This is a genomic window from Mesorhizobium sp. C264A (genome assembly GCF_040324515.1).
GTDB lineage: Bacteria > Pseudomonadota > Alphaproteobacteria > Rhizobiales > Rhizobiaceae > Mesorhizobium.
The window spans coordinates 3837307-3894977 of the sequence record NZ_JAMYVY010000001.1 but is presented as its reverse complement, the minus strand read 5'-3'; the positions used below and the strand labels follow the sequence as shown (position 1 = coordinate 3894977).

Here is a 57671-nt window from a genome sequence, read left to right as displayed (position 1 = left end):
ACGTGGAGGCTCGGTCGAGGATTTCCCGAGCCGCGTCGATCATGCACGCCACATGAGCACAAGGCAGTACGCGCGCCTGGTCGACGAATGGGTGACCGCGATCGGTCTGCGTTCGGAGGAGTATGGAACGCACTCGCTCCGACGTATCGCGTAACTAACACGCCAGCCCGAAGCTGCCTGGCGGATCGCCAGTTCTGCCGTTTGGCAAAACCGAAGGAATGGCCGGTCCCCACCCAGTAACTACTGTGTTGCGAACGGTAAGAATGGGTCGGTTGCTGCCGCTGTGCCAATCGCGGGCGAAATGGGGTGGATTGCGAAACGGCGGCTTTCGGGCAGGATGCGACCCGAAGTAGAACTTCAAGAATATGAAGTCATCAGGCCTGGAGTATCGTGATGGATTTTGAAGCGGGCGTTGTTTTGGTTGTCGGTGCTGGGTTCGCGAAGAATGCAGGCTTGCCATTAGCCAGCGAGTTTACCGAGCGCCTCTTGGATTTAGATGGTCTGAAGGATAACGGACCTAGCGCCGCGCAGGCGGCGTTCCTCCGGGAATTCGTGGATAAAACCTTCAACGATGGTTCCACTACCCCTGATGACAAGTGGCCGGAACTTGAGGACATTTTTACTCTGGTCGACCAGTCTGCCAACTCCGGGCATCACCTCGGGCCCCTTTACTCTGCGGCAGATCTTCGCGTGGTTCGGCGGGCGATGATTGTCCGTATCGTCCGAATGCTCCAGCAGGCTTACAATAAGCAATTGAAGCGCCGTGGCGCGGATTCGAAGCTGCTCAACGCTCTGTTTGATGGCCTCAAATTGGATAACACGGCCGTCTTGAGTATGAATTGGGATATGGTCTTCGAAAGAGGCATCGAGTTGCGGCAAGAGGTACGCAACGTCGAGTACGGCTGCAATGCCACGCCGACGCGCCTCGAAGATGACGTTGTGCGCAGAAGACGCTCGGCAGATTTGGGGACAAGGACGCTCCACCTTCTGAAGCCACATGGATCGATAAATTGGCTTTACTGCGACGCGTGCCGCGAATTGTTCTGGGTGCCGTCAACTGACACGGAGCGTGTGGCGCAGACCCTGTTTCAAGAGAGAGACTGGCGCGCCGTATTTGGGCCATCGCATAAGGGCTCGTTGCCCAAGTCAATAAAGCCTCACTGTCCGCATTGTGGTTCACAGTCACTCGGCACGAGGATAGCAACTTTCAGCTATCGCAAAGCGCTAGATTTCGCAATGCACGCTGCAACTTGGCGGACCGCGGAAGCACATCTGAAAACTGCGATTCACTGGGTATTCTTCGGATACTCCATGCCGCCAGCAGACTTCGAGTTCAAATACCTACTCAAACGCGTTCAACTGACCGAGGGTATCCCACCCGATATTACCGTCATAACGGGCGGCAGCACGAAAGCGGCGGAAGAAACTATACGCCGCTATAAGCAGTTTTTCGGCGATGGACCAGGCGACCGACACTACTTTCGTGAAGGGTTGACAGACGAGGTCGTCCGCCACCTTAGAAGCATCGAAGCTCTAAATCCGGTGAAGCGCGCACGCCGTTCACGCACGAGGTCGTCGTCCCGGCCTTAGTAAAAATCGCGGGCGCTTGCGTAACCGATCCAACAGCAGCTATCGGGATGTTCAGCCCCAATCGTAAACGGCTGAAATTGGGTCGACTGTAGAACGGCTGCTTTCTGCGTAACCGTCGCGAAGACCTGACAGTCCGGTCCCGGCCCCAACAACGTCGTTCCAGTTCTCGACCAGCGCGCGGTCTTGGTACCGTGTCGAAAGGTTTGATCGCACATGCCGAAAATGTTTGCATGGCGCAATAAGTTTATATCGGCTCGTATATGGGAACTGCCGATATGGGAGCCTATATAGCGGTGAATTGATATATAAACGTATATTGACACCCGTCATATACGGTCCTATATCGGGCTAGCTCATGCAGAATCGTATAGGCCATGAAGATCAGAACAGCTCGCGACATTGGTATCCTGATCAAGGAGGCCCGCACCCGGCGCGGCCTGTCCCAGGCTGCCTTGGCCAAGGTGATCAACACCACGCAGACGTGGGTGTCGTGGATCGAGAACGGCAAGCCCAGCGCCGAGATCGGCAACGTGCTGCTGGCGCTGACCACGCTTGGTGTGGAACTGGACTTTCAGATCCCGACGGCGCCGACGGCGGCTGCTGATCATCATCATAATGCCGATGAACGGCATGTCGACGATGATGACGACGAGATTCCCTACAAGCTCTAGGTGACGATGATCATGGTGAACCCCATCGACACCCTCGACGTCCATATCGCTGGCAGACCGGTTGGGTGGCTCCACCACCTGCAGGGCGGCAAGCTTTCGTTCTCCTATCACGAGGCATGGATGGAGGGCCGGGTGGCGATCCCGCTCTCCCTGTCCATGCCGACGATCACCAGGACCTACGAGGGCAAAGTCGTCGAGGCATTCCTCTGGGGTCTGCTGCCGGATAATGAGCAGACCCTCGCCAGATGGGCGCAGAGGTTCCAGGTCTCCGCGCGAAACCCGTTTGCCCTGCTCAAGAATGTCGGCCGCGACTGCGCCGGCGCCGTCCAGTTCCTTCCTCGTGGCGACCAGGTTTCCCGCGGCGAGAACGTGGAGTTGCTCACCGAGGCGCAGATCGGCGACCGCCTGCGCGACCTGCGCAAGGATGGTGCAGCGACCCGGCGAATCGGCGATCCTGGTCAGTTCAGTCTCGCTGGTGCGCAGGCAAAGACGGCGTTCCATTTCGACAAGGGCAGCAATCGCTGGGGGATCCCTCTAGGCGACACGCCCACCACACACATCTTCAAGCCGCCTTTGCCGCACTTGCACGGGCATACCGAGAACGAGCATTTCTGCCTGCAGCTTGCATCCAAGCTCGGCATGGACGCTGCACATAGCCAGGTTCTCGACTTCGCAGGCGAAAAGGCGATCGTTATCGAGCGCTACGACCGCCGCAACATCGACGGCAAGACCATCCGCATCCATCAGGAGGACATGTGCCAGGCCCTGTCGGTGATGCCGACGCTTAAGTACGAGAACCAGGGTGGGCCAGGTATCACAACGATCTCCAGAAAGGTGCTGTCGGCCGCCCTCGACCCCGTCCAAGACCGTCAGATCTTCATGGCCGCGAACGTCTTCAACTGGATCATCGCCGGCACGGACGCGCATGCAAAGAACTACTCGATGCTGCTCGGTGCCCAGGGCGAGGCCCGCCTAGCTCCGCTCTACGACATCTCCTCCATTCTGCCGCACCTCGGGGGAGAGATCCAATCTGAGATGCGCGACCTTAAACTGGCGATGAAGATCGACAGAGTCTATCCCATCGAGGAGATCATGCCGCGCCACTGGGGGCGCTGTGCGTCCTCAGCAAAGGTTGGCAGCGAGTACACGGTGCGGACGATCCGCCATCAGCTCGCGGTGATGCCCGATATGGCATCGGAGTGCGCCCAAGAGCTTCGCCAGGAGGGGATCATCCATGAGATCGTTGGTCGCCTCGTCGACGCGATCGCGACGCGCATCAAGGGCTTGTCCCGGATCTATGGAGAGGAATGTTGTGGAGGTTAAAGTCGGGCAGGGATAGCGGATCCACGGACTAATGCCGGCGAAATGGACGGACCGCACACTGCCCACGGGATTCTCGCTCTAATAGCGCCCCGGCTCCGGGCCGGGTAGATGGCCGGTTTCGGAACCGGCCATCGGCAGCTTCCCGCCGAACACGGTCAACTTTCTCTCCAGGAAATCTGACAATGCGGGCCTACGATTTGGCGTCGAGTTGTGGCGTTTTTCGACGGTCAGTATGATTTCCGGCGGTTGGAGATTTGTATCCGCGTTTGATGAACGGCCGCTGTTGGGTTCAAAGTGGATGGTCGCGTTGGTGTGTGGACAGCAGGCTTGCGGCGTCCCTCGATTGGACCACCCTCAGGTTTTTGCTCTTGAGTTCATCCAGATAATCGGCCCACCACTGCATCATCTTGACGCGCTCGTCCCAATGCTCTGCCCGGGCGTAGGCGCGCCGAACGTCGTTGTTTTCAATGTGGGCCAGCTGCCGCTCTATCGCGTCCGGATGCCACTTGCCGCATTCGTTCAGCAGAGTTGATGCCGTTGCTCGAAAACCATGCGCGGTAGCTTCTTCCTTGCTATATCCCATACGACGCAGTGCGGCGTTGAGCGTATTGTCGGAAATCGGACGCGAAGCCGATCGAACACTAGGAAACAGCAGCAATCCACCACCAGAGATTTCCCTCAGTGAAGTCAGGACGCTGATCGCCTGCTTTGACAGGGGTATGCGGTGCGGACGTCGCATTTTCATGCGTGCTTCAGGGATGGTCCATACCGAGCTTTCAAAATCGAAATCTTCCCATTCAGCGGAGCGAAGCTCGCCGGGGCGGGGAAACATCAGAGCCATCAGCTTCAGACCGGCTCGGGTTGTAGGCTGTCCGTCAAATGCATAGATCGCCCTCAGCAAACCGCCCAAGGCCTTCTGATCGGTAATCGCGGCGCGAGGCGTTACCGTCGGACTGATGAGTGCGCCTCTGAGGGCGAAGGTCGGATCTGTCTCGGCGCGTGCGGTGGCGATTGCGTATCGAAACACGCTGCCGATGGTGGAGCGCAGTCGTCTGGCCGACTCGTATCGACCGCGAACCTCAACGCGACGGAGGGCGGCAAGGATGGTGGCCGTATCGATCTCCCGAATGCACTTATCGCCGATAATCGGATAGGCAAAGTCGAGCAGCCATTTGACCTTGCTGATCGTCCGGTCGGCACGTCCCTCCTTCCTTAGCTTGTCGACATATTCGTCCGCGATTGAGCGAAAGGAGTCCTTAGCCGAATCAGCCTTTTGCAAGCTGCGTTCCTTTCCAGGGTCGACGCCAGCTAGCAGGAGCCTTTTAGCATCATCGCGCGCCTCCCGTGCCTCGGCGAGAGAGATAAGGGGATAGCTGCCCAGCGCGAGCAGTTTCTGCTTGCCCTTAAAGCGGTAGGCGACCCGCCAGAGGCGAGAGCCCGTGGGCTGTACCCATAGCTGCAGCCCGCCCCCGTCAGATAATTTCACGAGCTTGGAAGCAGGGCGGGCATTTCGACATTTCACGTCGGAGAGGGGCATTCGTCAGGTCTCCCTTAGCTGTTTCGATACCATCAGGATGTCGAATACCAACGGAAATACCATCCCCCCGCCTCGTTGGACCAAATGCTCCTGAAGCGCTCCCTGTCCCGCTTAACTGCGCAATGCGACTGCAAAACATCAACAATTCCAGGCGCTTGCAGAAGCTGCAGCGTAGAAGGTTCGGTGAAAGGGAGTGTCGGGAGAAGGGGGGATGGTGCCCAGAGGCGGATTCGAACCACCGACACGCGGATTTTCAGTCCGCTGCTCTACCAACTGAGCTATCTGGGCCTCGCCGGCAAACGAGACATCGCCTGACCGGATTTCAGGAAAGCGCCGTGGGGCACCCCTTGAAAGCGCGTGGGTTATAGCACGGGAATCCGGCCTGTCCAGCGCCTAAGCGCTGATTTTCCGGGGCAATTGTCGCAGACAATACCGACGCCGGCAAAGCAGCAATTGGGTAAGGTCGGCGAAGTGGAATTGCGCGGCCGGCACCGCCCAAACCCTACTTCGGCTCGTCGCTCTCGTCCTCGTCATCCCGCGCGGTGATGACATAGGCGCCCTTAAGCCAGCGGTTGAGGTCGATGTCCTTGCATCGCTTCGAGCAGAACGGATAGGTCTCGCGCGCCGACGGCTTGCCGCATTCGGGGCAGGGACGCTTCGGGCGCAGTGGTGTGACCTTATCGTCCAGGCTCATGGCCGCGCGGTATGCCAGCTGGTGTGTACCTTGAAGCCTTCGCCCGAAAGCAGCGCCACCGTCTCGTAGAGCGGCAGGCCGACAATGTTGGTGTATGAGCCGACCAGCTTGACGACGAACGAACCGGCGAGACCCTGGACGGCGTAGCCGCCGGCCTTGCCGCGCCATTCGCCGGAGGCGACATAGGCGTCGATCTCCTCGCGCGGCAGCCGCTTGAAGCGTACCCTGGATTCAACCAGCCTTTGGCGCAGCTTGCCGCCCGGCGTAATCAGGCAGATGCCGGAATAGACCCGGTGCGAACGGCCCGAAAGCAGTCCAAGGCAATTGGCGGCGTCGTCCAGAGTCTCGGCCTTGGGCAGGATGCGGCGTCCGACCGCGACCACCGTATCGGCGGCCAGCACGAAGCTTGGCGCATAGTCTTCCTCGCTTTTCAGCGAGGCCAGCGCCTTCTCGGCCTTTTCCTTCGACAGCCGCTTGGCCAGCGAGCGCGGATGTTCGGCGCGCAGCGGCGTTTCGTCGACATCGGCCGGCAGCACGCGGTCCGGCTCAATGCCGGCCTGTTGCAACAGTTCGATCCGGCGCGGCGAACCAGAGGCAAGCACGAGCTTCTGCAGGATGCTCATCGCGGTTCGCGCCGGACTGTTACTTGAAACGGTAGGTGATGCGGCCCTTGGTCAGGTCATAGGGCGTCATCTCGACCAGGACCTTGTCGCCGGTCAGCACACGGATGCGGTTCTTGCGCATGCGGCCAGCCGTATGGGCGATGATCTCGTGTTCGTTTTCGAGCTTCACCCGGAACATCGCGTTGGGCAACAATTCCGTCACGACACCCGGAAACTCGAGGACTTCTTCCTTCGGCATTCGATACCTTTGCTTGGATTGCAGTTCCGGCGCCCTGGAGCGCCCAGGCCGGAATTTCGGCGGAACCTATATGATAATCGTGCGCTTGTGAACACGCTTAGATCGCGTCATATGCGACGCGCTCCAAGCTTTCGTTTTATGCATGTCGTTGTCTCAAAACCGGGACCGCTTTTGAGCGACATGCATCAATCCGCCGCGTTTTTTACCTCCGGAAGCAGAAAACGTCGGCTGATGCGCGCTTTCAGCCGTTCTCTCACGTCGCGATAGCTGGCCATGATCTGCTCGCGCCTGCCGCCGACATCGGTCGGATCCGGCATCGGCCAGTATTCGACGTCGACGGCAAGCGAGCGGGTGAGTTCGAGCGCGGCGTGGTGGGCTTCCGGCGCCAGGGTGACGATCAGGTCGAAATAATCGTCCTCGAGATCGTCCATCGAGCGCGGCTGGCGCTCGCCCAGCGTCAGGCCCTCTTCGGCCAGCACCGCGTCGACGAACGGATCGCGCTCGCCCCTGTGCACGCCGGCAGAGGCGACGAAAGTGGCCGGCGGCAGCATGCGCCGCGCCAGCTGCTCGGCCATCGGCGAGCGCACGGCGTTCATGCCGCACAAGAACAGGATCGAGCGGGGCGCCCCAGTCAGGTCTAACCCCGCCAGTGCAGCACGCAGACCAGCGTGAACAGCCGCCGCGCCGTGTCGAAGTCGATGTCGATCTTGCCAGCCAGCCGGTCCATCAACGTCTGCGAGCCTTCATTGTGCAGGCCGCGCCGGCCCATATCGATCGCCTCGATATGGCTCGGCGTCGAGGAGCGGATGGCGTCGTAATAGCTTTCGCAGATCAGGTAGTAGTCCTTGACGATGCGCCTGAGCGGCGTCAGCGACAGGATATGGGTGACGACATCAGCACCATCCTCGCGGGCGACCGCAAACACCAGCCGGGATTCGGCCAGCGAGAGCTTCAGCCGATAAGGCCCGGCGCCGTCATCATTGACCGGCTGAAAGCTGTTTTCTTCGATCAGGTCGAAGATCGCCACCGCGCGCTCATGTTCGACATCGGGCGTCGAACGGCCGATCGACTCGTCGAGCTCGACATCGATCAGCCTTGCGCGGGTTTGATCGCCGTCCGCCATCGCCGCCTACATGTTCAGCCGGATGGCGACGGAGCGGCCATGCGCGTCGAGGCCTTCCGCCTTGGCCAGCGCAATCGCCGCCGGCGCAAGTGCTCTCAGCTGCTCCGGCCCGAGCTTCAGGATCGAGGTGCGCTTGACGAAATCGAGCACCGACAGGCCCGAAGAGAAGCGCGCCGAACGCGCCGTCGGCAGCACGTGGTTGGAGCCGCCGACATAGTCGCCGATGACTTCGGGCGTATGGCGTCCCAGAAACACAGCACCCGCATTGCGCATCCTGGCCAGGAAGCCTTCGGCATCGTCGATAGCAAGCTCGACATGTTCCGCGGCGATGCGGTCGACCAGCGGCAGCGCGGCCTCGATGGTCTCCACCAGGATCACCGCACCGAAATCGCGCCAGCTGGCAGCCGCCGTCTCGGCGCGCGACAGGCTCTGCAGCTGCCGCTCGACCGCCTGTTCGACGGCCTTGCCGAAGGCCGGATCGTCGGTGATCAGGATCGATTGCGCCGACACGTCGTGCTCGGCCTGCGCCAGAAGATCGGCGGCGATCCAGTCGGGATCGTTGCTGCCGTCGGCCACCACCAGCACTTCAGACGGTCCGGCAATCATGTCGATGCCGACCGTGCCGAAGACCTGGCGCTTGGCGGCGGCGACATAGGCATTGCCCGGTCCGACGATCTTGGCGACCGGCCGGATCGTCTGCGTGCCATAGGCAAGGGCGGCAATCGCCTGCGCGCCGCCGACGCGGTAAATCTCCGAAACGCCTGATATATCGGCTGCCACCAGCACCAGCGGATTGATGATGCCGCCCGGCGCCGGCACGACAATGACGATGCGCTCGACGCCCGCCACCCTGGCCGGCACGGCGTTCATCAGCACCGAGCTTGGATAGCTTGCCGTGCCGCCCGGCACATAGAGCCCGACCGCCTCGATCGCCGTCCAGCGCGAACCCAACTCGACCCCGGCGGCATCGGTATAGCGATCGTCCTTGGGCATTTGTCGCTCGTGATGGGATCGGATGCGGTCGCGCGCGAACTTGAGCGCATCGACCGTCTGCGGATCGGCGTCTTTGTAGGCCTGCGCGATGTCGTCCTTCGACACGGCGATGCCGAGACTATTGAGGTCGGCCTTGTCGAATTTCAGCGTGTAGTCGACCAGGGCAGCGTCGCCCTCGGCACGAACCCGCGCAATGATGGCGCGCACGGCAGTGTCGACGTCCTCCGATACTTCCCGCTTGGTGGTCAGGAAGGCGGCGAAACGCTGCGCGAAACCGGCATCGGATTGGATAAGCGTAATGGCCATCGGCTGCGTCTAGATCATGGTGAGATTTGCTTGAAATCTCATCATCATCTAGCCCTTTGTTGGAGCATGATCTCTGGACAAACGATTCCCGTTTTGTCCAACAAAAACCGGCACCCACTTTTTGGGATCATGCTCTAGACCCTGTGCACCGGACGCGAGGTGGCTTCCCAAGCGCCGCCTATGTCGGCAAGCCGTGCCTCGATGCATTCGACGTCGAGCATGATCGCGCCGCCGCCGGAAAAGACCAATTCGACGATGCCGGCCGGCTTGCTGATTTCGATAAAGCTGATTGCCAGAAGCGACAGCACCTCGGCCGGCCGATCGCGGGCAATGCCGCTGGTCTTGGCGCCGAGCACGCGGTCGAAATGCAACACCGCCTGGCGCCGCTCATTGTGCGGGCTGAACAATCCGGATTTCGCCTCCCAGACGAAGCGGTTCATGGTCAAAATGAAACGCTTGGCCGAAGGCAGGTATTCGAGATCCGAGACCTTCATCACGGCGTCCTGGACGTGAGCCGAGACGATGCTCAGATCCTGATCGTCGAGCGCAACGAGTTTGAGGGCTGCCATGCCGAATGCACACCTGAAAGTTGGTTTCAGCCTTCTGTTAGGCGGTCTTTCCGGTCCGTGCAACCGCGACACAAATTCAACCCGAGGCTAGCGCCTCGGGTTTGAAGTGTTGGCGGTGAATGAAGGCAGCACCAGACGCCTGTCTGTCTGAAGCAACTGCCGTGCGGTCAAGCCGAAATCCGCTCGATCACCGCGCCGCAATTGGAGAGCTTTTCTTCCAGCCGCTCAAAACCGCGGTCGAGGTGGTAGACGCGGTTGACCGTCGTTTCGCCTTCGGCCGCCAGACCGGCGATGACCAGCGACACCGAGGCGCGCAGATCGGTCGCCATCACGGGCGCGCCCTTCAGCTTGGAGACGCCGTCGACGATCGCCGTTTGGCCGGACAGCGTGATGTGGGCGCCGAGCCGGGCCAGTTCCTGCACATGCATGAAGCGGTTTTCAAAGATGGTCTCGGTGATGCGCGACTTGCCCTTGGCCATGGTCATCAGGCCCATGAACTGCGCCTGCAGATCGGTCGGGAAGGCCGGGAACGGCGCCGTCGTCACGTCGACCGGCGAAATGCCGGCGCCGTTGCGCCGGACGCGAATGCCGGAATTGGTCGGCGTGATCTCGGTACCGGTCTGGGCAATCACATCCAACGCGGTCTGTAGCAGCTCGGGGCGGGCGCCTTCGAGCACGACATCGCCGCCGGTCATGGCCACAGCCATGGCATAGGTCCCGGTCTCGATGCGGTCGGGGATGACGCGCACGCGCGCGCCCGACAGCGACTCGACGCCATCGATGGTGATAACAGGCGTGCCCGCGCCGGAAATTTTTGCGCCCATGGCGTTGAGGCATTCGGCGAGGTTGACGATCTCGGGCTCGCAGGCGGCGTTTTCGAGTACCGTCTCACCCTTGGCCAGCGCCGCCGCCATCATCAGCACATGGGTGGCGCCGACGGAGACTTTCGGGAACACATAGCGATTGCCGACGAGGCGGCCGTTCCTGGTCTTGGCCAGCACATAACCAGTGTCGACATCGATGTCGGCGCCCAGCGCCTGCAGGCCTTCAAGGAACAGGTCGACCGGCCGCGTGCCGATGGCGCAACCGCCGGGCAGCGACACTTTCGCCTCGCCCATGCGGGCCAGCAGCGGGCCGATCACCCAGAACGACGCCCGCATCTTCGACACCAGCTCGTAGGGCGCGGTCGTGTCGACGATGTTTCGGGCCGAGAAGTTGATGGTGCGCGAATAGCCCTCATTCTGCTTCTCGCGGCGGCCGTTGACCGAATAGTCGACGCCGTGATTGCCGAGAATGCGGATCAGCTGCTCGACATCGGCCAGATGCGGCACGTTTTCCAGCGTCAGCGTGTCGTCGGTGAGCAGCGAGGCGATCATCAGCGGCAAAGCGGCGTTTTTCGCGCCCGAAATCGGAATGCTTCCGGCGAGCTTGTTGCCGCCGACAATTCTGATGCGATCCATGAGAGAATGTCCCCTCGGCCCGAAAGGCCGGTTTTCGTCAGTTTGCGTATCGGCCCGTCTAGACCATTGGCGGGCTTGGTTCAAGATTCCTGAGCCGTTGGCCAAGTTGGCCGGCCAGTGTGGCCGATATCGGTCAGTCCTTGTGCATTTTTTCAGCAGCCGCCAGGCCTTCCGGGCGCTGGTCAGCGTCACCGGTGCGCCGCGAACGCGCTTGCGTCTTGCGCTTCATGAGATTGGCGCGCAACTGCTCGGCCAGCCGATCCTTGCGGGTGGTCCCGCCCTTTTTTGCCGGATCAGCCTTTTTCGGTGGAATTGTCTTCTCGTCCATCGTTCCGTCCCGCCCGCAATTGGCAGGGCCTGCTGTTCAAGGGATAGCTAGCATTGTGGCGCCGCCATGTCAGCGAAACTTGTCTGGCAAAGCCTTTCACAGACGCCTTGCGCTTGCCGGTTCTATATGGCAGAAGCCCCGCCATCAGCGGCTGCGGTAGCTCAGTGGTAGAGCACTCCCTTGGTAAGGGAGAGGTCGAGAGTTCAATCCTCTCTCGCAGCACCAGTTCATTCCTTTGATTTTAAAAAGATGCAGTCGCGAAGTCGGGGTCTCGTTGCGGACCAAAAAAAGGCCGGCTGACGCAAAAGTGCCAATCCCCCGCATCCAACCGTGGCCCCCTCGCCCGGAAACATTGAGAGAAAGAGGCTCTACGGGCCGGACGACTGCTCAACAAGTCCGGACCTGTCAACTCATGAACAGGCCGGACTGGCCGTATCCGGCATGCTGAACACTACCGCTCGCACGCTGAAAGCCAGCGCCTCGTACGCATATCCACGACAAGAACACAGCTCGCCCAAGGACTTGCCATCGGCCGGCCATCATGATGCCATCTCGCTTGCGGAAGATAGCGTCGGGACTTGGGGTAGAGAATGCTCTTCGGGCGAACGGCAGGTGTGACAGGGCGCACGTGCGCGGCAATTGCTGCGGCACTGGCGCTGTGCCTATGCGCGTTTGGCCCCGCTTTGGCTGAAGAGCCGAAGGCGCTGAAAGGCGTCGCGCTCATCATCGGTCAGTCCGACTACCAGCATGTCGGCAAACTGCCCAATCCGGAAAACGACGCCCGCGCCATCGAGGAGATGTTCGACAGGCTCGGCTTCGAGACCAATGTCGCCACCAACCGCGACGCGCGCAAATTGCGGCGCGATCTCGAAGGCTTCGTCGACGATGCCGAGGGCGCCGATGTCGCCATCATCTACTATTCCGGCCACGGCATCGAAGCCGGCGGCGAGAATTATCTAGTCCCTGTCGATGCCGATATCTCGGCGCTCGACAATGCCGGCGAAAAGTTGGTGCCGCTGTCGTCCATCGTCGCCGAACTGAAGGCCAAGGTGCCGGTCACCATCGTTCTGCTGGACGCCTGCCGCAACGATCCGTTCCCGCCGGGCACGCTCTTGAAGCTGGCGCCGGGCGACGAAGGCAAGCCGATCGGCGCCGGCGGTCTCGGCGAAACGCGCGGCGTGGTTTCCCTGAAAGGTGGCGCCGAGGCCAAGGGCTCGGTCGACGACAGCCTCGGCCAGGTCATCGCCTTTGCCGCCGAGCCCGGCAAGGTTGCGCTGGACGGTCCGGCCGATGGCAACAGCCCCTATGCGGCAGCGATCCTGCGCCACATCGACACGGTGGGCGGCGAGGAATTCGGCACCGTTCTGCGCATGATCGGCGAGGAGGTCTATCTCAAGACCAACGGCCAGCAGCGGCCCTGGGTCAATGAGAGCCTGCGCCGGCTGCTCTATTTAGGCACCCCCGCCGAGGCGCCGAAAGGTGATGAGGGCGAAATCCTCAGGGAGCGACGCCAGCTCCTGCTGACCATCTCGACGCTACCCGATCCGGAGCGCCGCCAGATCGAAACCATATCGCGTGACGGCAAGGTGCCGATGGATGGGCTCTACGCCATGCTGAAGGCGCTCGGGGTCGACATACCCAAGCATCCGGCTGAGCTCGACAAGCTGCTGCGTGGCCAGACCGAACGGCTGAAACACGTGTTGGCTGAACGCGAGACTTTGAAAAACCCGGACCCCCAAATTGCCAGGCTATCGAAACTAGCCGAACAGGCGGTTCAGGAAGGCGCGCTCGAAGCGGCGCAGAAATTCAACGAACAGGCCAAGGCCCGCATCGGCGAACTTTCGTCTACGGTCGAACAGGCCGAGGCCGAGCTGAAGGCAAAGCGGCTGGAATTCGCAAAGGTCTTCGCCAGCAGTGCCAGGACTTATGAAATCTCCTTCAACTTCAAGGAGGCGGCGCAGGATTACGCCAAGGCCTTCGAGCAGGCTGCCAAATGGAGCGACGAAGACGCGTTCTACTACAAGGCGGCAGAGGCCAACGCTCTGTCGGAACAAGGGGACTTCTCCGGCGACAATGCGTATCTCGCCCAGGCCCTGACAGCCTATGAACAGGCATTGACCTATGTCACCCGCGAAAAGTTGCCGCTGCTTTGGGCGGCCACCCAGAACAATATGGGCGCCACGCTTGCTACGTTGGGCGAACGGGAAGCCGGCCGCGAAAACCTCGACAAGGCAGCTGCCGCCTATGAGCAGGCGCTGACCGTCTATACGCATGACGCCTACCCCGACGACTGGGCATCGACCTATGGCAATCTGGGCACGGTCTACTGGCGGCTCGGCCAGCGCGAGAACGGGACGGCACTGCTTGAGCGGGCAGTCGCGGCCTTCCGCTCGGCGCTCGAGGTACAGTCGTTGAAGAAACTGCCGCTGGAATGGGCGGCGACGCAGAACAATCTCGGCATCGTGCTGTCCGAGATCGGCGAACGCCAGACCACATCGGACAGTTTTCGCGCCGCAATCGAAGCGCATCGTGCGGCGCTGACCGAATACAGCAGGGAGCGCGTACCGCTCGACTGGGCGCTGAGCCAGGTCAATCTGGGGGCAGCGCTCTACCGCCTCGGTGAGCGCGAAAAGGATATCGCGACCATGCAGCAGGCGGTTGCTGCCTATCAGGCGGCGACCGGCGAAATGACCAGGGAACGCGCGCCGGCGCAATGGGCGACAATCCAGAATAATCTGAGCACGGCGCTGGAATCGATCGGAACCATTAACGGCGATGTCGCCACGCTTGAGCAGGCGCGCGACGCCGCCCTTGCATCGCTTACGGTTTGGACGCGCGAGCACGCCGCGGCGAGCTGGGCCAACGGCCAGCTGACGCTCGGCAACGCCTTGCAGCGCCTCGGCGCCAAGCAGAAGAACAAGGAACTGCTGCTGGAGGCAGCCACCGCGTACCAGGCCGCTCTGTCCGAATATCCGCGTGAGAAACTGCCGCTCGACTGGGCTTCGCTGCAGCAGAATCTGGGATCGGTCAACGACACGCTCGGCGATCTCGATACGGGAACCGATTACTACATTCAGGCGGTGACCGCGTATCGTCAGGCATGGGAGGTCTATACCGCAACCGCCGCGCCGCGCGAGTTCGCTTCGATCGGCTACAGCCTTGCAGGCACGCTGTCGAACTGGGGCGAACGCGCGGGGGACATCTCGATCCTGCGGCAGGCGATCGATGTCTACGGTCAGGTGCTCAGGGTTCGCACCCGCGACAAGGACCCAGCCAATTGGGCCAAGACGGAATTCCGCCTCGGCTGCGCATTGATGATGTCAGGCAAGCTGGCCTCTGACGATCTACTGCTGCAGCAATCGGTCGACGCGCTGCGGGCGGCGCTCGACGGGCAGACGAAAGGCGGTGATGTCACGGAGATCGGCCAGACGCGCCGCGTGCTCGGCCAGACCCTGTCGATCCTGGGCGACAATACATCCAACCTGGACTTGCTGGCGCAAGCAGCCGACATGCTGGAAGCCGCGCTCCCCGCCTACTCCAAGGACGCCGACCCGGAGGAGTGGGCCAATATCAATTACGACCTCGGCTTTGCCCTCTACAGCCAGGGCCGGATTGGTGGCGACGCCACGTTCTACGCCAAGGCCGTGGAGAGCTTCGAGAGGGCAGCGCGGATCTACGACGGTTTTCCCGACCGCATGCAATGGGCGCGCACCAAGGGCGATATCGGCAATGCCTTGCTGATGGCCGCGGACGGCAAGGACGTCGAGTTGCTCACCCGCGCGATTGCCGCCTATGACGCAGCGCTCAGCGTGGTAACGCGCGAGAATGCGCTGGCTGTCTGGGAGAACAATCAGAACAATCTCGCCGGCGGGCTGTCGAGTCTTGGTTACTGGGCGAACGATGTCGGCAAGCTGAAACGAGCCGCTCAGATCTACCGCGACCTCGCCACGGTGCGAACGATCGCCCGCGATCCCGATCTCTGGATCACCAACCAGACCAGTCTCGCGCAGACGCTGAGCATGATCGCGGCCCGCGAGCCTTCGGCTGAATTGTACGAGGAGGCGATTGTCGTCAACCGGGCGCTTGCCGAGCAGCTCGGTCGCGACCGCGATCCCGAACGTTGGGCCAATGCGCGCAACGAGATGGGCTATGCCTTGACCATGGCCGGCCGCGCCGAAAACAATGTCGCGCATTTCGAGGAGGCGGTGCTGGTCCTGCGCGAGGCGATCGTGGTGCAAAAGAAGATCAATTCGGTGCCGGCCGTCGCCTTCACGCAGGACAGCCTGTGCGACGTGCTGGTCGATCTGGGCGCCGCCCGCAAGGACAAGGCGATGGCACAGGAAGCGATCGCCGCATGCCAGGACGCGCTCGTCATCTTCCGTGACAAGAAGATGGACGATCTCGCCGCCGGTTCCGAAAAGAACCTCTCCGAGGCACAGGCGTTGCTGGCCGAGTTGCATTAATCCGAGCCCGCGCTCCCGGATGCGGGCGAATGGTGGGCACGCCAGCGTTCACGCTGTTGCGCAAGCAAACGTCATCGGCTCGCCATGGCGTGACAGAGATGCGATGTGGCAGTATCGGCTTGTGCGCCGGTCGCCGCCCGTCATTCAGGGCGGCAGGTAATCATATTCCGTTGGAGCGCCAGATGACCTCACTCACCCGCCGCAGGGTTTTGAAAACGGCTGCGGTTGCCGGCGTCGGCGGCGTTGGCCTTGCAGCGATGGCCAGGCTTGGTGGCTGGGCCGCGGCCGCACCGGAGCCGGTGGTTCTCAAGACGGCAAAGATCCAGGCCAGGTTCATGGATATCGGCCAGACCCGCGATGTGCTGACTTATGGAGAGGCCGGAATGCCGCCGGTGCTCAGGATGAAAAAGGGCGAGCCCTTTGCCGCGCGTCTCGTCAACGCCATCGACGACCCGACGACCATCCATTGGCACGGCATTCGCGTTCCAAACAAGATGGACGGTGTTCCCTTCCTGGTTCAGCCTTACGTCTATACCGGCGATCATTTCGACTACGCCTTCACGCCGCCCGACGCCGGCACGTTCTGGTATCACCCGCATTGCAACACGCTGGAGCAGATGGGCCATGGCCTCACCGGCGTGATCGTGGTCGAGAACCCCAACGATCCAAAATTCGACGCCGAAGCCGTCGTCAATCTGCGCGACTGGCGCCTCGGCGACGACGCGCAGTTCATCCAGCAATTCCGGCCGCGCGATGCCGCAAAAACCGGAACCTATGGCACGGTGCGCACCGCCAACTGGCTCGACCAGCCGCAATTCGACGCGCCGGCCGGCGGGTTGGTGCGGCTGCGGGTCGCCATCACCGATGTCACCCGCATCTACGCTTTTCGGGTCGAGGGTGCGGAGGCCGCGGTCATCGCGCTCGACGGCAATCCGGTGCCGCAGCGTTTTGCGCCCGATGCCTTGCTGCTCGGACCGGGGCAGCGCATGGAGCTCGCCATCCGCATGCCTGACCAGGAGGGCGCGATCGTCAGCCTGGGCGACATCAGGGGCACCAAACCCAAGGTCCTCGCCACCTTGCGCGCTACCGGAAGCTCGCTTAAGCGCGATCTGCGCGACCTCGCACCGCTGGAAGCGAACCCGGTGCCGGAGGTGGATCTCGCCAGCGCGAAACACATCGCGCTCTCGCTCAGCGCCACCGCGGAAAACGTGCCGAGCGACAGCATATGTGGCACGCTCGGCTACTCCTTCTGGGCCATCAACAAGGTGCCGTGGCCCGGCGACACGCCGGACCCGACCGCGCCTTTGGCCGAGCTGAAGCTCGGCCAAAGCTATGTCATCGACCTGGAAAACCTGACGCCGCAATCGCATCCCATGCATCTGCACGGCATGAGCTTCAAGGTGCTGTCGTCTTCGACGCGCCAGGTTCAGCCGGTCATCTCCGACACCTATCTCATGCAGCCCAACGAGAAGGTTAAGCTTGGTTTCGTCGCTGACAATCCCGGCGACTGGCTGCTGCACTGCCACATCATCGAACATCAGAAAACCGGCATGACGAGCTATATCAGGGTGGTTTGACGCCGAGGCGGGTCAATCAGCCTCTACCGGGGTTGGCCTCACCTGCCGGGCCTGTTGTCGGAGAAATTGCCGCCGTCCGCTGGTTTCGTTGGCAAAGCGGGGCCGTTCCCTGCTATTCCCGCCTGCAATCAAGAAGCCGTGGACACGCTTGCATGACCAATGTCGCCCTGACCGGACTGGCCCGCGATCTCGCCAGGCGCGCCGCCGAGGGCCGCCCGGTGCGCATCGGCGTCATCGGCTCCGGCGAAATGGGCACCGACCTGGTCACGCAAGGCATGCTGATGCCCGGTATCGAGATCTGCGCCATCTCGACGCGGCGTCCGCACACGGCGCGTGACGCCATCCGCATCGCCTATGGCGACGAGGCGATGGCGGTCGAGGCCGACATGGGTTCGAAAGTAACCGCGGCGATCGAGGCTGGGAAAATCGCCATCACCTCGAACGAGATGCTGGTCACCAATCCGCTGGTCGACGTCGTGATCGACGCCACCGGCAAACCTGGTGTCGCCGCCGATTTCGACTTGAAGGCGATGGAGCACGGCAAGCACCTGGTGATGATGAATGTCGAGGCCGACGTCACGATCGGCTGCTACCTCAAGCAGCAGGCAGACCGGCTCGGCGTCGTCTATTCGGTCGGCGCCGGCGACGAGCCGTCGAGCTGCATGGAGCTGATCGAGTTTGCCACAGCGCTCGGCTACACCATCGTCTCGGCTGGCAAGGGCAAGAACAACCCGCTCAACCACGATGCCGTTCCGGACGACTATCGCGAGGAAGCGATCCGCCGCAACATGAACCCGCGCATGCTGGTCGAATTCGTCGACGGTTCCAAAACCATGGTCGAGATGTGCGCCATCGCCAACGCCACCGGGCTGGTCCCAGACGTTCCCGGCATGCACGGCCCAAAGGCCGACCGCGATCAGCTGGCCAATGTGCTCATCCCGAAGGCGGATGGCGGCATCCTGTCTAAGAAGGGCGTTGTCGACTACACCATCGGCAAGGGCGTGGCGCCCGGCGTGTTCGTCATCGTCGAGGCGACGCATCCGCGCATCGTCGAGCGCATGGACGACCTGCACATAGGCCACGGCCCCTACTACAGCTTCTTCCGGCCGTATCACCTGACCTCGCTGGAAGTGCCGCTGACCGCGGCGCGCATCATGCTCTATGGCCGGCCAGACATGGTGCCGCTGCCGAGGCCGGTCGCCGAGGTCTGCGCGGTGGCCAAGCGCGATCTCGCCATGGGCGAGACCTTCGATGCCATCGGCGAGACTTGCTACCGCTCATGGACCATGACCGTCGAAGAGGCGCGCGCCAATCGCGCAGTGCCGGTCGGCCTGCTCGAAGGCGGCAAGGTGCTGAAACCGGTGAGGAAGGGCGAACTGCTCACCGCCGACAATGCTACGCCCGACCGCACGACGAGGCTGTTCGCTTTGCGGAAGCTGCAGGATGATATGCTCTACGGGGCTGAGATGGCATGAACAGGCCAGCTCTCTGGCTTTGTCATGACAAGATCACTATATTGTAGTGACAGCGAACGGAGGCTTCCAGAATGAATCTCCAGATCAGAGACCCGCGCGCCCGTGACCTCGCCCGGCAGCTTGCCGAAAAGCGAAAGATTTCCTTGACCGAAGCGGTGATCGAAGCGCTCGAATCCGAGCTTCAGCGCGAACGTGAACGAGTTCCGTTGGCTGAGCGGCTGGCCGCCATATCGAACGATCTGAAGGCCAAGGCGGGAAGCGGCGGCAGGGATTTGACTAAGGATGAGATCGACGAGATGTGGGGACATTCCTGATGTTCATCGACACCTCGGTGGTGATCGCTGTCCTCGCCGGAGAGGAAGACGCCGCCGATTGGAGCCGCCGGATCGGGCAGGCCTCGGTACGGATCACATCCCCGCTGGTCGTGCTCGAAGCGGCGATGCGGCTTTCATCGAAGTTGGTGGTGGAGCCGCTCTTCGCCGAAAAGGCGATAGAGGACTTCCTGCGTGAGGCCGAGATCGAGGTGGTTCCGATCGAAATCGGTGATGCCAAGCTCGCGATCCAGGCTTTTTCGACCTATGGCAAAGGTCGCGGCCACCCGGCTCAGCTCAATCTCGCTGACTGCCTGTCATATGCCTCGGCAAAAAGCTGTGGGATGCCCTTGCTCTACAAAGGGAAAGACTTTTCCCACACCGATCTGGCCTGATCCTACTCCCCAGTTCTACGATTCGGCCAGCAGCTTCGTCAGCCGGTCCCGCCCAGCAGGCCAAATGCTGCCGCGCTCGCGCCATGGGGCTGTTGACCTGCTCGCGCATGATCATTGCGCTCGTGCTGACGACGCAGACCATCGGCTGCCATTGTATGATCGATTCATACAGTCTGTCTTTTTGATCCGGGTTTTTCAAACGATGCCGAGATGCCAATCTCGATCAGCTGAACCCCCATTGAGGATTGAAATCTTGCAAACCATTTGGACAAGACGCGAGACGATGAAAACCCTTCTGGCAACGGGCATGGTTGCCATGCTTCAGCCTCTGGCTTTTGCAGCCAGGGCCGCCGCCAAGCTGGAATGGACCTATTTTCAGGCTGACGAGAATGGTTTCCGCCGCACGCCGGTGCTGCTGACCGGGGAAAAAGAAGCCATCCTCCTCGACGGCGGATTTACCCTGTCCGATGGCCGTGCGGTCGCGGATGCGATCAAGGCGACGGGCAAGACCCTGACGACGATCTATGTCAGTTGCAGCGACCCTGACTATTATTTTGGCTTGCGTCCCGTCGCGGATGCTTTCCCCGGCGCCAAGATCATCGCGGCCGCTGCGACGGTGGCGGCCATCAAAGCCAATGTGCAAGCCAAGCTGGATGTCTGGGGCCCGCAGCTCAAGGACAATGGACCGAAGGTCCTGGCGGATGTCGTCATTCCCGAGGCATCCGATATCACCTCACTTGAAATCGAAGGAAACAAGATCGAGATCGTCACCGTCGCCGATCTGAAAGACCGGCGGTATCTCTGGGTGCCCAGCCTTGAAGCGGTGTTCGGCGGCGTGCTGATCTCGTCGGGCGTGCATGTCTGGGTTGCCGACGAGCCAACCGTAGACGACCGTAAAAAATGGATTGCTGCGCTCAACGAAATCGCGTCCCGCAAACCCAACATCGTGGTGCCGTCCCATCAGGTAGCCGGTGCACCGGACGGTCTGGCGGCCGTGGAATTCACCCGCGCCTACCTCGAAGCCTTCAACGAGGAAGCCGGGAAATCGAAATCCAGCGTCGAGCTGATTGCAGCGATGAAGCGGCGCTATCCCGATCTTCTGGACGTCTCGTCCCTGGAACTGGGCGCAAAGGTCGCCAAGGGTGAGATGAAGTGGGGCTGATACGGCCCCGCGAGCGTCTGGGCTACTTCCCCAATTCCACGGACCGCAGCCGCGCGGCTTCCACCGCCTCGGTCAGCAGCTTCGTCAGCCGGTCTTCGCCCATCAGCACGGCAAGGGCGGCTGCCGTGGTTCCGTTGGGGCTGGTCACCTGCTGGCGCAGGACGCCGGGCTCCTCGCCGCTTTCGGCAGCGAGTGCAGCAGCGCCATAGACGGTCTGCATGGCAAGCAGCCTGGCGGTCTCGGTCGGCAGCCCGGCCTTCTCGGCTGCAACCGTAAGCGCCTCGATGAAATGGAAGATGTAGGCCGGACCGGACCCCGAAACCGCCGTCACCGCGTCCATCAGGCCTTCGTCGTCGATCGTCGTCACCACACCGCTCGCCGACAGCAGCTCGGCAACGAAACGCCTGATGTCGTCGGTCACCAGCGGGTTGGAATAGACCACCATCATGCCCTTGCCGATCGCGGCCGGCGTGTTGGGCATGCAGCGGATAACAGGCGCGAGATGGCCGAGGATGTGCTCGAAGGTGGCGACCGGCGTGCCCGCGGCGATGCTGACGAAGGTGGTCCTGCCGTCGCCGAAGCGCTTGTAGGCGGCGGTGACGTCGCGGATCACCTGCGGCTTGACGGCGATGACGACGAGGTCGGGCTCTGCGTCGGCGGGGATCCCGTTCGCGCCCGCGGCGACACTGCAACCGAGGTGCTCGGCGCGCTTGCGCAATTCGGCATTGGGCTCGACCACGAACACGGCTTGCGGGGCAAGCTTGCCGGATTTCAGCCAGCCCGCAAGCATGGCGTAACCCATATTGCCGCAACCGGCGAGAACAAGCCTGATCGTCATTGAGAGCCCTCCGAGACAAGGGTTCTCCTTAGACGCTAGCGGGCAGACGGGAAAGCCCCTCAAGGGGTGCTGGATCAGGCCAGCCGGTCAAGGTCGCCGGCGTACCGCGATCGGCCGCAGCGACACTTGCCGCAAGCCAAGCACGCCGAGCACGAAGAACAGCCACACCGGGTCGCCGCGATGGAAGAAGAAGCTTTCCAGGAACGCGTTCAGCGCCGTGAACAGCACCACCATCATGAAGAAATCACCGAGATAGATGTTCTCCTTGCGCGGCGGGATGCGCATGTAGTCGCGCAGCGGCGCGATCACGAAAGTGTAGACGGCAACGCACAGCGCCGGGATGCCCATCAGCACCGCAATGTCGAGATAGCCGTCATGGCCATGCACGATGGTCCGGATGTCCCAGGCCCGGTCGAAAGGCTGGTCCTGGCTCAGCAGCAGCGGCGTGCCCCAGAAGCTTTCATAGCCGTAGCCGGTCCAAGGCTTCTTCGCCAGCATCTCGCCGGAGAACTCCCACAGCGTCGTGCGCCCGGTATAGGTGAGGTCGGGGAAATAGGTGGCCGCCAGCTCTTTCACCGGCGGGATGAAGACGATGCCTAAGGTACCGATGGCCGTCGCAATGATCGCCAGTGCAAACAGGATCGGCGTGCCGAACCGCATGCCGATCAGGCCCGGCAGCACGACGATCAGGATCGAGAACGGCACCAGGCCGGCCGTCGTCTTGGATCCGGTGTGCAGCATGAAGATCATCGCCGCGCCGAAGATCGCCACGCCCCAGAATTTCTGGCCGCGCCGGAAGAGATAGAGGCCGGCGAAGCTGAAGCAGGCCATGATTGGTCCGGCAATGTTCTTGTGGGCGAACACACCACGCCACAGGCCGGCATGTTCGGGCTCCTGCGAATCGGCCGTATGCAGGGCCTCATGCGGAAAGACGATGAGGCCGATATAGGACAGGCCAATAACGACGATCGCGCAGAATATGATGACTTTCGAAAAACTGTCGGCATCGCGCGGCAGCACCAGGACCGTCGCTATCGTCAGAACGCCAAGCAGCGTGAAGAAGGCCGCGCGCATGGCCGAGGACGGGTCGGTCGCGTTGATGACCGAAAGCATGAAAAAGCCGAGCATCAGAATCCAGGACGGGCTGAGCAGCGAGCGCACCACCTTGGGGTCGGCGAACGTCAGCAGTGAGAAGATCGAAATGGCGCCGAGCGAACTGAAGCCGAGCTGGTTGACGATGTCGCCGCCGTCGCCGGTCAGTTCCGCGCCTGCCGGCTGAAACGGCCGGAACGACACGATGACGACGGCAAACAACAGCGCGGCAATCGCCGTCGCCACGCCGTCGCGGGTGACGATGCCGCCCAGCAGCAGCTCGTCAGTTCTTCTCAGGCTGCCTGTATTGCTCATTGGCGTATCCGAATTCGGCAAGCACGCGGCCGAGCGAGACATAGACGGGGTAAAGCGCCGTCGACAGCGATCCTGTCCGCGCCAATTTGATTGCGCCGCGCACGGGCGAGGCTATCAGCAGCGCCAGGCTTTTTGCAAACACCTTGGCGCCGGCGAATGGCGTGCCGGCGCGCTTCTTCTTTTCGACCAGCGTCGAGATTACACCGTTGCGTAAGGATCGGGCGCGGATCCAGTCAGCCTCGACGCGCCGGGCCGGAACGCCTTCGCGCACCTTTGCCTCGGCGCACCAGCCAAGCACGAAACCTTTCTGCGCCGAGCGGCTGAGGAAGTCGGAATCGCCGCCGCCCATGAAGTTGAACCGCAGGTCGAGGAAGGGTGGCCCCATGATGGTGAGCACATTGCGCCCGACCAGAAGGTTGCCAGAGGAATAGAGTGCGGCCACGCGCCCAGTCTGGCGATAGGGCGGCGCAAACACGGGGTGCTCGGCCCATTTGGCGTGAGCAGGATCGGTAAACACTGGCACTTGCGGGCCACCGACAATGTCGGCGCCAAGCGTCTCCGCCGTCTTGCACATGCGCTCCAGCCAGTCCGCGTCGGCGATCTCGTCATCGTCGATGACCAGCAAATGGCGGAAATCCGGAAAATGCAGGATCGCCGTCTGCCAGCCGGCATTGTAGGCACTGCAATTGCCCCGCTCATGCGCGATGATGACCATGCCCTTCATATCGTCGCGTTCGAACAGCGGCACGGCCGCGTTGGCGCCCTCACGCGCCTTGGCCTCGTTTTCGATGACGATGACGGCGAAGCGCCGGCTGGTTTGCTGTGCCTTCAGCGACGCCAGCGTTTCCAGCAGCAGTTGCGGCCGCTTGAAGGTCGGCAGCGTGACGACGGCTTCGATCGTCTCTGCGGCGAGCCCCGGAGAGCGTCCCGCAATCGATACCGAACCGTCCGATGGCAAAGGGATCATCCGCTCCAGCCGCATGTTTTGAATCTGACTTTTTGATAACACCGCGACGATAACGTTTCGTTAATCACCTTTCGCAGCGGCGCCTGCCGGTCCGCGCCTTTCAGCCGTTGCGTCGCATGATTTAATCAAGGGTTCACCCAGCTTTGCTAGTGGCTGACGCTTGGATAGGTGAGATGCATCTGCTGTTCGCCACATCGATCGTGCCCGACGGCGCTCTCGCTTCGGGCTATGAGATCGCCAACGCTGCGATCATCGCCGCCTTGCGGCGCGCCGGCGTGCGCCTCACCGTCATCGGCTTCATCTGGCCGGGCAAGGCGCCCAGCGACCCCGAAAACACCATCGTGCTCGGCGCCGTCGACGTGCGCACGGAAAGCGCCTCGGCGCGGCAGAAGCTCGCCTGGCTTGGCAAGGCGGTGCTGTCAGGGCTCACCTTCGCTTCCGTGAAGCTGCGCGCGGTTTCCGACAGCGAAGTCAGTGCCGCGATCGAGCGCGCCGGTCCCTTCGACGGTTATGTCCTGAATTCCGTGCAGTTTGCCGGCGCCTTCGAAAAACTGTTCGCCGACCGTCCCTCGATTTTCGTCGCCCACAATGTCGAACATGGTTCGGCCAAAGAGAATGCGGCGGCAGCAAACAGTCGCTTCCAGCGCCTGCTGTTTACCCGCGAGGCCAGGCTGCTCAAGACCATGGAGGAGCGGCTCTGCCGCCGGGCTCGCTTCGTCTTCACGCTGGCCGAGGAAGACCGCGCCGCACTCGGCGTTGCCAGCGACGACCGCTCGGCGGTGCTGCCGCTGGTGACCACTGCCACTGCGCCAAAGCCGGTCAAGCCGCGCCGTATCGATTGCGACGCGGCGCTGATCGGCACTTGGACTTGGCAGCCGAACCGCATCGGCCTCGACTGGTTCCTGGAAAAGGTCGTGCCGCATCTTCGCCGGAGTTTTCGCGTCAGGGTCGCCGGCAACATGCCGTCGGATATCACCTCTGCCCATCCCGGTGTCGAATTTGTCGGCCGCGTGCCCGACGCCCAGGATTTCGTGCGCGGCGCCGCCGTCATTCCACTGATCAGCACCGCGGGCAGCGGCGTTCAGCTCAAGACCATCGAAACCTTCGAACTCGGCCTGCCGTCGGTCGCCACCAGCCGTTCGCTGCGCGGCATCGATCATCGCCCGGCAAATTGTTTCGTCACCGACGATCCGGCCGCCTTCGCCGGCGCGCTGGAGGCAGCGGCGGCCGATGTCAGGGATGTCGATGGCAGCGCCTTCCATCGCCGGCAGATCAAGGCACTGGATGCCGCCATCAGGCTCGGCCTGGAAAAGCTCGGGCCGGTGGGGGAGGAGGTGTTTGCATGAACATGCACACCGCCCGCGCCGCCTTCGGGCTCGATACGCTGAAGACGATCCTTGGCATTTCGGTCCTTGCCATCGGCTGGGATGACGCGATCGCGCTGCTCACTCGTCTGATTGCCGAGCGGCGCTTCACCAAGGTCAGTTTTCTCAACGCTCACAACGCCAACATCGCCTCTACCGATCCGGTCTTTGCCGAGGCGCTCGACGATTTCCTCATCCTGCCTGACGGCGTTGGCGTCGATCTGGCGGCAAAGCTGCTCTACGGTGCGCCGTTCCCGGACAATCTCAACGGCACTGATCTCATTCCGGCCTTTCTGCAGGCATCGGCGAGGCCGCTGACCGTCGGGTTGCTTGGGGCCACCCGCGCCAACGCCGAGGCGGCGTCGGTCAGGCTGGCCGCGCTGGCGGTGCAGCACGAATTCGTCGTCATCCATGACGGCTATTTCTCCCCCGCCGAAGAGCAGGCGATCGTCGATCGCATCGAGGCATTGCGGCCCGACGTGCTGCTTGTGGCCATGGGCGTGCCGCGCCAGGAATTGTGGATCGCCCGTCATATCGATGCCCGCCACTGCACGCTGCCGATCGCCGTCGGCGCGCTGCTCGATTTTCTCTCCGGCACGGTGCCGCGGGCGCCTCTGTGGATGCGCCAGCTGAGGCTCGAATGGTTGTTCCGTCTGTGCATCGAGCCCGGCCGGCTGTGGCGCCGCTACGTCGTCGGCAATCCGGTGTTCCTGCTGCGTGTCGTCAGGCAGAAATTCTCACATCGGCCCGAGCCCGCCGGAGAGTTGCGGTGAACAGCCCCTTTGTGCCGAGCCCTGCAGCCGAGACCGGTGCCCTGCCGCAAACGCCGACGGCGGCGGTGGTGACCGCCAGCTATGCGCCGGATTTCGAACGCTGCCGCCTGTTGTGCGAGACCCTCGACCGCCATGTCTCCGGCGTGGCGCATCATTACATTCTGGTCGAGCACCGCGACGTGGCGCTGTTTCGCCAGTTGGAAAACGACCGCCGCAGCGTTGTCGACGAGCGCGACCTGCTGCCGCGCTGGCTGCGTGTGTTCGACGATCCGATGAGCCTCTTTCGCCGTCGCATCTGGCTCGGTTTCAAGGCCCAGCCGCTGCGCGGCTGGCATGTGCAGCAGCTGCGCCGCATCGCCATCGCTGCGCATGCTGGAGAAGACGTGCTGATCTTCTGCGATTCCGACGTCGCCTTCCTCAAGCCATTCGATCTGAGCGCCTTCTGGCGCGACGGCAAGGTGCGGCTGTTCCGGCGCGACGGCGTGCTGTCGAGCGACGGTCACGACGAGCATCGCATCTGGTCGCGCAATGCGGCCTCGGCGATTGGTATCGATGCATCCGAGGTTTCGAACCACGACTATATTTCGACGCTGATCGCCTGGCGCCGTCAGACCGTGACAGCGATGTGCGCCGAAATCGAGAAGGTGCACGCGCGCGGCTGGGTCGAGGTCATCGCTTCAGTGCGCCGGTTCTCCGAATGCATGATCTATGGCCGCTATGTCGACGATGTGCTGAAGGGCGCTGGCCATTTCCACGGCTCGGAGGAATTCTGCCGCGTGCACTGGACCGGCGAGGCGCTGTCGGATGACGAATTCCGCAGCTTCGTCGCTGCCATGGCACCGGGGCAGGTGGCGATCGGCATGCAATCTTTCATCGGCACCGATATCGGCCGCATCCGCCGCTTGATCGGTTTGGCTTAGACTGCCTTGGCGGGCTTGCGCAGCGCCGAATAGGTCAGCAGCGCCGAGGCGAGATAGAGCAGCAGGAAGACGACATTGAGCGATACGACAAGCCTGGGCGTGTCGGCAATCGTGGTCAGCACATAGGTCAACAGCACCGCCTTCAGCCCCGCCAGCAGGCCGAGGTTGAGCGCCCTGAGCGCGGTCTGGCCGCGCGCGAACAGCAGCTCGGCCTGGTATTCGACCAGGTTGCGCAGTCCCGGCACGCCGATTGCCAATGCCACCAAGGGCGACGCCTCGGCAACATTCCGGCCAAGTGCATTTGGGAAGAAATGCAGCACGATGCCGAGTGCGGCCAGCGCCAATGTCGACACCAGGAACACGCCGGCTTCGATACCGCTCTTGACCCGCAGTCGCGACAACAGCTCCGGCGCCCGCATCATCTTCTGCACCAACATCATCGAGAAGGTGCGGATCGGTATTGCCGTCAGGTCGACCAGCCGCATGATGATGGCATAGATACCGGCCAGATGCGGCCCGCCGATCGCCAGCACGAGCAGCTTGTCGAATTCCGACTGCAGGTAGAACAGCACTTCGGCGCCGGCAACATAGATCGAATCGGCAAGCCGCCTGAGATAGAGCTCGGTGCGCAGCCTCAGCCGCTGGCGTGGATAATAGAAGCCGAAGGCCAGCAGCAGCGAGGCGGCGTTGGCGCCGATGTAGAACAACGACCAGATCCAGACGCTGTGCTGGCCCGATAGCATGAACAGCACGGCGCCCAGCGCACGGAACGCCGTGGTCACGATCGACAGCACCGCGGCGCGGCCGAATTTGCCGAGCCCGTTGTTGACGATCAGCACCACCTCGACCGGCCGCCACAAAAGCGCTTCGGCAAAGACGATTGCGGCAAAGACGGCCAGAGGCACGGTGCTGGCGAAGAAGATCAGGTAGACGCCCCAGGAGGCCGCCGCCAGCAGTGGTAAGGACACGGCGCCAAGCAAAAGGAAGCCGGCGGTGAAGGTGCCGATCAGATTGGGGCGGATGGTGGCTGTGCGGTAAAGCGCCGAGATGAAGCCGAAAGCGAGGATGCGCGACAGCATGACGCCGGCCGCCGAGGCGGTGGCGAACATGCCGAACTCGGCAATCGACAGCGTGTTGGCAAGTGCGATGAAATAGGCAAGCGAGAACACCAGCCGCCCGCCGGCGCCGCTGATGGCTGAAAGATAGTCGCGAACCAGCCCCCGTCTTTCGGCAAGGAAGGTGCCGATGCGGGCGAGTGTCCGCCTTTGCGGTATGTCGCTGGCCTGCGTCATATCGAGGAAAGCCGTAAGCCGGAAAGCTTAACGTGCGGTTCTGACGCCATTTTACAGATCCCGGCAATGCGTGGCGAAGCGAGAAACTTTCACTTGCAGACTTCGGAAATTAACCTTTTGTTTCCCATGCCTGTTTAGCGTGACTTAACGATTGGCCGACCGCCGCTCCCGCGCCGTCGAAGGTAAAGTTTCGAGACAATGGTCGACAGGGAAAACCGTGAAGACTGGAGGCGCGAGCGCTCCCTCCTGGCGCTCGGCAAAGCCGTGCGCGGCGATGAGGCGGCGGATGCGTCGGCGGTCTCGATCGGTGACCGGGTGGATCCGTCATGGCGCGAGGACGCCGCCACGCGTCACCGCATAGCCCGCTCGCAACGCGAGGCGCGGTCGAATCCGGCGCCAACGTCACCGCCCGAGCCGCCGCAGTTCCAGGCCGACGGCGAACCCGTTTCGGCCGCCAGCGCGCGTGAGGAGCCTGTTTCCGGCCGGCGTCAGCAGCACGCCGCCTATGAGCTCCGCTCTTTCCACGAGCAGCGACCGGACCGCGACGACGATGACGGGCAGGAATGGAAGCCGCTGATCGATCCGCTCCAGGTCGTCCGCGGCATTAGTCGTTCCAAGTTGCTGATCGTCTCGACGACGATATTGGGCACGGTGCTCGGCGTCGCCGTCGCCGTTTCGACACCGAAGAAATACGAAGCCACCACACAGATGGTCATCGAGCCAGGCGACCTGAAGCTTTCCGACAACGATCTCACCCAACCGGTCGGGCAGCCCGATGCGGCGCTGGCTGTTGTCGAAACCCGCATCAAGATGGTGACATCCGGCAAGGTCCTCGACAAGGTCGTGGCCGATCTCAATCTCGTCGACGATCCGGAATTCAACGGACAGGGCTCTGGCGGCCTTGGCGTCCTGTCGCTCATTCGCTCGATACTGTCGCGCCAGGATGGCCCTGGCGGCGGCGGTGAAGTGCGCCGCCAGGCGCTGGCGGTCGGCAATCTGGCCAAGAGCCTGTCGGTTGAGCGCAGCGGCAAGAGCTTTGTCGTTTCCATCAGCGCCACCACTCAAAGCGCCGACAAATCGGCGAAGATAGCCAATACGACCAGGGACGTTTTCCAGCAGGAGGCGGCCCAATACCAGTTCGGGATGGCCGGGCGCGCGACGGACCAGCTGACGGCCAAGCTCGATGACCTGCGCAAGAATGTCGAGACAGCGGAGCGCAAGGTCGAGGATTTCAGGGCCACGCATGATCTCGTCGACGCGCAGGGCCATCTGATCAGCGACGACCAGATGCTGAAGCTCAACGAGCAGCTCTCAGTCACCCGGGCCCGTACGCTGGAACTCAATGCCCGGGCCGCGTCGGCGCGTTCGCTGGACGTCAATTCGGTCATCAACGGCACCTTGCCGGAAGAAATCAATTCCAACACGATGAGCGAACTGCGCGCGCAATATGCAGCTTTGAAGCAGGAGGCCGACCGCGCCGCCGTGCGTCTGGGACCGCGTCATCCCGAATACCAGGCGCTCAACGCCCAGCTCGGCGGCTCGCGCGAGCGCATCGCAGGCGAACTGCGCCGCATCGCCTCGTCGCTACAGGTCGATTTGAAGCGCTCGGTCCAGCTCGAGCAGGATCTCGCTTCCCGCCTGGCTCAGGCAAAGGTCCAGAGCGGCGACGTCAACAGCGATCTGGTCAGCCTGCGCGAACTGGAGCGCGATGCCACCGCCAAACGCTCCGTCTACGAACAGTACCTTCTGCGCGCCAAGGAGACCGGCGAACAGCAAAACATCAACACCACCAACATCAATCTGATGACCCCGCGCAACCGCCGCTCGAACCCAACGGACCGTCGCGGGCTGTAATAGCGCTGGCCGGCCTGCTGCTCGGGCTTGCTTCGGGCATCGGTGTCGGCGCCATGCGCGGCGCCTTTGCCAGCCTGCGCGGCGCTGCCAATTCGCGTTCGCGCGGCAGAATGGACGAGCGCCGCCCTCCGGTCGAGGACAAGGTCTATCGCGCGCCGCTGCCTGTGGCGCCGCCACCGGCAGCACCTCCGGTGTTGCCGACCGCGGCCGCTCCCGCCCGGAGCCCAGGTCTGTTCGACGGACTGTTCTCGGCGATGCGCAAAGCCGCGCCGGGTAGCGGGACGTCAGGCGAACCCGTCGAGACCTACCGCGCCCAACCAGCCGCCGAATATACAAGGCCGGTGCAGGAGCCTGTGGGCTATCGCCAGCCGGACTTCCGGAACGAGGTTCCGCACGCCAATTCCCCTGCGCAGCAGCCTGGCTACGCGCAGCCTCGTCAGCCGGCTGACTATGCCTATTCGCAGGCTCAGCCGCTGCCCGCGGCGTCCGGGCCGTGGTCTTCTCCGCAGCCCGCTGGGGCGGCGCCGGAAGACCAGCAGGCGCAAATCGACGATATCCGCGCCAGCCTGCGCGAATTTCGCGAAGCGGTGCGCGAACTCACCGAAAGCCGTTCGCACCGCCGCTATTTCTGAGCAATTCCAGGAAAAGTGTGAAACGGTTTTCCCGGGAAAAGCGCGTAGCGCGCTTTCCCTTGGGAATTGCGTCAAAACAAGAATATAGAGCGGTTCAGCCTTTCCGTGAAAGGATGAGTCGCTCTGAGCCCGTCAGCACAGAACAAAAGCTGCCGGTTTCGAGTTTACGGCATGTGACGGCGCTTTGACGGGATTGCTTAGGCCAAATTTCGTGACAATGCCGCGCAGCATGGCGCCCAAAAAGCGCTGCCGTCGGGCTTTACCCGAATGGGCGGAACGTTTGGAACAACGACATGCACGAAGCAACGTTCAAGGCGCGCGCCGCGCCTTGGCTGGAATGATGTCGAGGATGGTTCATGGCCGAAGTGATTGACGGAAAGATCGTCGCCGCAGACGTGGTTCAGAAGGTCAAGGCCTTGACCGAGGACCTGGTCGCCAAGGGAAAGGCCCAGCCCGGCTTAGCGGTGGTCATCGTCGGCGAGGATCCGGCAAGTCAGGTCTATGTCGCGTCGAAGTCGCGCACCGCCAAGGAATGCGGCTTTCATTCGCTGCAGCACACACTGCCGGCCGACACGTCCGAAGCGGCACTGCTGAAGATCATCGGCGAACTCAACGCCGATCCGGCCATCAACGGCATTCTGGTGCAGCTGCCGCTTCCCGCCCATATCGATGCCGGCAAGATCATCCAGGCCATCGCACCGCAAAAGGATGTCGACGGCTTTCATTTCATCAATGTCGGCAAGCTCGGCACCGGCGAACTCGAAACAGCCTTCGTGCCCTGCACGCCGGCCGGCTCCATGCTTTTGATCGAACGCGTGCGCGGCAAGGATCTTTCCGGCCTCAACGCGGTCGTCGTCGGCCGCTCCAACATCGTCGGCAAGCCGATGGCAAATCTGTTGCTTGCCGCCAACTGCACCGTCACCATCGCCCACAGCCGCACCAAGGATCTGCCGGCACTGGCCCGCACAGCCGACATTCTGGTTGCCGCCGTCGGCCGGCCCGAAATGATCAAGGGCGACTGGGTCAAGCCCGGCGCCACCGTGATCGATGTCGGGATCAACCGCATTGCCGCACCCGAGAAGGGCGAAGGCAAAACCCGCCTCGTCGGCGATGTAGCCTATGCCGAAGCGGCCAAGGCCGCCGGCGCCATCACCCCCGTGCCCGGCGGTGTCGGACCGATGACCATTGCCATGCTGATGGCCAATACGTTAGCCTCAGCCTACCTTGCGGCCGGCTTGAAGCGGCCTTCCTTCTGACCCAGAAAGCAGCTTCTTTGCCGAACCTTACTGTACCCTCTGAACGGCCGGTCGTGGATGATCCCGTTCAAGGGGGCCGGCAATTCGCGTTCCTGCTGGTCGACAAGTTTTCGATGTTTTCGCTGGCAGCGGCGATCGATACCTTCCGCTCGGCCAACCGCCTGCTCGGCCGCGATTTCTATGGCTGGACGACGGTCTCGGCCGACGGCGATCCCGTCATGGCCTCCAACGGCCTGCCGCTCAAGATCGACTATGCCGTCGCCGATTTGCCGCCCGTCGATATCCTATTCGTGTCGGTGGGCCTGTCGGTCGAGTTCCCCGGCAAGAGCAAGGTGCTGGCGGCGCTGCGCAGCTGGGGCCGGCGCGGCAATGCGCTCGGCGCGTTGTCGGTCGGCTCTTACCTCCTGGCCGAAGCCGGCCAGCTCGAAGGCTATCGCTGCACCATTCATTGGGAAAACCGGGCCGGCTTCGTCGAGCGCTTTCCCGACATCAACTGCACCGGCAACGTCTTCGAGATCGACCGCAAGCGCTACACCTGCGCCGGCGGCACGACCTCGATCGACCTGATGCTGGAGATCGTGCGTGGCGACTTCGGCTCGAACCTCGCCAACGGCGTTGCCAACCAGTTCCAGCATGAGCGCATCCGCTCCGCCGGCGACCGCCAGCGCGTCGGGCCGGAGCGCGACCTGACCGGCAAGTCGGAGAAGCTAAGGCGCATCGTCGAACTGATGGCCGACCATCTCGACGAGCCGCTATCAGCCGTGCAGCTTGCCAAATCGGCGGGCCTGTCGGTGCGCCAGGTCGAGCGCTTGTTCCTGCGCCATTTGAGCGTCACGCCCGGTCGTTACTATATGCGGCTCAGGCTTGAGCGGGCGCGCGAACTGCTGCGCCAGACCAACATGCCGATCCTCGACGTGGCCATTGCCACCGGCTTTACCTCGCACTCCTATTTCGCGCAGAGCTATCGGCTGCAGTTCGGCCGTCCGCCTTCCGAAGAGCGGCGCACCACGTACTGACGCGGTGCTGAGCCGGCCTCGGAACAGGCCTCGGCCGGCGCCGATCCTGTTACACGGCAACCGTTCGTGACCCGCTCCGGGGCTTGTGCCCGGACGCGCCGTCAAATAGCTTCCGGCGCGGATCAGAGGGCGGTCTCAAGGAGATTTCCATGGCGGGACTTTTGCGGAGCGTCGCTGCGGCGCTGCTCCTTTTGTCGATGACTTCGCTCGGCTTTGCCGCCAACAAGGTCATCATCATTCTTGACGCTTCGGGCTCGATGTGGGCCCAGATCGACGGCAAGCCGAAGCTCGAGATCGCGCGCGAATCGCTGAGGACCGTGCTGCAGTCGGTCCCGGGCGACGACGAGATAGGCTTCATGGCCTATGGCCACCGCGAAAAGGGCAGCTGCGACGACATCGAACTGATCGTGCCGCCGCAAGCCGGCTCGGCTAGCGCCATTTCGGCCGCTGCCGACAGCCTGAAATTCCTCGGCAAGACGCCGCTGACCGCAGCCGTCAAGCAGGCGGCCGAAGCCCTGAAATACACCGAGGACAAGGCGACCGTGGTCCTCATCACCGATGGGCTTGAAACCTGCGAAGGTGACCCGTGCGCGCTGGGCAAGGAACTGGAGGCCTCAGGCGTCGATTTCACCGTCGACGTCGTCGGCTTCGGCCTGACCGCTGACGAGGGCAAGCAGATCGCCTGCCTTGCCGACAACACCGGCGGCAAATATATCCAGGCCTCGGACGAGAAGGCGCTGCAGGAAGCACTGGTCGAAACCGTCGCCGCGCCGGCTCCGGCACCTGAACCCGCACCGGCGCCAGCCCCAGCTCCAGCTCCAGCCCCTGAACCGGCAAAGCCCGAATTCAATTTCATCCCGAGCATGGTCATGGCCGAAGGCGGCGATCCGATCACCGACGGCAATGCCTGGGAGGTCTACAAGGCCAAGGCCGATGGCACGCACGGCGAGGCCGTCACCACCCAGTACAACAACTACGAGGCCAATCTCGAGCCGGGCGACTATGTCGTCGTCGCGCGCGCCGACGAAGCTCGGGCGGAACAGAAGGTCAAGATCGAGGCGGGCCAGGTCTACAAGCCGCTCTTCACCTTGAACGCCGGCACCATGCTCATCCATCCGAAGCCAAGCCAGGGCGCCGAGATCAGTGACGAAGCCCATGTCGACTTCGCCTTCCCGGGCGGCAGCACCACCCACTATGGCGACACCAGGATCATCGTGCCGGCTGGTGAGCAGAAGGTGACGGTTGCGATCGGCAGCGGCTCGGTGACCGAGAACATCCAGCTCGCCGCCGGGCAGACTGTGGAAAAAGACATAGTCGTCGGCGTCGGCCATGCCGCCGTCAACGCCTACTACACTGCAGGTGGCGACAAGGCCGACTCCTCGGACATCAGCGTCCAGATCGTCAAGGCCAAGAAAAAGATCGACGGCTCGCGTGACGATGTCGCCCACTCCTATGGGCCCGACAGCAAATTCTGGCTGCCGCCGGACGACTATGTCGCGGTCACCTCGCTTGAGCTCGCAACCGTCGAGCAGCCTTTCAGCGTCAAGGTTGGCGACGTCAAGGACGTCAAGGTGACGCTCGATGCCGGCGTGCTGGTGATGTCGGCGCCGGGCGCCTATTCGATCGAGGTGCTGTCGTCGAAGAAGGATATCCAGGGCAACCGCAAGGCGCTCGGCCTGAACTATGGCGACACCTGGCAGCAGACTATCCCGGCCGGCGACTATGTCGTCCTCCGCCACATGTCCGATCAAGGCCATGACAAGGAAATGCCGGTGACGGTCAAGGCCGGCGAACGGAGCGAGATTACGGTTCAGCCGTAATCGCCATCCATCCCTCACCAAAGGGCGGCCTCAAACCGAGCTCGAGCCGCCCTTTTTACAAAATAGGCAATGATGCCTCAGGCCGTGCCGAAAGCACTGGCGCCGTGGTCGGCGCGGCCGACCAGCTGGCGGAAACCGGCGAACAGCTCGCGGCCGAAACCGAACTCGTTGCCGATGAGATCGATGTCGGCCGTGCGGCGCAGCGCGAGCTCGGGCCCCGGCACCAGCACTTCCAGCGTGCCGGCATCGGCGTCGAGCCGGATGATGTCGCCGTCATGGATCCTGGCGATCGGCCCTTCCTCGACCGCTTCCGGCGTTACATGGATCGCCGCCGGCACCTTGCCGGAAGCGCCAGACATGCGCCCGTCCGTGACCAGCGCGACGCGCTGGCCGCGATCCTGCAGGATGCCGAGCACGGTGGTCAGCTTGTGCAGTTCCGGCATGCCGTTTGCCTTTGGGCCCTGGAAGCGGATGACGGCGATGAAGTCGCCGGTCAGCGTGCCGGCCTTGAAGGCTTCGTTCAGTCCCTGCTGGCTGTCGAACACCTTGGCCGGCGCCTCGATGACGCGGCGTTCCGGCTTCACGGCGGACGTCTTGATGACGGCGTGGCCGAGATTGCCGGCGAGCACTTTCAGGCCGCCGGTCGGCTGGAACGCCTTCTTGAACGGCGCCAGCACCTTCTCGTCACCGCTCTGCAGCGGCGAGGCTTCACGCACGACGCCGCCATCTTCGCCGAGCCGGGCCTCGACCGCATAGGGCCTCAGGCCTTCGCCCCATACCGTCTGCACATCCTCATGCAGGATGCCTTCGTCGAGCAATTCGCGGATCAGGAAGCCGAGCCCGCCGGCGGCATGGAAATGGTTCACGTCGGCAAGCCCGTTCGGATAGACGCGCGCGAGAAGCGGCACCGCTTCCGACAGGTCGGAAATGTCCTGCCAGGTAAGCGTGATGCCGGCCGCGGCGGCCATGGCGATGAGATGGATGGTGTGGTTGGTAGAGCCGCCGGTGGCGTGCAGGCCGACGACGCCATTGACGAAAGAGCGCTCGTCGATCATGCGGCCGACCGGCGTGTAGGCGTTGCCGAGCGCGGTGATCGCCAGGGCTCGCCTGGTCGCCTCGCGCGTCAGCGCGTCGCGCAGCGGCGTGCCTGGATTGACGAAGGACGCGCCGGGCGTATGCAGGCCCATGATCTCCATCAGCATCTGGTTGGAATTGGCGGTGCCATAGAACGTGCAGGTGCCCGGCCCGTGATAGGATTTGGACTCCGCTTCGAGCAGTTCTGCGCGTCCGGCCTTGCCCTCGGCATAGAGCTGGCGAACCTTGGCCTTCTCGTCGTTGGGCAGGCCCGTCGTCATCGGCCCGGCCGGCACGAACACCGCCGGCAGATGGCCGAAGGTGAGAGCCGCGATCACCAGCCCCGGCACGATCTTGTCGCAGACGCCGAGATAGACGGCGGCGTCGAACATGTTGTGCGACAGGCCGATCGCCGCCGACATGGCGATGACGTCGCGCGAAAACAGCGACAGCTCCATGCCGGGCTGTCCCTGGGTCACGCCGTCGCACATGGCGGGCACGCCGCCGGCCACTTGCGCGATGCCGCCAACTTCCTTCGCGGCTTCCTTGATCAGCGCCGGGAAGGTTTCGAAGGGCTGATGCGCCGACAGCATGTCATTGTAGGAGGTGATGATGCCGAGGTTCGGCACCTTGTCGGCGCCGAGCGCCAGCTTTTCAGACGGGCTGCAGACGGCAAAGCCATGCGCGAGGTTGCCGCAAGACAGGACGCCCCGGTTGGCGGTGCGGCTGGAGGCCTCGGCGATGCGGCCGAGATAGCGCTCGCGGCCGGCTGTCGAGCGTTGGCGGATGCGTTCCGTGATGGCTTCGATGTCGCGTCTGGCTGTCATGGTCGGTCCTTTCGAGCCCCGGAAGAACGTCCTCCACCGTCTGCCGGGACTGCTTTGCGTGAAATCAGGGTGCCCAGAACACCTCTACCGGGGTGGGTGCCGCTTCGAGGACTTTGCGGATGGGCTTTTTCGCGCCCGGTCCCATCGCATCGTCGAAGGCGGTGCGCTTGTCCTCGCCTTCTATATGCAGCGCGATGAAGCCGGCGTCGACGATCCGCGCCAGCGGCAGCGTCAACCGGGGTTCGCCGGCGCTTGCCGCGTGAACCGGCAGCACGATCCTTGATGAGGCTGGGTCGAGCAAATCGCCGAGATTCTCGGCGTCGGGAAAGAACGAGGCGGTGTGGCCGTCGCCGCCCATGCCGAGCACGACGACATCGAGGGGCCAGGGCAGAGCCTTCAGCGCCGCATCGTCGGCCGCCGCGGCGGTCTCGATGCTTGCCGCCTCATGGTAGAGCGGCACGAAGTGCGCGGCAGCCGCCTTGTTCTGCAGCAGGTTGGCCGCGACCAGCCCCGCATTCGAGCGCGGCGAGGAGGCCGGCACGAACCGTTCGTCGACCAGCGTCACCGTCACCTTGTTCCAGGCGATCGGAATGGCCGAAAGTGCTGCAAAGAACTTTGCCGGCGTGGTGCCGCCGGAAACGGCAAGCAGGGCCGTGCCGCGCTCGTCGATGGCCTTGGTCAGGCGCGCCGCGACATTGCCGGCAAGGGCTGCCGCCAGGTCCTGGCGCCCGGCAAAGCCGTTCCAGTTATAGACGGGCTCGCTCAACTGCTTTCGTGCCATGTCCGCCCGTCGCGTTCGATCAGCGCAATCGAGGCCGAGGGACCCCATGTGCCGGCCGTATAGCCTTGCGCCTCCTGCCTGGCGCTTTCCCAGGCGTTCTGGATCGGGTCGATCCACTTCCATGCCGCCTCGACCTCGTCGCGGCGCATGAACAGCGTCTGGTTGCCGCGGATAACATCCATGATTAGCCGTTCATAGGCGTCCGGCGCGCGGCCGTCGAAAGATGTTGCAAAGCTCATGTCGAGCGGAATCTGGCGCAGCCGCATGCCGCCCGGGCCTGGATCCTTGATCATGATGAACTGCTTGACGCCTTCGTCGGGCTGCAGCCGGATCACCAGTTGGTTGGCTGAGATCGGCCCGGCGCTGTCGCCGAAGATCGAATGCGGGATCGGCTTGAACTCGATGACGATTTCCGAAACGCGGGTCGCCAGCCTTTTGCCGGTCCTGAGATAGAATGGCACGCCGGCCCAGCGCCAATTGCCGATCTCAGCCTTGATGGCGACGAAAGTCTCGGTGGAGCTGTCTTTGCCAAGTTCCTCGACATAGCCTTTCACCGCGCCGCCTGCAGAGGCGCCGGCGCGGTATTGGCCGCGCACGGTGTGCTTGGGTGCCTCATTGCCGTTGATGCGCTTCAGCGCCCGCAGCACCTTCAGCTTCTCGTCGCGCACGGCATCGGCATCCATCGACGATGGCGCTTCCATGGCAACCAGACAGAGCAGCTGCAGCATGTGGTTCTGCACCATGTCGCGCAGCGCGCCGGCCTTGTCGTAGTAGGTGACGCGGTCTTCAAGACCGACGGTCTCGGCTACCGTGATCTGCACATGGTCGATATGGGCAGAATTCCAAAGCGGCTCATAGAGCGCGTTGGCAAAGCGCAGCGCCATCAGATTCTGCACCGTCTCCTTTCCGAGATAGTGGTCGATGCGGAAGATCTGGCTTTCGTGGAAGTCGTCTCCAACCACGTCGTTGAGCTTGCGCGCCGAATCGAGGTCGCGGCCGATCGGCTTCTCCAGCACGATGCGTGAATTCGGCGTGATGAGATTGTGGGCTTTCAGCTGGTGCGAGATGTCGCCGAACAGCGCCGGCGCCACCGCCAGATAGAAAGCGCGGATGCGGTCGCTTTCGCCGATCGCCTTTTTCAGCTTGTCGAAGCCGGCACCCGTCGTCGCGTCGGCCGATACGTAGGACAGCCGGGCAAGAAATGTCTTGAGTTCCTCGGCGTCGATGTCGGCCGGCTTCACATGCTGGGAAATCGCCTGCTTGGCGAAAGCCTGGAATTCCTCGTCGCTCATCTTGGAGCGCGAGGTGCCGATGATGCGGGTCGGCTCGGAAAACTGGTGGTCGCGCTGGCGGTGGTAGAGCGAGGGCAGCAGCTTGCGTTCCGACAGGTCGCCGGTGCCGCCGAAAATGATGAAGTCGAAAGGCTCGACGGGAATGATCTGGCTGGTCATGGTCTGTCCGCTTTGACGCCGCTCGCTGTGACGCGGCAGGATATAATCTAATCGATTTAAACTATCCAGTGCCATGGTGTCACATCAAGGCCAAATCACTGCATATTGATTCGCTCCAAATGTGCCTTGACACTGGCTGCCACCCGGAGGCTTTTCGTCAAGCGATGGTCCCGGGGCTTTCGCGCCTGCAACATAAAGCGGGAATGTGACGAAAGCTAATGCGTGTCGCCCAGAAGTGCGAAGCGGTTCTGGGAGACAGACACGCATCAAACAAAAAGGAAAAATGCGCTTGCGAGGTGGGTCTTCAATGAGCGGAAAAAGCATGCGTCTGGAAAACAAGGTTGCCGTCATCACGGGTGCTGCGTCAGGTTTCGGCGAAGGCATGGCCAGGCGCTTTGCCGAAGAGGGCGCCAAGGTCGTCGTCGCCGACCTCAACGCCAAGGGCGCGGAGCGCGTTGCAGCAGAGATCGGCCAGGCCGCGATCTGGACCCAGACCGACGTTTCGCAGCGTTCCGAATTCGACGAGATGGTCTATGCCGCAAAAAGCGCCTTCGGCCGCATCGATATCATGGTCAACAATGCCGGCTACACCCATCGCAATGGCGACATGCTCGACGTCGACGAGGCGACCTTCGACCTGATCACTTCAGTCAACATGAAGGCGATCTACCACGCCGCACTTGCCGTGGTGCCGATCATGGAGCGGCAGGGCGGCGGCGTCATCCTGACCACGGCTTCGACCGCCGGTCTGCGGCCGCGTCCGGGGCTCACCTGGTACAATGCCTCGAAGGGCTGGGCGATCACCGCGACCAAGTCGATGGCGGTCGAACTCGCGCCCAAGAACATCCGCGTGAACTGCCTTTGCCCGGTCGCCGGCGAGACCGGCATGCTGGAGAAATTCATGGGCACTGACACGCCCGAGATCCGCGAGAAATTCCGTGCCTCGATACCGCTCGGCCGTCTGTCGACGCCGCTCGATATCGCCAACGCTGCGCTTTGGCTTGCGTCGGACGAAGCCGCCTTCATCACCGGCGTGGCGCTGGAGGTCGACGGCGGCCGCTGCATTTGAGCAATTCGGGAAGTACCTCGCTGTTCGCAATGCACGGCAGACAGAGCAACGTCGGCAAAAGTTCGCATCGGTGCGCCGGCCGGCCGAGGAACGAACAGTTGACGTCGTCACGCCGGACCCCAGTTTGACTTCTCGATCACCCGAAAGGCATAACGGGATCGTGGATAGTGTTGGCGGGTGATGAAGATCAGGCAGCAGAAAAGTCGCTATGATCTGGGATGGCGGCTGCGGCTTTACCTGGCCACGCGTGCGCGGGCGCGAAGCAAGGCAATTTTCATCGGCGTTACCGGAAGCTCCGGCAAGACGACGGCGGGAAGCCTGCTTGGACACATCCTGGCTGGCCACGGTTCGGTCCACACACAGGTTCTGGCCAACACTATGAAGGTGTTGGTCTCGACCCTATCCAGGCGAATGGGAAAGGGCGGCAAAACCGACTACGTCGTCTTCGAGGCTGCTGCATTCGGCCCGGATACAATGAAGCCCATGGCCGAGTTGCTTCGCCCCGACGTGGCTGTTGTCACAATGGTCCGGCTGGAGCATCGGGCCAGTTTCAAGACTGTGGAAAACGTCGCTCGAGAAAAGAGCGCCCTAGTCGCGGCGCTGGAGCCGGGCGGCTTCGCGATGCTCAATGCCGATGACCCTCTTGTGATGGGCATGGCCTCGGCGAGCTATTGCCGTTCCGTCACATTCGGCACATCGGAGCAGGCGGATTATCGCGTCAGCGATATCGAGGCAGCCTATCCCAAGCCGTTGCGGTTCTCGCTCCACTGGCGCGGCGGTGTGCTCGATATCGAGACGTCGTTCCCCGGCCAGCATTTCTGGCTGCCGACGTCAGCGGCGGTTGCAACCGCTCTTGAACTGGGCGTGCCTGCGCAGATGGTCAAGGACAGAACCGCGACGTTCCAGCCTCTGGAAAATCGCGGCCAGGTGCTCGTCCCCGCGGGCGGCCCCCACTTCATCGTGGATGCCGCAAAGGCGCCCTGGCATTCGCTGAGCCTTGCCTTCGACATGGTAGCCGGATCGACATTCGGGCGAAAACGTATCGTTCTTGGCCAGCTATCGGATTTTTCCGGCTCGAATAACAGATATGCCCAAGCCTACAGCAGCGCGCGCGAGATTGCAGACCAGGTGATTTATGCCGGCGATCATGCCCATCGCTCCAAGGCGAACCAGGCAGATCGCGACAGCGGCCGCTTCATCGAATTGCGCACGGCCAGGGAAGTGTCGGACTACATCGCCCAAACCGCGCAGCGTGACGAGTTGATCCTGCTCAAGAGCTCGTCCAATCTGCACCTCGAGCGTGTCGCTCTTGCCTGGACCCACGACGTCCAGTGCTGGGTTTCGGTATGCGGCAAGACCGAGGGATGCGAGCAATGCGGCCTCTATGAAGTGCCGTTTGAGCAGCACCGTGAGTTTGTGGCGCAGAGAAAATCGAAGCGCCGCAAGCACAGACTGCTGCGGCTCCTCGGCCGCTAGAATCTTTGGCTGAAGCACGCCAGCGCCCGTTTGACTCTGGAACTTGGCACGACGCATATTAGGCTGGGCTAAAAGCTGGCGGGGTGTGAAACTGGAATTGCTGAAAATTCGCAAGGACTTGGGCTGGGCGCTGCGACGGCTGCAGGCGCGCTGGGTGCGGGCGCGTAACAAGGCGACGTTCATCGGCATCACCGGCAGCTCCGGCAAATCCACATCCACCAGCCTGCTTGCACACATACTGGCCGCCCAAGGCAAGGTGCATCTACAGGCCCAGGCCAATACAATGCCTGCGCTCATCCGAACGCTTTACAAGCGCCTGAGGAAGGCCGGCAAAGTCGATTACGTCGTTTTCGAAGCCGGCGCTTCCGACTTCGGCACGATCAGCGCCATGGCGCAGATGCTGAAGCCGAGTGTGGCGGTGGTTACGATGATCCGTCTGGAGCATTTCGGCAAGTTCAAGACTCTGGAAGCTGTGGCGGGAGAGAAGCGGGCGCTGGTCGGGGCACTCCAACCTGATGGACTTGCGGTTCTCAATTGCGATGACCCACTGGTGATCGGCATGGCGTCTGGCGCGAAATGCCGGATTGCGACCTTCGGCCAGTCCGGCGAGGCAGACTACCGCGTGAGTGACGTGCATGCCGCGTATCCGGAATTGCTGCGGTTCACCCTTCATTGGCGCGATGGCAGCCTGAATATTCAAGCGCCTTTTCCCGGCGAGCAATTCTGGCTGCCGACTGCAGCGGCTGTTGCCGCCGCCTTGGAACTTGGCGTCCCGCCAGAGCAAGTCGTAGCGAGAACGGCATCGTTTGCACCACTGCCCAACCGCTCTACGGTGCAAGAGGTATCCGCGGGTCCGAAATTCCTGGTCGATACGGCCAAAGCGCCCTGGCATTCGCTCAACATTGCTCTGGAGATGATTGCAAAGGCCAAGGGTGCTCGCAAGCGCATTGTGCTGGGGCAGATATCCGACTACGCCGGCTCGTCGAGGAAATACGGCGCCGCCTACAACATCGCGCGCGAAATCGCCGATGAGGTCATTTATACCGGCGACAATGCGCATCGCTCGCGCGCCAGCCAGGCCGACCGCGACAGCGGCCGTTTCATTGAGCTTCGCACTGCCAAGGAAGTTTCGGATCATATCAAACGGACGGCAGTCCCAGGAGAACTGATTCTGCTGAAAAGTTCGTCCAACCTTCATCTGGAAAGGATCGCGCTCGCCTGGACACACGACGTCAAATGCTGGGTCCCGATATGCCGCAAGTCGGAAAGCTGCCAAATGTGCGGCCTCTACGAGGTGCCGTTCGAGGAACAGAGGGATTTCCTGGCGAAGCGCAAACTTGCTCGCAGAAGACACCGTTTCAGATGGCTGCTCGGCGGCTGACCAGAATTTGGCGGCTTGCGTCTCAATCCCCGGTCTTGATGTAGCTCTTGTAGATCCAGCCGCGCTTGCCGTTGTAGACGATCTGGCACCATTTCTTGCAACTCATCACCTGCACCGACGACTTGGCGGGCACGGTCCCCATGGCGGCGGCGTTTTTCTGCGGACCGCTGCGCATTGTCACCGCCCTGAGGATGCGTCCGGTGCCGGCGGCAGCAGCCACCTTCTGTGGCTTGGCCTTGGCCTGGGTATCGTCCGTTGCGGCGGAAGATTGCTCGTTTGGAAGTTGCGGTTTTGGCGTCGGTATGGCGGCGGTCTCGGCGTCGTCGTCATTGGCGGGAGCAGCGACCTTTGACAGCTGCGTCGTGGCGTCGCTCTGCGCCGCCGGTTCTTCGAATGCCGCGGCATCAGACGGTTTGGCGGCAGCCTGCTCGGCAGGCGCCTGATCGGATGGCGTCGCGGCAGGGTCGCTGTTGGATTGCGCCGCAGTCCAGCGCGGATCGTTCGCCGACAGCGGCGGCATGGCAGCCCCACCGGCAGCGACCGTCGATGAAACCGCATCGCCCTTGCGCGCGGCTTGTGGCGCCGCTACCGCGGCAGCCGTGGCCGCGACCGGGGCAATCTTGGTCGTCTTGACCGGAAAAGTCGGAACGTTCTGCTGTGTGCTGGCGATCGCTTGCCGGTCGCTGGCCGGCAACGCCAGCCAAAGCGCTATGCCCGCCACGCCAAGCAGCGCTGCGGTGCCGACCGCGGCGATCACCAGATGCGAATTCGTGCGCACCCCCTGCCAGAAGGAGGGCCGCATGTCATAGCCGAATTGCATGGCGAAGCGCCGACGTTCCGGCGCGCCGAAACTGAAGGGCTCGTTCACTCTTGCCACCTCCAAAAGATGAGCCGGTGTTCTTTCGATCGGCGCCGGCAGCCCGGCATTCGATCGGCATCGGTCCCAACAACAAAGCGGGCAGGCCCGCAGAAATCCCCGTTCAATCGCCCAGAACCGGCATCCTTTGCCCTTGATTGTGGCATCAGTGCGCCCTCAGGGGAATTGTGCGCTCTTGTTAAGGATTCTGCAACGTCTCGCTGCGGCAACCAACAGCTCAATAGAATCAGCTCAGTACCAGCCACGGCCGATATGAGATACTTTCTCTATATTCGGTCCCTCAGGGCAAACCAGTTCAGTGCCAAGAACAATAATGGCGTTCTAAATCGCCGGCCGCCGGGAAAAGCCGGGATGTTCAGGTCCTCGATCAGCTTCAGTCTGTCGCGGTTGCCGGCGACGGTCTGGGCATAGAGCTTGCCGAAGAAGTTCGACAGCATCACGCCGTGGCCGGAATAGCCTCCGGCCGAGATCACATTGGGCATCACCTCGCGCACGAACGGTTTCCTGGGCATGGTGATGCCGACATAGCCGCCCCAGCCATGGGTGATCTCGACATCGCTCAGTTCCGGATAAAGCTCGGCTATCTGCCGGCGGATATGGACATGGATGTCCTTCGGATCGTTGACGCCATAGACCTCGCGCCCGCCGAACAGCAGCCTTCCATCCCTGGATTTGCGGAAATAACGCACGACGAAACGCGAATCGTCGACCGCCTCGCCGCCCGGCAGCACTTTCGAATCGACGCCCAGCGGCACCGTCGCGCCGATGAACGAACCGATGGGCATGATGTGCGCGGCACTCACCGGCTCGAGCGTGCCGCCATAGGCATTTACACCGATCAGGCATTTCTGGGCGGTGATGATTCCTCTCGAAGTCGTCACCCTGACCTTACCGCCGCTGGAGGTAACACCGGTCGATAGTGTCTGCTCGAACAGGTGCGCGCCGGCCGCTGCCGCGACCTTTGCCGTGCCGATCACCAGCTTCATCGGGTGGATGTGTCCGGTGCCGGTGTCGCGGGTGCCGCCGAAGTAGCGTGTGGAGCCCAGCCGTTCGGCCGTTTCCCTGGCATCCATGAAGGCGATGTGCGGATAATTGAAGCGGCCGGCCATGATCTCGGCATGTGCCTTGTAGTCGTCGAGATAACGCGGCTTGTGCGCCACGGACAACTGGCCCGGCATATAGTCGATGTCGATCTGGTTGACGGCGGCGAATTCGAGCAGGTGCGCTTTCGCCTCTTCAGCAAGGTCGAACAGCGCCTTGGCGCGGGAGAAGCCGTATTCGGCCTCCATCTCTTCGGCCCAGGCGCGCTGGCCCGTGCCGAGCTGGCCGCCATTGCGCCCTGAAGCGCCGTCGCCGAAGCGATGCGCTTCGATCAGAACGACGTCGGCTCCCGCCTTCGCCAAATGAGCGGCCGCCGACAGCCCGGTGAAGCCACCGCCGACGACGACGACGTCGCAGCTGCGGTCGCCGTCCAGGGCAGGGTACTCAGGGCGTGGTCCGGCTGTGTCTTCGTACCAGGAGCGACCGGGGGAGATAGGTGATTGGTAAGGCATGGGGACACCAGCCAATGGTGAATGGTGAATGGCTGCGAGACGCACGACGTCTGCGCTCATCCATCCAATATGAAACTACTCACCATTCACTATTCACCATTCACACGACGAAGTCGCCGCTCACACGTTGAGCAACAGATACTCCCGCTCCCACGGGCTGATCACTTCCATGAAGGTCTCGAACTCCGCCCGCTTGATCGCTGCATAGGTTGCGGCGAAGGACTTGCCCAGAAGAGCGCATAGTTCCTCGTCGCCTTCGAAAAGGTCGACGGCTTCGAGCAGGCCGCGTGGCAGGTCGATCTCATCGGCGTTTGCGGTGGTCAGCACCGGAGGCTCGGCCTTGATCTTGTTGGTGATGCCGATCAGCCCGCAGGCAAGTGAGGCCGCCAGCGCCAGATAGGGGTTGGCGTCGGAAGACGGGATGCGGTTTTCGACACGCCGCGCCGCCGGATCCGAGCGCGGCACGCGGAACGCCGTGGTGCGGTTGTCATAGCCCCATTTGTTGTTGACCGGCGCCGAGGCCGACTGCGTCAGCCGGCGGTAGGAATTGACGTAGGGAGCAAACATCACCAGTGCGTTCGGCACATGCTTCTGCATGCCGCCGATGAAATGGAAGAAGTCGTCGGTTTCCGAGCCGTCCTTCGCCGAAAAGATATTCAGCCCGGTCTTCTTGTCGATGATCGACTGGTGGATGTGCATGGCAGAACCTGGCTGGCCCTGGATCGGCTTGGCCATGAAGGTGGCATAGATCTCATGCTTCAGCGCTGCCTCGCGAATGGTGCGTTTGAACATGAACACCTGATCGGCGAGCTCGACCGGATCGCCGTGACGCAGATTGATCTCGAGCTGGCCGGCGCCTTCCTCGTGGATCAGCGTGTCGATCTCCAGGCCCTGGCTTTCGGAGAAATGGTAGATGTCGTCGATCAGTTCGTCGAACTCGTTGACGCCGGCGATCGAATAGCCGGCGCCGCCGCCGATTGCCCGTCCGGAACGCCCGACGGGTGGGGTCAGCGGATAATCCGGGTCGGGGTTCTTGCGCACCAGATAGAATTCGATCTCGGGCGCCACCACCGGCTTCAGCCCGCGCTTGTCATAGGCTGCTACCACGCGCTTCAGGACGTTGCGCGGCGTGAACTCGACCGAACGGCCATCCTGATGGACGAGGTCGCAGATGACGGCGGCCGTCGGGTCTTCTTCCCAGGGCACGACGGTCAACGTCGACAGATCCGGCATCAGCTTCAGGTCGCCATCATCCTCCGGATAGTGGAAACCGTTGCCGTCCTCGGGATAGCCGCCCGAAATCGTCGTCATGAACACTGCCGATGGCAGCGCCAGCGAGGTGTTGGAAGTGAATTTCTTCGACGGCATCATCTTGCCGCGCGCGACGCCAGCCTGATCAGGCGTGATGCATTCTATGTCTTCGATGCCGCGCCATTCCAGCCAGGCGCTGACTTCCTTCCAGTTCTTCACGCCGCGTTGATTTTTCACGAAGGCAGGCGTTCGGACGCGTCCTCCGCGGGTCGACGGACGGACTTCCTTTTTCGCAGGCGGCATCATTCACCAGTTTGGGTTGCGGATTTGGGAGTATAGCCGTTGCCGGTGATGGAAGGGAAGGGGAGCCGGCCCGATAGGTGCGGCAACGAGGCTGAACGGCCTATGTCAGACGGCCTTGCCGGGTAGTGTGCTGAGAGTTCTGCAAATTCGCTGAGAGGGGGCGGTCATGGCAGGCTGGTGATTGTTCACGTCACCTGATTCCCGCGAAGGAACGCCACCATGACCAAGACTGAAGTTAAGACCGCCAGCGCTGCCGTCAAAGACATTTTGCTTTCGAACCCGGATGGATTGCACGAAGTGCTCCGTGCGGTGATACAGGAGGTGCTTGAGGCCGAGATGGACGAGGCGCTGGGTGCCTCGAAGAGCGAGCGCACGCCCGAACGGCTTGGCTATCGCTCGGGCTATTACGGCCGTACCCTTGTGACGCGGGTCGGCAAGCTCGAGCTGCGGGTTCCGCAGGACCGGGCCGGGCGCTTCTCCACCGAGCTGTTCGAGCGCTACCAGCGTTCCGAGCGGGCCTTGGTGGCGACACTGGCGGAGATGTATGTGCAGGGCGTGTCGACCCGCAAGGTGAAGGCGATCACGGAAGAACTGTGCGGCCATGCCTTCTCGGCCTCGTCGATCTCGGCCATCAACAAGCGGCTGGACGAGAGCCTCGCTGCCTTTGCCAGGCGCCCCCTTCAAGAGCCGTTTCCTTACCTCATCCTCGATGCGCGCTACGAGAAGGTGCGTGAAGCCGGTGTTGTCATGAGCCAGGCGGTGCTGATCGCGGTCGGTATCGACTGGGACGGAAGGCGCCAGATCCTGGCCGTGGAGATGGCCAATCGCGAGAGCCGCTCGGCCTGGAGGGACTTCCTCGTCGGCCTCAAGGCGCGCGGCCTCAAGGGCGTCGAGTTGGTTGTGTCCGACGATCACGCCGGCCTGGTGGCAGCGATCGGCGAGGTGATCCCCGAAGCCGCCTGGCAACGCTGCTACGTGCACTTCCTCAGGAACGCGCTCGATCATCTGCCGAGGAAGCACGGCGACGACTGCCTGCAGGAATTGCGCTGGCTCTACGACCGGCGCGATCTCGCAGAGGCCAGGGCTGATCTTGCCGCATGGCTTGCCAAATGGTCGGCACGCTATCCGCGCCTGACAGGCTGGGCCGAGGATGCCATCGAACAAACCCTGACCTTCTTCAGGCTGCCGAGACAGCACCACAAGCATCTCAAATCCACCAACATGCTGGAGCGGCTCAACGAGGAAATCCGCCGGCGCACCTATGTCGTGCGCATCTTCCCCAACACCGAAAGCTGCCTGCGCCTGGTCAGGGCGTTGGCCGTCGAGACCAATGAAAACTGGATGGAGGCCAACCGATACATCAACATGGACGACCTGCGCGAGCACAAGAAGCTCGCTCTGCGCCAAGCCGCATGACCAGCATCATGGCCGCCCCATTTTGCAGAACTTGACGCACACAACCCCTTGCCGGGCGGCGCATTTGCGCCCAGCCATCTGCGCAAGGCACCGGCATAGCGCCTGCGCCATCCGCTTTGCGGCGCGGTCAGGAACCAGGATTGGCTGAGGTTCCAGCTGTCTGCGCACAGATCCCTGAGCCTTGTGTTGATGATGCCTTTGCCGGATAGCGGATAGACCGAGAATTCGGAAAAGAAGATCGCGCCTTCGATTTCGTAGAAATCGCATCGCATGTGATCGAACGGCGCGGTCAGCCGCTCGGCGATGGCAAGCATGCGCGGGAAGGATGCCGGCAGGTCGATCCGGACCCACTGGGGGCGGCTGCCTGGCGGTGGCGGCGCGTAGGTTCCGTCACGGTCGAAATGACATTTCTGTTCGTTGCCGTGCTCATCCCGACGCGCGGCATAGACATAGGCCGTCGTCCCGTTAGACACGTGGAATTTGTACTCCAAAGCAACGGGCTGACCGTCCTCGAGGAGCATCTCTTCCACGAGGATGCGCCTGCTGGCGTGCTTGTAGCCCCATTCGCCGAGCTTCCTGCCGTAGCGGTGGCGCATCCAGCGTGCCGTACGCCGGCGCAGCCTAGCTCTGTCTACCTCACCGTTGCGCACCATCATGTTCCAGCGGCAGCCATGATTGGCCTTCACCATGACATTGCCGGTGAGCAGCTCCGCCGGAAGTTCTGCCGCGTCATATCCGGACCACAGAACCGCAGCGGTCTTGAGTTCTGGACAGGTGGACAGAGCGTAGGCTTTCGAGGCGAGCTTGTCGCAAGCCGTGGTGAAGAAGGGATTGTGGTCGAAAATCTTGCGCCACAGGAACTTGTCTGCATAGGAAGCGGGCCTTGCCGGATCGGGCAGCACGCCGCTATGATTGAAGGTGCGGGCGCAAATCATCGGATGGCGGACAAGGCACCATGCCTGTACCAGGGTAAGCAGCACGCGGTCGCTCATCCGCAGCCCTGGCATGATCAGCTTGCTGGCCTGGGAACACTCCCGCGTGCAACGAACACGTCCCGCGTCATATTTCGATGGATGCTCGTGCGGCCGGTAACCGCAAGCCGGGGATCAAGCGTTCTTTCTACGCTTTCCGCCCACAGCCTGCCAAGCGAGACCGGCTCCCACAAGACGATCTGCACACCTTGAGGCGCGGTATCGGCTATGCGAGAAACCACCGCTGCCTTGGGCGATACCATGCTGGCGACGTAAACGACCTGCGCCTCGCCATAGTCATAGTCGCGGCCGTCGCAAAGCTCGGCCCGCATCCGCACATAGCCGAGCTTGGCCGCAAGCCTGTTTGCCGTTTCGACCGCTTCAGGCACAATATCGAGACCGATGATTTCGGGGACGACAGTCTGGTCGTGTATGCGGAACATCGTAAACGGACGCCCTCCGCAGCCGACCATGACAGCGCGGCAGCAGCTGCCGAAATCGACCTGATCGAAGACTTCGTTCAGGCGATTATACGCATCCCTGGATGACAGCACGCCGATGCTTGTTTTTCCCGCTGCGATCTGCCCGAAGGATGCCGGACCGCTCAGATCCTGATCCAGCATGTGCCTGATCTCGGCGGTATCTTGCTCCTGCACCATCTTGCCGAATGCGGCGGTCAGCGCCGGTCGGTACGAAAGGATCTCCGGGTAGGTTTCAAGCAACGCCTCGCCGGTATCGTGTCCCATGGCGATGCCAAGATCTCGGATGGCATTTATGAGTTCAGTCGGAGTACGCCCTGGCAAGGAGCCCACAATTTGCTCCAGTTCACGCTTCCAGGCGCCCAATTCCGGCATTGCTTCCCACCATTCCCTTGCCGTAGCTAGCAGTGTGCGGCGACAACGTCTACATCATTGCCTTCACTTGAACGGGACAGTCGACCATGCCCCTGACCACTATCGGCTTCGACGCCGACGATACCCTATGGCAGAACGAACAGTTCTTCCGCCTGACCGAGAAGCATTTTGCAACCCTGCTCGCCGACCATGGCGAGGCCGAGCACATTTCGGCACGGCTGCTGGAGGCCGAGAAGCGCAACCTTGCCGTCTACGGCTTCGGCATCAAGGGCTTTACCTTGTCGATGATCGAAACGGCGATAGAAGTGACCGAGGGCCGTGTGCCGGCCTCGACGATCGCCGAAATCCTTGCCGCCGGCCGCGACATGCTCGGCCATCCTGTCGAGGCGCTGCCGCATGCGCGCGAGACAGTCGAAAAGCTCGCCGGCGCCTACCATCTGGTGCTGATCACCAAGGGCGATCTGTTCGACCAGGAGCGCAAGCTGGCGGCGTCCGGCCTTGGCGACCTGTTCGATGCCGTCGAGATCGTCAGCGACAAGAGCGCCGCCACCTATGCCAGGATCTTTGGCCGTCACGGCAGCCCGCAGACCAGCATGATGGTCGGCAATTCGCTCAAGTCGGACGTGGTGCCGGCCATCGAGGCCGGCAGCTGGGGTGTGTATGTGCCGCACGAGCTGACCTGGGTGCTCGAACACGTCGAGCCGCCGGTCGAGGCACCGCGTTTTCGTCAGCTTGTCGATCTTGGCGAACTGCCGGCTTTGATCGAGAGCATCGGCAAGGAAGGCTGACCGCCCCACACGCGTTCGGGCGGATTGCGATCAGCCGCGCCCGAGACTGATCAGCCGGTCGACCACCGGCTGCAGCCTTTCGGTGGTGATCGGCTTGGTTACCACCACATCGACCACGCTCGACAGACCCAGGCTGTCGGGCGTGCCGGTCTTGGTTGAAAGCAGGATCACCTTGGGGAGCGACCGCCCAGATGTCCGCCGCAAGGCGTCGATGGCCGCCATCAGCGCGCGGCAGTCCTCGTTGTCGGGGCCGCCATCGAGAACGACGGCGCCCGGAATGAGGGTTCGCAATGTCTTGGCCGCCATCTCGGGCGACTCGGAGATCGGCTTCAGTCCGGACTTCTCGACGATCTTCGACACCACCACCCGGTTGATCGGCGATTTTCCAACGACCAGCACGTGGGAGAAATCCGTTGATATCTCGGAGTTCGCGTCCCTGCTTGACGAATTCAGATGTTTGGCGGTGTCGGTCTCGCGGTTCACAGGGCACATGGGCGGGGCGGGCACTCGGCGCTGCTTCAATGCAGGGTTGAAATCCGAGAGCCAATTGGCGTGAGATCGCCCGCCATGTCAAGCTGAAATGACGGACCTGCGAAATATAGCCGGAAATATTAAACCCCGGAGACAAGTTCTGTTTTCGAACTGTAGTTAAGTTCACGCTCAAAAGCGAAAGTCACCCGCGCTTAAAACTCGCGGGTGACGTTGAAATCGGCCAGTGAGCGGCGGGGCCCATAGGTTCCACAAGCACAAAGCTTCCGTAAGGGAAGATCAGCCGTGACTCTTCTGCGTGACGATCACCGGGATCAGCAGGTCGCCCCAATTGCCGTCGCCGCCATGATGCCGGGCCGAGCGCACCAGTTCCACCGAGACGCCGGCCTCGACTGCCTTCATCACCGATTGATTGAGCCTGTGCAGGTCGTTGGCCAGCATGCGGATCGTCGCCTGCTGGTCGACGCTCATCGTGGTCGACTGCTCTTCTGCACGTTCCTTGACGCGGCTTATCGATGCCATTTTTCTTCTCCTATGTCCCTTTGCCCTGTTGGGCGTTTCCTCTGGTTGTTTTCTGTTATTCCGCCGCCGGTTTGAACTGCGCGTGCTCGGTCGATTCATGCATGGCGGTGGTCGAGGACTGGCCGCCGCTGATCGCCATCGACACGGCGTCGAAATAACCGGTGCCGACCTCGCGCTGGTGCTTGGTCGCGGTGTAGCCGTGGACTTCGGCCGCGAACTCGGCTTCCTGCAGCTCGGAATAGGCGGCCATCTGCCGCGCCTTGTAGCCGCGGGCCAGCTCGAACATGCCGAAATTGAGCTGGTGGAACCCGGCCAATGTGATGAACTGGAACTTGTAGCCCATGGCGCCGAGCTCGCGCTGGAACTTGGCGATCGTCGCGTCGTCGAGGTTCTTCTTCCAGTTGAACGACGGCGAGCAATTATAGGCGAGCAGCTTGCCCGGATGATGCCTGCGCACGCCTTCGGCGAATTTCTTGGCCTGCGCCAGATCGGGCTTGGATGTTTCGCACCAGATCAGGTCGGCATGCGGCGCATAGGCAATGGCGCGCGCGATGCACGGTTCGATGCCGTTCCTGACCTGGTAGAAGCCTTCAACCGTGCGGCCGGCATCGTAGTCGACGAAAGGCTGGTCGCGCTCGTCAATGTCGGAGGTCAGAAGCTTTGCCGCTTCCGCATCGGTGCGTGCCACGACTAGCGTCGGCGTGCCCATCACGTCGGCCGCCAGACGCGCCGCGTTGAGGTTGCGGATATGCGCGGCGGTCGGGATCAGCACTTTGCCGCCGAGATGGCCGCACTTCTTCTCAGAGGCCAGCTGGTCCTCATAGTGGACGCCGGCAGCGCCCGCCTCGATGAACGCCTTCATGATCTCGAAGGCGTTGAGCGGTCCGCCGAAGCCGGCCTCGGCATCGGCGACGATCGGCGCGAACCAGGTTTCGACCGACAGGCCGTTGCCTTCCGAGGTCTCGATCTGATCGGCGCGCTGCAGCGTGCGGTTGATGCGCTTGACCAGTTCGGGCGCCGCATTGGCGGGATAGAGCGACTGGTCCGGATACATGGCCGACGCGGTGTTGGCGTCGGCGGCGACCTGCCAGCCCGAGAGATAGATTGCCTTCAGCCCGGCACGCACCTGCTGCATCGCCTGGTTGCCCGACATGGCGCCGAGTGCATTGACGAAGTCTTCCTCGTGGATGAGCTTCCACAGCCGGTTGGCGCCCATTTCGGCAAGACTCTGGCGTATCTGGACCGACCCGCGCAGCCGCTTCACATCGTCCGGCGAATAGGCTCGTTCGATGCCGTCGAAGCGGCCTTCGGGCGCGGATGGGACAAGATTGTAAAAATCAGTCATTGGTCACTCCAGATCAATCGATGTCAGTGTCTTGAAACGCCGCGCCCTGGGACAGTGTGCGTCGTCTGTGTGTGACATCATTTACACTGCGCCGCGACGAGAGCGAGGAAAACCGCTATTTCTGGTAGAAAATAAGAGAAAACCTGTGTTGTGTTTGACTGCTTATCGCGGTAAATCTGTCATGATTGTAAAAGATGGTGCGCCGTTCATCGCTCGCAAGTCGTGTAAATTCCTGTCAAGGAAAGCCGATGGCCGACCAGAAGATATTCGCCGGGCCGCGCATCCGCCGCATCCGCATCGCCAGAGGCCTGACCCAGACGGCGATGGCCGAGGGGCTCGGCATCTCGCCGTCCTATCTCAACCTGATCGAGCGCAACCAGCGGCCGCTGACGGTGCAACTGATCCTGAAGCTGGCCTCTGTCTACAAGGTCGACCCGCATGAATTGCAGGGTGAGGCGAGAGGGTCGATCTCGGCCTTGAAGGAAGTGTTCGGCGACCCGCTGCTTGCCGGTGAGCTGCCGGGCGACCAGGAACTGATCGAACTGGCCGAGGCAGCCCCCAACGCATCGGCTGCGATGATAAAACTGTTTCGCGCTTACCGCGAGCAGGCCGAGCGGCTGTCCGATCTCAACGAGCTTCTGGCGCGCGAGGGCCGCGCCACGGCGCTGTCCGGTGCGCGGCTGCCGATCGACGAAGTGCACGAGATTTTCGAGCGCCGGCCGAACCATTTTGCAGCACTCGAGGAGGAGGCCGAGGCCTTCACCTCGGTGCTCGACCCCGGCGACGATCTGTTCGGCGCGCTGAAGGCGTGGCTGAAGCGCGAGTATGGCATCGTCGTCAAGGTGCTGCCGGTCGCCACCATGCCGAACTGGCGCCGCCGTTATGACCGTCATTCGCAGCGTCTTTTTCTATCGGAGCGGCTGTCGCCGTTCGACCAGTTGCGCGAAGTCGCCATGGAGGCCTGCCTGATCCGCATGACGGTCGCTGTCGCCGGCGAAATTCAGGCGCTGAAGCTCGGTACGGACGAAGCCCGTCGGCTCGCCCGCTTCGAGTTCGGCCGCTACGCCGCCAATGCCTTGATGATGCCCTATCAGGCATTTCATGCCGCCGCCGTGCGGGCTCGTTACGACATCGATGTGCTGCGCTCGCGTTTCGGCGTCTCCTTCGAACAGGCGGCGAACCGCCTGACCATGCTGCAGCGTCCTGGCTTGTCCGGAGTGCCGTTCTTCATGCTCGAGGTCGACAATGCCGGCAACCGCTTCCGCAAGGCCGGCGGCCAGGGCTTTCCGCAAAGCCGCTTTGGCGGCGGCTGCCCGAAACTGCCGGTCCATGCCGCTTTCGCTTCGCCTGGCCAGATACTGGTCGAGGCGGTGGAAATGCCCGACGGCGCCGAGTTCCTCTGCATCGCACGCACGCTCGAGGGGCCGCAGGGTTCGTTCTCCGAGCGCCCGCGCCGCACCGCGCTGCTGTTGGGCTGCGATATCGGCTTTCGCGACGAGACCGTCTATGGCGCCGGGCTGCCGGCAAAGGCCGGACAGGGCGCCGCCACGCCGGTCGGTCCCGCTTGCCGGCTGTGCGAACGCATCGGCTGCCTCGCCCGCGCCGAGCCGCCGGTGACCCGTCCGCTGGGCCTGGACGAGATGGTGACGGGCCTGAGCGCCTTCGATTTCCAGTGATGCTTCTCGGGCTGGAGGTCGCGGAAGACCGCAGCTGTTTGCGCTAAGCAATAGAGCGCGGCCCGAACCATCGCCGAACCAAATATTGATTAAGCATCGGCGCTGCGCTATCGAAGGTGAGCTGCAGGGCAGCCAAGGGGGGACGGCTTATGAACAGGAAAGCTTTGTGGCTTGGCGTGGCGCTTGCCCTTTTGGCGGGGCCTGTTCTGGCAGAAAAATCCTCGGAATTCTTCAAGGACTATCAACAGTATAGTGACGACGGCAAGGCATTCCTGGACAAGATCGATCCAAAGACCGGCGCGGTCGACCTTCCCGAAGGCATCCATCTCGATCTCAAGGACAAGTTCTATTTTCTGGGCAAGAAGGACGCGACGTCCGTCCTGACCGAGGCCTGGGGCAATCCGGCTGATACCGCGTCCGAAGCAATCGGCATGATCTTCCCGGCCAAGTACGAGCCCATCGCCGGCAACGGTTGGGGCATCGAATTGCGCTATGAAAAGATCGGCCATGTCGATGACGCCGACGCCGCATCCATCGACTACACCGAATTGCTGAGCAGCATGCAGGCGGACACATTGTCGGCCAACGATCAGCGGGTGAAGGACGGCTTTCCCCCGATCAAGCTGATCGGCTGGGCCTCGCCGCCGGTCTATGATTTCGTCCACAAGCGGCTGCACTGGGCCAAGGAACTGCAGTTCGGAGACGATACCGTCCACACGCTCAATTACGACGTCCGTTTCCTCGGACGGGAAGGCGTCTTCGTGATGAGCTACATCGCTACGGTCGAACAATTGCCGGAGATCAAGCAGAGCCTGGACGAAGTGCTGGGCGTGGCGGACTTCAACACCGGCAAGAAATACACCGATTTTCTGCCAGGCACCGACACGGTCGCCGCGGTTGGCATTGGCGGCCTCATCGCTGGAAAACTCGCGGCAAAGGCCGGCCTGATTGCGGTCGCGCTCATCGCCCTGAAAAAGTTCGGCATTCTGCTGCTGGTACCGTTGGCCGGTCTTTGGCGCTTTATCCGCGGCAACAAGGGCACGTCCTAGAAACGGCGGTGTTTGCCCGTATGGCTGCCGGTTGGCGGTGCGCCAAAGGGAATGCCGGGCTGGATCACCTCCGGCGGTAGCCTATGCGCTAGAGAATGCGGCACGTTTCTGTCGTCCATTGTGCATCATGCCGCCCCGAGATAGCCGACAGTCGCGCCCCATGACCGATACCGCATCTTCTCCAATCGCCGCATCGCCGATCGTCTCGCCGCGCGAAGAGCGGGTCGGCTTGCTGCTGGTGTTCCTGTCGGCGCTGATGTGGAGCTTTGGCGGCACCATCGCCCGCTTCATCGACACCGCTGACAGTTGGACGGTGGTGTTCTGGCGCTCCCTGTGGGCGGCTGTGTTCCTGATTTGCTTCATGGCCTGGCGCGACGGCTGGCGCGGCATGTTGCGGCTGTTTCGCGACATGGGCCTGCCCGGCCTTGCCGTGGCCGTCTGTTTCGCCACGGCGTCGACGTGCTTCGTTGTCGCGCTCGCCTACACCACCGTTGCCAATATCCTGTTGATGCAGGCCGGTGTGCCGCTGCTGGCGGCATTGCTTGCCTGGGTGCTGTTTCGCGAACGCGTCGCCGTCGCGACCTGGGTGGCGATCGCCGCCGTCATCGCCGGCGTCGCCATCATGGTGTCGGAATCGCTCGACGGCGCCGTATCGCCCATCGGCGACGGGCTGTCGCTGCTGATCGCCGTCATGTTCTCGATTGCCACCGTCATCACCCGGCGCTTCGCCCATGTGCGCATGACGCCGGCGACGTGCCTCGGCACGATGCTGGCAGCGGCTTTCGCCGCATCGCAAGCCACGCAGTTTGCCACGTCGGCCCACGACATGGCTTTCCTGTTTGCCTTCGGCGTCATCAATCTCGGCCTGGGCCTTGCCTTCTTCGCCACCGGCGCGAGGCTGGTTCCGGCGGCGATCGCAGCACTCCTCGGCACGTTCGAGCCGATCCTCGGACCGATCTGGGTCTGGCTCGTTCATGGCGAGGTGCCCTCGGTGCGCACCATCATCGGCGGCGCGGTGGTGGTCGCCGCGCTGCTCGTCCATATCGCGCTTGAATTCAAGCGCCAGGCGAGACCTGCACGGCCGGGGACCACCGGCCTGCCATCCCCTAATTGACCCGCCTTTCCCTTGGTTGAGCCCGTCTTCCCTAATTACGCCCGTCTTTCCCCAATTAGCGAAGCCGCACGCCCTATTGACCGAGCTTCCCCGCGCGGGCCATTGACAACCTTGCTGCGGCACGGGCAGGCTGGGGGCACGGCAACAACAAGACAGGCTTATCTTGCCAAGTGTCCCCGCCGGTCGGACCAAGACCGGACCACAGCGTCGTATCCCTGCCCGCGCCACGGCGAAAGCCTCTGACGGCGTCAGCGCGCCCGCCATGCGGGCACACAGAGCCATCATCTGCCGCTCGTCGAACCGCCCGGATGGCGCCGGCAGTTCATGCTTGTGGCTGCCCGGAAAGCTCAATACTCTGAAGCAAATGCCCAATCGCGCTCGAACAGCGACGACTTGGCGAAGGAACACTCATCAAAGGAGAACAGCA

At 62.5% G+C, this 57671-nt stretch carries 50 protein-coding genes, 2 tRNA genes and 2 pseudogenes (2 of these 54 only partly in view); 28 read left to right on the top strand and 26 right to left on the bottom strand.

Annotated elements, in window-relative coordinates; translation table 11 throughout:
• The 4 genes and pseudogenes from NKL04_RS19060 to NKL04_RS19045 form a co-directional block, all read left to right on the top strand.
• Positions 1-145 (top strand): annotated as a pseudogene (locus NKL04_RS19060) (tyrosine-type recombinase/integrase); its annotated part reaches 335 nt to the left of the window's first position; the annotation flags it as partial.
• A 248-nt stretch (positions 146-393) separates the two neighbouring features.
• Positions 394-1590, top strand: coding sequence for a hypothetical protein (locus tag NKL04_RS19055; protein ID WP_023701837.1), 1197 nt, complete (start codon positions 394-396; stop codon positions 1588-1590).
• A gap of 374 nt (positions 1591-1964) precedes the next feature.
• Positions 1965-2261 carry a helix-turn-helix domain-containing protein gene (locus NKL04_RS19050; protein WP_023701836.1) on the top strand — a complete coding sequence of 99 codons (297 nt, stop codon included), beginning with the start codon at positions 1965-1967 and terminating at the stop codon, positions 2259-2261.
• Positions 2262-2273: 12 nt separating this feature from the next.
• On the top strand, positions 2274-3584 hold the full coding sequence (locus NKL04_RS19045) for a type II toxin-antitoxin system HipA family toxin (protein ID WP_023701835.1): 1311 nt from the start codon (positions 2274-2276) through the stop codon (positions 3582-3584).
• 289 nt (positions 3585-3873) lie between these two features.
• Here NKL04_RS19045 and NKL04_RS19040 read toward each other — a convergent pair whose 3' ends face one another.
• The 11 genes from NKL04_RS19040 to NKL04_RS18990 form a co-directional block, all read right to left on the bottom strand.
• A complete protein-coding gene (locus tag NKL04_RS19040; protein WP_023701834.1) occupies positions 3874-5121 on the bottom strand; it encodes a tyrosine-type recombinase/integrase in 1248 nt (415 codons plus the stop codon).
• A 212-nt stretch (positions 5122-5333) separates the two neighbouring features.
• Positions 5334-5409, bottom strand: a tRNA-Phe gene (locus tag NKL04_RS19035).
• A gap of 214 nt (positions 5410-5623) precedes the next feature.
• Complete coding sequence (gene yacG / locus NKL04_RS19030; protein ID WP_023669280.1) at positions 5624-5815, bottom strand: DNA gyrase inhibitor YacG; 192 nt, start codon at positions 5813-5815, stop codon at positions 5624-5626.
• A complete protein-coding gene (locus tag NKL04_RS19025) occupies positions 5812-6438 on the bottom strand; it encodes a Maf-like protein (protein WP_023681911.1) in 627 nt (208 codons plus the stop codon). The genes yacG and NKL04_RS19025 overlap by 4 nt, the downstream gene beginning before the upstream one ends.
• Positions 6439-6457: 19 nt before the next feature.
• A complete protein-coding gene (gene infA / locus NKL04_RS19020) occupies positions 6458-6676 on the bottom strand; it encodes a translation initiation factor IF-1 (protein WP_006200926.1) in 219 nt (72 codons plus the stop codon).
• Positions 6677-6861: 185 nt separating this feature from the next.
• Positions 6862-7326 carry an arsenate-mycothiol transferase ArsC gene (locus NKL04_RS19015; protein ID WP_081725519.1) on the bottom strand — a complete coding sequence of 155 codons (465 nt, stop codon included), beginning with the start codon at positions 7324-7326 and terminating at the stop codon, positions 6862-6864.
• Positions 7314-7799: a UPF0262 family protein gene (locus NKL04_RS19010; RefSeq protein ID WP_023669283.1), complete on the bottom strand. Its 486-nt coding sequence runs from the start codon at positions 7797-7799 to the stop codon at positions 7314-7316. Before NKL04_RS19010 ends, NKL04_RS19015 begins: the two co-directional genes overlap by 13 nt.
• 6 nt (positions 7800-7805) lie before the next feature.
• A complete protein-coding gene (gene hisD / locus NKL04_RS19005) occupies positions 7806-9098 on the bottom strand; it encodes a histidinol dehydrogenase (RefSeq protein WP_023701832.1) in 1293 nt (430 codons plus the stop codon).
• Positions 9099-9232: 134 nt separating this feature from the next.
• Positions 9233-9667, bottom strand: coding sequence for a DUF2948 family protein (locus NKL04_RS19000; protein ID WP_023701831.1), 435 nt, complete (start codon positions 9665-9667; stop codon positions 9233-9235).
• A gap of 167 nt (positions 9668-9834) precedes the next feature.
• Positions 9835-11127, bottom strand: coding sequence for a UDP-N-acetylglucosamine 1-carboxyvinyltransferase (gene murA, locus NKL04_RS18995; protein WP_023697319.1), 1293 nt, complete (start codon positions 11125-11127; stop codon positions 9835-9837).
• A gap of 133 nt (positions 11128-11260) precedes the next feature.
• Positions 11261-11455 carry a hypothetical protein gene (locus NKL04_RS18990; RefSeq protein ID WP_023701829.1) on the bottom strand — a complete coding sequence of 65 codons (195 nt, stop codon included), beginning with the start codon at positions 11453-11455 and terminating at the stop codon, positions 11261-11263.
• Between the two features lie 150 nt (positions 11456-11605).
• On the opposite strand from NKL04_RS18990, the gene NKL04_RS18985 reads away from it, so the two are divergent.
• From NKL04_RS18985 to NKL04_RS18955, 7 genes are all read left to right on the top strand, one after another.
• Positions 11606-11680: transfer RNA gene (locus NKL04_RS18985), tRNA-Thr, on the top strand.
• Positions 11681-12045: 365 nt separating this feature from the next.
• Positions 12046-15918 carry a caspase family protein gene (locus tag NKL04_RS18980; RefSeq protein ID WP_084568577.1) on the top strand — a complete coding sequence of 1291 codons (3873 nt, stop codon included), beginning with the start codon at positions 12046-12048 and terminating at the stop codon, positions 15916-15918.
• 182 nt (positions 15919-16100) lie between these two features.
• Positions 16101-17495: a multicopper oxidase family protein gene (locus NKL04_RS18975; RefSeq protein ID WP_023701827.1), complete on the top strand. Its 1395-nt coding sequence runs from the start codon at positions 16101-16103 to the stop codon at positions 17493-17495.
• Positions 17496-17647: 152 nt separating this feature from the next.
• Positions 17648-18970, top strand: a complete 1323-nt coding sequence (locus NKL04_RS18970; protein WP_023701826.1) for an NAD(P)H-dependent oxidoreductase — start codon at positions 17648-17650, stop codon at positions 18968-18970.
• Positions 18971-19041: 71 nt separating this feature from the next.
• The gene (locus NKL04_RS18965) at positions 19042-19284 is read left to right on the top strand and encodes a type II toxin-antitoxin system VapB family antitoxin (protein WP_023689347.1); all 243 of its coding nucleotides are present in this window, start codon (positions 19042-19044) and stop codon (positions 19282-19284) included.
• A complete protein-coding gene (locus NKL04_RS18960; RefSeq protein ID WP_023689346.1) occupies positions 19284-19676 on the top strand; it encodes a type II toxin-antitoxin system VapC family toxin in 393 nt (130 codons plus the stop codon). Before NKL04_RS18965 ends, NKL04_RS18960 begins: the two co-directional genes overlap by 1 nt.
• A 262-nt stretch (positions 19677-19938) precedes the next feature.
• Positions 19939-20838, top strand: a complete 900-nt coding sequence (locus NKL04_RS18955) for an MBL fold metallo-hydrolase (protein WP_023701825.1) — start codon at positions 19939-19941, stop codon at positions 20836-20838.
• Positions 20839-20860: 22 nt separating this feature from the next.
• Here the strand turns inward: NKL04_RS18955 and proC are convergent, their stop codons facing one another.
• The 3 genes from proC to NKL04_RS18940 form a co-directional block, all read right to left on the bottom strand.
• The gene (gene proC, locus NKL04_RS18950) at positions 20861-21676 is read right to left on the bottom strand and encodes a pyrroline-5-carboxylate reductase (protein WP_023701824.1); all 816 of its coding nucleotides are present in this window, start codon (positions 21674-21676) and stop codon (positions 20861-20863) included.
• A gap of 87 nt (positions 21677-21763) precedes the next feature.
• Complete coding sequence (locus NKL04_RS18945; RefSeq protein WP_023689342.1) at positions 21764-23083, bottom strand: O-antigen ligase family protein; 1320 nt, start codon at positions 23081-23083, stop codon at positions 21764-21766.
• Entirely contained in the window at positions 23052-24050 is a 999-nt protein-coding gene (locus tag NKL04_RS18940) for a glycosyltransferase family 2 protein (RefSeq protein ID WP_023701823.1), read from the bottom strand. The genes NKL04_RS18945 and NKL04_RS18940 overlap by 32 nt, the downstream gene beginning before the upstream one ends.
• A 173-nt stretch (positions 24051-24223) precedes the next feature.
• On the opposite strand from NKL04_RS18940, the gene NKL04_RS18935 reads away from it, so the two are divergent.
• The 3 genes from NKL04_RS18935 to NKL04_RS18925 are packed head-to-tail and all read left to right on the top strand — an operon-like array spanning position 24224 to position 27107.
• Positions 24224-25396: a glycosyltransferase family 4 protein gene (locus NKL04_RS18935; protein ID WP_023701822.1), complete on the top strand. Its 1173-nt coding sequence runs from the start codon at positions 24224-24226 to the stop codon at positions 25394-25396.
• Positions 25393-26187, top strand: a complete 795-nt coding sequence (locus NKL04_RS18930; RefSeq protein WP_023692393.1) for a WecB/TagA/CpsF family glycosyltransferase — start codon at positions 25393-25395, stop codon at positions 26185-26187. The genes NKL04_RS18935 and NKL04_RS18930 overlap by 4 nt, the downstream gene beginning before the upstream one ends.
• Positions 26184-27107, top strand: coding sequence for a DUF6492 family protein (locus NKL04_RS18925; protein WP_023701821.1), 924 nt, complete (start codon positions 26184-26186; stop codon positions 27105-27107). Before NKL04_RS18930 ends, NKL04_RS18925 begins: the two co-directional genes overlap by 4 nt.
• Here NKL04_RS18925 and NKL04_RS18920 read toward each other — a convergent pair.
• The gene (locus NKL04_RS18920) at positions 27104-28399 is read right to left on the bottom strand and encodes a lipopolysaccharide biosynthesis protein (protein WP_023701820.1); all 1296 of its coding nucleotides are present in this window, start codon (positions 28397-28399) and stop codon (positions 27104-27106) included. The two genes, NKL04_RS18925 and NKL04_RS18920, sit on opposite strands and share 4 nt — an antisense overlap.
• 198 nt (positions 28400-28597) lie before the next feature.
• Here NKL04_RS18920 and NKL04_RS18915 point away from each other — a divergent pair, with 198 nt between their 5' ends.
• The 5 genes from NKL04_RS18915 (at position 28598) to NKL04_RS18895 (ending at position 34977) form a co-directional block, all read left to right on the top strand.
• Positions 28598-30253, top strand: a complete 1656-nt coding sequence (locus NKL04_RS18915) for a GumC family protein (protein ID WP_352723979.1) — start codon at positions 28598-28600, stop codon at positions 30251-30253.
• A gap of 53 nt (positions 30254-30306) precedes the next feature.
• Positions 30307-30885 (top strand): hypothetical protein, encoded by a 579-nt coding sequence (locus tag NKL04_RS18910; RefSeq protein ID WP_352723976.1) that lies wholly within the window; start codon positions 30307-30309, stop codon positions 30883-30885.
• Between the two features lie 356 nt (positions 30886-31241).
• A complete protein-coding gene (folD, locus tag NKL04_RS18905) occupies positions 31242-32141 on the top strand; it encodes a bifunctional methylenetetrahydrofolate dehydrogenase/methenyltetrahydrofolate cyclohydrolase FolD (protein WP_023669302.1) in 900 nt (299 codons plus the stop codon).
• Between the two features lie 17 nt (positions 32142-32158).
• The gene (locus tag NKL04_RS18900; protein WP_032891834.1) at positions 32159-33157 is read left to right on the top strand and encodes a GlxA family transcriptional regulator; all 999 of its coding nucleotides are present in this window, start codon (positions 32159-32161) and stop codon (positions 33155-33157) included.
• Positions 33158-33306: 149 nt separating this feature from the next.
• Positions 33307-34977, top strand: coding sequence for a vWA domain-containing protein (locus NKL04_RS18895; RefSeq protein ID WP_023701818.1), 1671 nt, complete (start codon positions 33307-33309; stop codon positions 34975-34977).
• Positions 34978-35054: 77 nt separating this feature from the next.
• On the opposite strand, the gene edd is transcribed toward NKL04_RS18895, so the two are convergent.
• From edd to zwf, 3 genes are all read right to left on the bottom strand, one after another.
• On the bottom strand, positions 35055-36878 hold the full coding sequence (gene edd / locus NKL04_RS18890; protein ID WP_023701817.1) for a phosphogluconate dehydratase: 1824 nt from the start codon (positions 36876-36878) through the stop codon (positions 35055-35057).
• A gap of 64 nt (positions 36879-36942) precedes the next feature.
• Positions 36943-37659, bottom strand: a complete 717-nt coding sequence (pgl, locus tag NKL04_RS18885) for a 6-phosphogluconolactonase (RefSeq protein WP_023701816.1) — start codon at positions 37657-37659, stop codon at positions 36943-36945.
• Entirely contained in the window at positions 37641-39110 is a 1470-nt protein-coding gene (gene zwf, locus NKL04_RS18880; RefSeq protein WP_023701815.1) for a glucose-6-phosphate dehydrogenase, read from the bottom strand. The genes pgl and zwf overlap by 19 nt, the downstream gene beginning before the upstream one ends.
• A 322-nt stretch (positions 39111-39432) precedes the next feature.
• On the opposite strand from zwf, the gene NKL04_RS18875 reads away from it, so the two are divergent.
• The 3 genes from NKL04_RS18875 (at position 39433) to NKL04_RS18865 (ending at position 43036) form a co-directional block, all read left to right on the top strand.
• Entirely contained in the window at positions 39433-40179 is a 747-nt protein-coding gene (locus NKL04_RS18875) for an SDR family oxidoreductase (RefSeq protein ID WP_027049416.1), read from the top strand.
• 180 nt (positions 40180-40359) lie between these two features.
• The gene (locus NKL04_RS18870; RefSeq protein WP_023825872.1) at positions 40360-41655 is read left to right on the top strand and encodes a Mur ligase family protein; all 1296 of its coding nucleotides are present in this window, start codon (positions 40360-40362) and stop codon (positions 41653-41655) included.
• An 85-nt stretch (positions 41656-41740) separates the two neighbouring features.
• Complete coding sequence (locus NKL04_RS18865) at positions 41741-43036, top strand: Mur ligase family protein (RefSeq protein WP_023701813.1); 1296 nt, start codon at positions 41741-41743, stop codon at positions 43034-43036.
• A gap of 22 nt (positions 43037-43058) precedes the next feature.
• Here the strand turns inward: NKL04_RS18865 and NKL04_RS18860 are convergent, their stop codons facing one another.
• From NKL04_RS18860 to NKL04_RS18850, 3 genes are all read right to left on the bottom strand, one after another.
• Entirely contained in the window at positions 43059-43904 is an 846-nt protein-coding gene (locus NKL04_RS18860; RefSeq protein WP_023697306.1) for an SH3 domain-containing protein, read from the bottom strand.
• Between the two features lie 275 nt (positions 43905-44179).
• The gene (locus NKL04_RS18855; protein WP_023701812.1) at positions 44180-45466 is read right to left on the bottom strand and encodes an NAD(P)/FAD-dependent oxidoreductase; all 1287 of its coding nucleotides are present in this window, start codon (positions 45464-45466) and stop codon (positions 44180-44182) included.
• A gap of 120 nt (positions 45467-45586) precedes the next feature.
• A complete protein-coding gene (locus NKL04_RS18850) occupies positions 45587-47023 on the bottom strand; it encodes a glutamine synthetase family protein (protein ID WP_023669313.1) in 1437 nt (478 codons plus the stop codon).
• Between the two features lie 216 nt (positions 47024-47239).
• Between NKL04_RS18850 and NKL04_RS18845 the strand changes: the two genes are divergently transcribed.
• A complete protein-coding gene (locus NKL04_RS18845; RefSeq protein ID WP_352581544.1) occupies positions 47240-48436 on the top strand; it encodes an IS256 family transposase in 1197 nt (398 codons plus the stop codon).
• Between the two features lie 212 nt (positions 48437-48648).
• On the opposite strand, the pseudogene NKL04_RS18840 reads toward NKL04_RS18845, so the two are convergent.
• Positions 48649-49371 (bottom strand): annotated as a pseudogene (locus NKL04_RS18840) (ATP-grasp domain-containing protein); the annotation flags it as partial.
• 74 nt (positions 49372-49445) lie between these two features.
• Complete coding sequence (locus tag NKL04_RS18835) at positions 49446-50261, bottom strand: class I SAM-dependent methyltransferase (protein WP_155922418.1); 816 nt, start codon at positions 50259-50261, stop codon at positions 49446-49448.
• An 86-nt stretch (positions 50262-50347) separates the two neighbouring features.
• Here NKL04_RS18835 and NKL04_RS18830 point away from each other — a divergent pair, with 86 nt between their 5' ends.
• Positions 50348-51049, top strand: a complete 702-nt coding sequence (locus NKL04_RS18830) for an HAD family hydrolase (RefSeq protein ID WP_031196692.1) — start codon at positions 50348-50350, stop codon at positions 51047-51049.
• Between the two features lie 30 nt (positions 51050-51079).
• Here the strand turns inward: NKL04_RS18830 and NKL04_RS18825 are convergent, their stop codons facing one another.
• From NKL04_RS18825 to aceA, 3 genes are all read right to left on the bottom strand, one after another.
• Positions 51080-51541: a response regulator gene (locus NKL04_RS18825; RefSeq protein WP_023669317.1), complete on the bottom strand. Its 462-nt coding sequence runs from the start codon at positions 51539-51541 to the stop codon at positions 51080-51082.
• A 276-nt stretch (positions 51542-51817) separates the two neighbouring features.
• A complete protein-coding gene (locus NKL04_RS18820) occupies positions 51818-52060 on the bottom strand; it encodes an SMc00767 family acetate metabolism repressor (RefSeq protein ID WP_023669318.1) in 243 nt (80 codons plus the stop codon).
• Positions 52061-52115: 55 nt separating this feature from the next.
• Positions 52116-53405, bottom strand: a complete 1290-nt coding sequence (aceA, locus tag NKL04_RS18815) for an isocitrate lyase (protein WP_023701808.1) — start codon at positions 53403-53405, stop codon at positions 52116-52118.
• A gap of 248 nt (positions 53406-53653) precedes the next feature.
• Between aceA and NKL04_RS18810 the strand changes: the two genes are divergently transcribed.
• From NKL04_RS18810 to NKL04_RS18795, 4 genes are all read left to right on the top strand, one after another.
• Positions 53654-55081: a helix-turn-helix domain-containing protein gene (locus NKL04_RS18810; RefSeq protein ID WP_023701807.1), complete on the top strand. Its 1428-nt coding sequence runs from the start codon at positions 53654-53656 to the stop codon at positions 55079-55081.
• Positions 55082-55230: 149 nt separating this feature from the next.
• Complete coding sequence (locus NKL04_RS18805; RefSeq protein ID WP_031193251.1) at positions 55231-56130, top strand: DUF2167 domain-containing protein; 900 nt, start codon at positions 55231-55233, stop codon at positions 56128-56130.
• Positions 56131-56290: 160 nt separating this feature from the next.
• Positions 56291-57244, top strand: a complete 954-nt coding sequence (locus NKL04_RS18800; protein ID WP_023689324.1) for a DMT family transporter — start codon at positions 56291-56293, stop codon at positions 57242-57244.
• A 426-nt stretch (positions 57245-57670) separates the two neighbouring features.
• Position 57671, top strand: a 1-nt sliver of a protein-coding gene (locus tag NKL04_RS18795; protein WP_023689323.1) for a polyamine ABC transporter substrate-binding protein. The gene runs 1097 nt beyond the window's last position; just 1 of its 1098 coding nucleotides falls inside the window; only part of the start codon is in view: it crosses the right edge, with 1 base visible at position 57671; its stop codon lies beyond the right edge, outside the window.

Excerpts from the sequence above, each read along its gene's own strand:
- NKL04_RS19010 (WP_023669283.1), bottom strand. The coding sequence starts at position 7,799 with ATGGCGGACGGCGATCAAACCCGCGCAAGGCTGATCGATGTCGAGCTC.
- proC (WP_023701824.1), bottom strand. The coding sequence starts at position 21,676 with ATGACGATCAGGCTTGTTCTCGCCGGTTGCGGCAATATGGGTTACGCC.
- NKL04_RS18930 (WP_023692393.1), top strand. The coding sequence starts at position 25,393 with ATGAACATGCACACCGCCCGCGCCGCCTTCGGGCTCGATACGCTGAAG.
- folD (WP_023669302.1), top strand. The coding sequence starts at position 31,242 with ATGGCCGAAGTGATTGACGGAAAGATCGTCGCCGCAGACGTGGTTCAG.
- NKL04_RS18920 (WP_023701820.1), bottom strand. The coding sequence starts at position 28,399 with ATGACGCAGGCCAGCGACATACCGCAAAGGCGGACACTCGCCCGCATC.
- murA (WP_023697319.1), bottom strand. The coding sequence starts at position 11,127 with ATGGATCGCATCAGAATTGTCGGCGGCAACAAGCTCGCCGGAAGCATT.
- NKL04_RS18875 (WP_027049416.1), top strand. The coding sequence starts at position 39,433 with ATGCGTCTGGAAAACAAGGTTGCCGTCATCACGGGTGCTGCGTCAGGT.
- NKL04_RS18800 (WP_023689324.1), top strand. The coding sequence starts at position 56,291 with ATGACCGATACCGCATCTTCTCCAATCGCCGCATCGCCGATCGTCTCG.
- NKL04_RS18825 (WP_023669317.1), bottom strand. The coding sequence starts at position 51,541 with ATGTGCCCTGTGAACCGCGAGACCGACACCGCCAAACATCTGAATTCG.
- NKL04_RS19040 (WP_023701834.1), bottom strand. The coding sequence starts at position 5,121 with ATGCCCCTCTCCGACGTGAAATGTCGAAATGCCCGCCCTGCTTCCAAG.
- NKL04_RS18945 (WP_023689342.1), bottom strand. The coding sequence starts at position 23,083 with ATGAGCAATACAGGCAGCCTGAGAAGAACTGACGAGCTGCTGCTGGGC.
- NKL04_RS19025 (WP_023681911.1), bottom strand. The coding sequence starts at position 6,438 with ATGAGCATCCTGCAGAAGCTCGTGCTTGCCTCTGGTTCGCCGCGCCGG.
- NKL04_RS18970 (WP_023701826.1), top strand. The coding sequence starts at position 17,648 with ATGACCAATGTCGCCCTGACCGGACTGGCCCGCGATCTCGCCAGGCGC.
- NKL04_RS18990 (WP_023701829.1), bottom strand. The coding sequence starts at position 11,455 with ATGGACGAGAAGACAATTCCACCGAAAAAGGCTGATCCGGCAAAAAAG.
- NKL04_RS18975 (WP_023701827.1), top strand. The coding sequence starts at position 16,101 with ATGACCTCACTCACCCGCCGCAGGGTTTTGAAAACGGCTGCGGTTGCC.
- NKL04_RS18850 (WP_023669313.1), bottom strand. The coding sequence starts at position 47,023 with ATGATGCCGCCTGCGAAAAAGGAAGTCCGTCCGTCGACCCGCGGAGGA.
- infA (WP_006200926.1), bottom strand. The coding sequence starts at position 6,676 with ATGCCGAAGGAAGAAGTCCTCGAGTTTCCGGGTGTCGTGACGGAATTG.
- NKL04_RS18965 (WP_023689347.1), top strand. The coding sequence starts at position 19,042 with ATGAATCTCCAGATCAGAGACCCGCGCGCCCGTGACCTCGCCCGGCAG.
- NKL04_RS18845 (WP_352581544.1), top strand. The coding sequence starts at position 47,240 with ATGACCAAGACTGAAGTTAAGACCGCCAGCGCTGCCGTCAAAGACATT.
- NKL04_RS18895 (WP_023701818.1), top strand. The coding sequence starts at position 33,307 with ATGGCGGGACTTTTGCGGAGCGTCGCTGCGGCGCTGCTCCTTTTGTCG.
- NKL04_RS18805 (WP_031193251.1), top strand. The coding sequence starts at position 55,231 with ATGAACAGGAAAGCTTTGTGGCTTGGCGTGGCGCTTGCCCTTTTGGCG.
- NKL04_RS19050 (WP_023701836.1), top strand. The coding sequence starts at position 1,965 with ATGAAGATCAGAACAGCTCGCGACATTGGTATCCTGATCAAGGAGGCC.
- NKL04_RS18980 (WP_084568577.1), top strand. The coding sequence starts at position 12,046 with ATGCTCTTCGGGCGAACGGCAGGTGTGACAGGGCGCACGTGCGCGGCA.
- NKL04_RS18855 (WP_023701812.1), bottom strand. The coding sequence starts at position 45,466 with ATGCCTTACCAATCACCTATCTCCCCCGGTCGCTCCTGGTACGAAGAC.
- zwf (WP_023701815.1), bottom strand. The coding sequence starts at position 39,110 with ATGACCAGCCAGATCATTCCCGTCGAGCCTTTCGACTTCATCATTTTC.
- NKL04_RS19055 (WP_023701837.1), top strand. The coding sequence starts at position 394 with ATGGATTTTGAAGCGGGCGTTGTTTTGGTTGTCGGTGCTGGGTTCGCG.
- edd (WP_023701817.1), bottom strand. The coding sequence starts at position 36,878 with ATGACAGCCAGACGCGACATCGAAGCCATCACGGAACGCATCCGCCAA.
- hisD (WP_023701832.1), bottom strand. The coding sequence starts at position 9,098 with ATGGCCATTACGCTTATCCAATCCGATGCCGGTTTCGCGCAGCGTTTC.
- NKL04_RS18935 (WP_023701822.1), top strand. The coding sequence starts at position 24,224 with ATGCATCTGCTGTTCGCCACATCGATCGTGCCCGACGGCGCTCTCGCT.
- NKL04_RS19000 (WP_023701831.1), bottom strand. The coding sequence starts at position 9,667 with ATGGCAGCCCTCAAACTCGTTGCGCTCGACGATCAGGATCTGAGCATC.
- NKL04_RS18830 (WP_031196692.1), top strand. The coding sequence starts at position 50,348 with ATGCCCCTGACCACTATCGGCTTCGACGCCGACGATACCCTATGGCAG.
- NKL04_RS18915 (WP_352723979.1), top strand. The coding sequence starts at position 28,598 with ATGGTCGACAGGGAAAACCGTGAAGACTGGAGGCGCGAGCGCTCCCTC.
- NKL04_RS18910 (WP_352723976.1), top strand. The coding sequence starts at position 30,307 with ATGCGCGGCGCCTTTGCCAGCCTGCGCGGCGCTGCCAATTCGCGTTCG.
- NKL04_RS18835 (WP_155922418.1), bottom strand. The coding sequence starts at position 50,261 with ATGCCGGAATTGGGCGCCTGGAAGCGTGAACTGGAGCAAATTGTGGGC.
- NKL04_RS18960 (WP_023689346.1), top strand. The coding sequence starts at position 19,284 with ATGTTCATCGACACCTCGGTGGTGATCGCTGTCCTCGCCGGAGAGGAA.
- NKL04_RS18810 (WP_023701807.1), top strand. The coding sequence starts at position 53,654 with ATGGCCGACCAGAAGATATTCGCCGGGCCGCGCATCCGCCGCATCCGC.
- NKL04_RS19045 (WP_023701835.1), top strand. The coding sequence starts at position 2,274 with ATGGTGAACCCCATCGACACCCTCGACGTCCATATCGCTGGCAGACCG.
- pgl (WP_023701816.1), bottom strand. The coding sequence starts at position 37,659 with ATGGCACGAAAGCAGTTGAGCGAGCCCGTCTATAACTGGAACGGCTTT.
- NKL04_RS18940 (WP_023701823.1), bottom strand. The coding sequence starts at position 24,050 with ATGATCCCTTTGCCATCGGACGGTTCGGTATCGATTGCGGGACGCTCT.
- aceA (WP_023701808.1), bottom strand. The coding sequence starts at position 53,405 with ATGACTGATTTTTACAATCTTGTCCCATCCGCGCCCGAAGGCCGCTTC.
- yacG (WP_023669280.1), bottom strand. The coding sequence starts at position 5,815 with ATGAGCCTGGACGATAAGGTCACACCACTGCGCCCGAAGCGTCCCTGC.
- NKL04_RS18870 (WP_023825872.1), top strand. The coding sequence starts at position 40,360 with ATGAAGATCAGGCAGCAGAAAAGTCGCTATGATCTGGGATGGCGGCTG.
- NKL04_RS18820 (WP_023669318.1), bottom strand. The coding sequence starts at position 52,060 with ATGGCATCGATAAGCCGCGTCAAGGAACGTGCAGAAGAGCAGTCGACC.